The organism is Paenibacillus sp. 32352, from assembly GCF_002042965.1.
GTDB lineage: Bacteria > Bacillota > Bacilli > Paenibacillales > NBRC-103111 > Paenibacillus_S > Paenibacillus_S vulneris.
This window is the reverse complement of sequence record NZ_MZNT01000024.1, coordinates 1-56058: the sequence shown is the minus strand read 5'-3', so window position 1 is coordinate 56058 and position 56058 is coordinate 1. Positions and strand designations below refer to the sequence as shown.

General features: G+C 46.8%; 72 protein-coding genes and 1 other annotated feature (1 of these 73 only partly in view). Of the genes, 70 read left to right on the top strand and 2 right to left on the bottom strand.

Features of this window, described 5'->3' with window-relative positions:
• The 67 genes from clpC to B1728_RS34520 all read left to right on the top strand — a co-directional run.
• Positions 1-1208, top strand: the 3' end of a protein-coding gene (clpC, locus tag B1728_RS34850) for an ATP-dependent protease ATP-binding subunit ClpC (RefSeq protein ID WP_079915010.1). The gene continues 1234 nt to the left of window position 1, outside the view; 1208 of the gene's 2442 nt are visible here — the last part of the coding sequence; the start codon falls outside the window, past its left edge; it ends in the stop codon at positions 1206-1208.
• A gap of 153 nt (positions 1209-1361) precedes the next feature.
• Positions 1362-2729 carry a DNA repair protein RadA gene (gene radA, locus B1728_RS34845; RefSeq protein ID WP_079915009.1) on the top strand — a complete coding sequence of 456 codons (1368 nt, stop codon included), beginning with the start codon at positions 1362-1364 and terminating at the stop codon, positions 2727-2729.
• A gap of 241 nt (positions 2730-2970) precedes the next feature.
• Positions 2971-4047 carry a DNA integrity scanning diadenylate cyclase DisA gene (gene disA / locus B1728_RS34840; RefSeq protein ID WP_079915008.1) on the top strand — a complete coding sequence of 359 codons (1077 nt, stop codon included), beginning with the start codon at positions 2971-2973 and terminating at the stop codon, positions 4045-4047.
• Positions 4048-4121: 74 nt separating this feature from the next.
• Positions 4122-4856: a CDP-diacylglycerol--serine O-phosphatidyltransferase gene (gene pssA / locus B1728_RS34835; RefSeq protein ID WP_079915007.1), complete on the top strand. Its 735-nt coding sequence runs from the start codon at positions 4122-4124 to the stop codon at positions 4854-4856.
• Positions 4857-5008: 152 nt separating this feature from the next.
• Positions 5009-6103, top strand: coding sequence for a PIN/TRAM domain-containing protein (locus tag B1728_RS34830; protein ID WP_079915006.1), 1095 nt, complete (start codon positions 5009-5011; stop codon positions 6101-6103).
• A 52-nt stretch (positions 6104-6155) separates the two neighbouring features.
• The gene (gene ispD, locus B1728_RS34825) at positions 6156-6860 is read left to right on the top strand and encodes a 2-C-methyl-D-erythritol 4-phosphate cytidylyltransferase (RefSeq protein ID WP_079915005.1); all 705 of its coding nucleotides are present in this window, start codon (positions 6156-6158) and stop codon (positions 6858-6860) included.
• The gene (gene ispF / locus B1728_RS34820) at positions 6857-7342 is read left to right on the top strand and encodes a 2-C-methyl-D-erythritol 2,4-cyclodiphosphate synthase (RefSeq protein WP_079915004.1); all 486 of its coding nucleotides are present in this window, start codon (positions 6857-6859) and stop codon (positions 7340-7342) included. Before ispD ends, ispF begins: the two co-directional genes overlap by 4 nt.
• Before the next feature lie 52 nt (positions 7343-7394).
• Entirely contained in the window at positions 7395-8852 is a 1458-nt protein-coding gene (gene gltX, locus B1728_RS34815) for a glutamate--tRNA ligase (RefSeq protein ID WP_079915003.1), read from the top strand.
• A 379-nt stretch (positions 8853-9231) separates the two neighbouring features.
• Complete coding sequence (gene cysE / locus B1728_RS34810; protein WP_079915002.1) at positions 9232-9894, top strand: serine O-acetyltransferase; 663 nt, start codon at positions 9232-9234, stop codon at positions 9892-9894.
• A complete protein-coding gene (gene cysS, locus B1728_RS34805) occupies positions 9885-11282 on the top strand; it encodes a cysteine--tRNA ligase (RefSeq protein WP_079915001.1) in 1398 nt (465 codons plus the stop codon). The genes cysE and cysS overlap by 10 nt, the downstream gene beginning before the upstream one ends.
• Complete coding sequence (locus B1728_RS34800; protein WP_079915000.1) at positions 11279-11716, top strand: Mini-ribonuclease 3; 438 nt, start codon at positions 11279-11281, stop codon at positions 11714-11716. The genes cysS and B1728_RS34800 overlap by 4 nt, the downstream gene beginning before the upstream one ends.
• 40 nt (positions 11717-11756) lie before the next feature.
• Positions 11757-12497 carry a 23S rRNA (guanosine(2251)-2'-O)-methyltransferase RlmB gene (gene rlmB, locus B1728_RS34795; RefSeq protein WP_079914999.1) on the top strand — a complete coding sequence of 247 codons (741 nt, stop codon included), beginning with the start codon at positions 11757-11759 and terminating at the stop codon, positions 12495-12497.
• Between the two features lie 12 nt (positions 12498-12509).
• Entirely contained in the window at positions 12510-13028 is a 519-nt protein-coding gene (locus B1728_RS34790; RefSeq protein ID WP_079914998.1) for an NYN domain-containing protein, read from the top strand.
• A gap of 125 nt (positions 13029-13153) precedes the next feature.
• Positions 13154-13798: an RNA polymerase sporulation sigma factor SigH gene (gene sigH / locus B1728_RS34785; RefSeq protein WP_028552032.1), complete on the top strand. Its 645-nt coding sequence runs from the start codon at positions 13154-13156 to the stop codon at positions 13796-13798.
• Positions 13799-14084: 286 nt separating this feature from the next.
• Positions 14085-14234 (top strand): 50S ribosomal protein L33, encoded by a 150-nt coding sequence (gene rpmG, locus B1728_RS34780; protein ID WP_079914997.1) that lies wholly within the window; start codon positions 14085-14087, stop codon positions 14232-14234.
• Positions 14235-14252: 18 nt separating this feature from the next.
• The gene (gene secE, locus B1728_RS34775; protein WP_079914996.1) at positions 14253-14477 is read left to right on the top strand and encodes a preprotein translocase subunit SecE; all 225 of its coding nucleotides are present in this window, start codon (positions 14253-14255) and stop codon (positions 14475-14477) included.
• Positions 14478-14492: 15 nt separating this feature from the next.
• On the top strand, positions 14493-15026 hold the full coding sequence (gene nusG / locus B1728_RS34770; protein ID WP_079915016.1) for a transcription termination/antitermination protein NusG: 534 nt from the start codon (positions 14493-14495) through the stop codon (positions 15024-15026).
• 43 nt (positions 15027-15069) lie between these two features.
• Positions 15070-15495, top strand: a complete 426-nt coding sequence (gene rplK / locus B1728_RS34765) for a 50S ribosomal protein L11 (RefSeq protein ID WP_079914995.1) — start codon at positions 15070-15072, stop codon at positions 15493-15495.
• Positions 15496-15692: 197 nt separating this feature from the next.
• Positions 15693-16385, top strand: coding sequence for a 50S ribosomal protein L1 (gene rplA, locus B1728_RS34760; RefSeq protein WP_079914994.1), 693 nt, complete (start codon positions 15693-15695; stop codon positions 16383-16385).
• A gap of 54 nt (positions 16386-16439) precedes the next feature.
• Positions 16440-16598 (top strand) — a sequence feature (ribosomal protein L10 leader region).
• A gap of 162 nt (positions 16599-16760) precedes the next feature.
• Positions 16761-17270, top strand: a complete 510-nt coding sequence (gene rplJ, locus B1728_RS34755) for a 50S ribosomal protein L10 (RefSeq protein ID WP_079914993.1) — start codon at positions 16761-16763, stop codon at positions 17268-17270.
• A 54-nt stretch (positions 17271-17324) separates the two neighbouring features.
• Positions 17325-17690, top strand: coding sequence for a 50S ribosomal protein L7/L12 (gene rplL / locus B1728_RS34750; RefSeq protein WP_079914992.1), 366 nt, complete (start codon positions 17325-17327; stop codon positions 17688-17690).
• A 113-nt stretch (positions 17691-17803) separates the two neighbouring features.
• Positions 17804-18400 (top strand): class I SAM-dependent methyltransferase, encoded by a 597-nt coding sequence (locus B1728_RS34745; RefSeq protein WP_079915015.1) that lies wholly within the window; start codon positions 17804-17806, stop codon positions 18398-18400.
• A gap of 327 nt (positions 18401-18727) precedes the next feature.
• Positions 18728-22264 (top strand): DNA-directed RNA polymerase subunit beta, encoded by a 3537-nt coding sequence (gene rpoB / locus B1728_RS34740; RefSeq protein ID WP_079914991.1) that lies wholly within the window; start codon positions 18728-18730, stop codon positions 22262-22264.
• Positions 22265-22365: 101 nt separating this feature from the next.
• The gene (gene rpoC / locus B1728_RS34735; RefSeq protein ID WP_079914990.1) at positions 22366-25989 is read left to right on the top strand and encodes a DNA-directed RNA polymerase subunit beta'; all 3624 of its coding nucleotides are present in this window, start codon (positions 22366-22368) and stop codon (positions 25987-25989) included.
• 188 nt (positions 25990-26177) lie between these two features.
• The gene (locus tag B1728_RS34730) at positions 26178-26435 is read left to right on the top strand and encodes a ribosomal L7Ae/L30e/S12e/Gadd45 family protein (protein WP_079914989.1); all 258 of its coding nucleotides are present in this window, start codon (positions 26178-26180) and stop codon (positions 26433-26435) included.
• 119 nt (positions 26436-26554) lie between these two features.
• On the top strand, positions 26555-26977 hold the full coding sequence (rpsL, locus tag B1728_RS34725; protein WP_079914988.1) for a 30S ribosomal protein S12: 423 nt from the start codon (positions 26555-26557) through the stop codon (positions 26975-26977).
• A gap of 41 nt (positions 26978-27018) precedes the next feature.
• The gene (gene rpsG / locus B1728_RS34720; RefSeq protein WP_079914987.1) at positions 27019-27489 is read left to right on the top strand and encodes a 30S ribosomal protein S7; all 471 of its coding nucleotides are present in this window, start codon (positions 27019-27021) and stop codon (positions 27487-27489) included.
• A 35-nt stretch (positions 27490-27524) separates the two neighbouring features.
• Entirely contained in the window at positions 27525-29600 is a 2076-nt protein-coding gene (gene fusA / locus B1728_RS34715; protein WP_079914986.1) for an elongation factor G, read from the top strand.
• Positions 29601-29633: 33 nt separating this feature from the next.
• Positions 29634-30824, top strand: a complete 1191-nt coding sequence (tuf, locus tag B1728_RS34710) for an elongation factor Tu (protein ID WP_079914985.1) — start codon at positions 29634-29636, stop codon at positions 30822-30824.
• Positions 30825-31067: 243 nt separating this feature from the next.
• The gene (gene rpsJ, locus B1728_RS34705; RefSeq protein ID WP_006212922.1) at positions 31068-31376 is read left to right on the top strand and encodes a 30S ribosomal protein S10; all 309 of its coding nucleotides are present in this window, start codon (positions 31068-31070) and stop codon (positions 31374-31376) included.
• Between the two features lie 52 nt (positions 31377-31428).
• On the top strand, positions 31429-32046 hold the full coding sequence (gene rplC, locus B1728_RS34700; RefSeq protein ID WP_079914984.1) for a 50S ribosomal protein L3: 618 nt from the start codon (positions 31429-31431) through the stop codon (positions 32044-32046).
• A 26-nt stretch (positions 32047-32072) separates the two neighbouring features.
• Positions 32073-32696: a 50S ribosomal protein L4 gene (gene rplD, locus B1728_RS34695; protein WP_079914983.1), complete on the top strand. Its 624-nt coding sequence runs from the start codon at positions 32073-32075 to the stop codon at positions 32694-32696.
• Positions 32696-32986 carry a 50S ribosomal protein L23 gene (gene rplW, locus B1728_RS34690; RefSeq protein WP_028552014.1) on the top strand — a complete coding sequence of 97 codons (291 nt, stop codon included), beginning with the start codon at positions 32696-32698 and terminating at the stop codon, positions 32984-32986. Before rplD ends, rplW begins: the two co-directional genes overlap by 1 nt.
• A gap of 31 nt (positions 32987-33017) precedes the next feature.
• On the top strand, positions 33018-33848 hold the full coding sequence (rplB, locus tag B1728_RS34685; RefSeq protein WP_079914982.1) for a 50S ribosomal protein L2: 831 nt from the start codon (positions 33018-33020) through the stop codon (positions 33846-33848).
• Between the two features lie 39 nt (positions 33849-33887).
• Positions 33888-34166, top strand: a complete 279-nt coding sequence (gene rpsS / locus B1728_RS34680) for a 30S ribosomal protein S19 (RefSeq protein WP_079914981.1) — start codon at positions 33888-33890, stop codon at positions 34164-34166.
• A 45-nt stretch (positions 34167-34211) separates the two neighbouring features.
• A complete protein-coding gene (rplV, locus tag B1728_RS34675; protein WP_079914980.1) occupies positions 34212-34547 on the top strand; it encodes a 50S ribosomal protein L22 in 336 nt (111 codons plus the stop codon).
• Between the two features lie 13 nt (positions 34548-34560).
• Positions 34561-35226: a 30S ribosomal protein S3 gene (gene rpsC / locus B1728_RS34670; RefSeq protein ID WP_079914979.1), complete on the top strand. Its 666-nt coding sequence runs from the start codon at positions 34561-34563 to the stop codon at positions 35224-35226.
• A 2-nt stretch (positions 35227-35228) separates the two neighbouring features.
• Complete coding sequence (rplP, locus tag B1728_RS34665; RefSeq protein WP_079914978.1) at positions 35229-35663, top strand: 50S ribosomal protein L16; 435 nt, start codon at positions 35229-35231, stop codon at positions 35661-35663.
• Complete coding sequence (gene rpmC, locus B1728_RS34660; RefSeq protein ID WP_079914977.1) at positions 35653-35853, top strand: 50S ribosomal protein L29; 201 nt, start codon at positions 35653-35655, stop codon at positions 35851-35853. Before rplP ends, rpmC begins: the two co-directional genes overlap by 11 nt.
• 24 nt (positions 35854-35877) lie before the next feature.
• The gene (gene rpsQ, locus B1728_RS34655) at positions 35878-36141 is read left to right on the top strand and encodes a 30S ribosomal protein S17 (RefSeq protein ID WP_079914976.1); all 264 of its coding nucleotides are present in this window, start codon (positions 35878-35880) and stop codon (positions 36139-36141) included.
• Between the two features lie 41 nt (positions 36142-36182).
• A complete protein-coding gene (gene rplN / locus B1728_RS34650; protein WP_079914975.1) occupies positions 36183-36551 on the top strand; it encodes a 50S ribosomal protein L14 in 369 nt (122 codons plus the stop codon).
• 113 nt (positions 36552-36664) lie between these two features.
• Positions 36665-37018, top strand: coding sequence for a 50S ribosomal protein L24 (rplX, locus tag B1728_RS34645; protein ID WP_079914974.1), 354 nt, complete (start codon positions 36665-36667; stop codon positions 37016-37018).
• A 32-nt stretch (positions 37019-37050) separates the two neighbouring features.
• Positions 37051-37593: a 50S ribosomal protein L5 gene (gene rplE, locus B1728_RS34640; RefSeq protein ID WP_079914973.1), complete on the top strand. Its 543-nt coding sequence runs from the start codon at positions 37051-37053 to the stop codon at positions 37591-37593.
• Between the two features lie 33 nt (positions 37594-37626).
• Complete coding sequence (locus B1728_RS34635; RefSeq protein ID WP_026326663.1) at positions 37627-37812, top strand: type Z 30S ribosomal protein S14; 186 nt, start codon at positions 37627-37629, stop codon at positions 37810-37812.
• Positions 37813-37844: 32 nt separating this feature from the next.
• Positions 37845-38243, top strand: a complete 399-nt coding sequence (gene rpsH / locus B1728_RS34630; protein ID WP_028552003.1) for a 30S ribosomal protein S8 — start codon at positions 37845-37847, stop codon at positions 38241-38243.
• Positions 38244-38274: 31 nt separating this feature from the next.
• A complete protein-coding gene (rplF, locus tag B1728_RS34625; RefSeq protein WP_079914972.1) occupies positions 38275-38817 on the top strand; it encodes a 50S ribosomal protein L6 in 543 nt (180 codons plus the stop codon).
• Positions 38818-38867: 50 nt separating this feature from the next.
• Complete coding sequence (rplR, locus tag B1728_RS34620) at positions 38868-39236, top strand: 50S ribosomal protein L18 (protein WP_079914971.1); 369 nt, start codon at positions 38868-38870, stop codon at positions 39234-39236.
• 29 nt (positions 39237-39265) lie between these two features.
• Complete coding sequence (rpsE, locus tag B1728_RS34615; protein ID WP_028552000.1) at positions 39266-39763, top strand: 30S ribosomal protein S5; 498 nt, start codon at positions 39266-39268, stop codon at positions 39761-39763.
• A gap of 11 nt (positions 39764-39774) precedes the next feature.
• Positions 39775-39963, top strand: coding sequence for a 50S ribosomal protein L30 (rpmD, locus tag B1728_RS34610; RefSeq protein WP_079914970.1), 189 nt, complete (start codon positions 39775-39777; stop codon positions 39961-39963).
• Between the two features lie 37 nt (positions 39964-40000).
• Positions 40001-40441 carry a 50S ribosomal protein L15 gene (rplO, locus tag B1728_RS34605; protein WP_079914969.1) on the top strand — a complete coding sequence of 147 codons (441 nt, stop codon included), beginning with the start codon at positions 40001-40003 and terminating at the stop codon, positions 40439-40441.
• Positions 40441-41742: a preprotein translocase subunit SecY gene (gene secY, locus B1728_RS34600; protein WP_079914968.1), complete on the top strand. Its 1302-nt coding sequence runs from the start codon at positions 40441-40443 to the stop codon at positions 41740-41742. Before rplO ends, secY begins: the two co-directional genes overlap by 1 nt.
• Positions 41743-41826: 84 nt before the next feature.
• Positions 41827-42480, top strand: coding sequence for an adenylate kinase (locus B1728_RS34595; RefSeq protein ID WP_079914967.1), 654 nt, complete (start codon positions 41827-41829; stop codon positions 42478-42480).
• Positions 42477-43226: a type I methionyl aminopeptidase gene (gene map, locus B1728_RS34590; RefSeq protein WP_079914966.1), complete on the top strand. Its 750-nt coding sequence runs from the start codon at positions 42477-42479 to the stop codon at positions 43224-43226. Before B1728_RS34595 ends, map begins: the two co-directional genes overlap by 4 nt.
• Before the next feature lie 8 nt (positions 43227-43234).
• Positions 43235-43543 carry a KOW domain-containing RNA-binding protein gene (locus tag B1728_RS34585; RefSeq protein WP_079914965.1) on the top strand — a complete coding sequence of 103 codons (309 nt, stop codon included), beginning with the start codon at positions 43235-43237 and terminating at the stop codon, positions 43541-43543.
• A gap of 2 nt (positions 43544-43545) precedes the next feature.
• A complete protein-coding gene (infA, locus tag B1728_RS34580; protein ID WP_009676800.1) occupies positions 43546-43764 on the top strand; it encodes a translation initiation factor IF-1 in 219 nt (72 codons plus the stop codon).
• Between the two features lie 58 nt (positions 43765-43822).
• Positions 43823-43936, top strand: a complete 114-nt coding sequence (rpmJ, locus tag B1728_RS34575; protein WP_003333770.1) for a 50S ribosomal protein L36 — start codon at positions 43823-43825, stop codon at positions 43934-43936.
• Positions 43937-43952: 16 nt separating this feature from the next.
• Positions 43953-44321 (top strand): 30S ribosomal protein S13, encoded by a 369-nt coding sequence (gene rpsM, locus B1728_RS34570; protein WP_079914964.1) that lies wholly within the window; start codon positions 43953-43955, stop codon positions 44319-44321.
• 20 nt (positions 44322-44341) lie between these two features.
• A complete protein-coding gene (gene rpsK / locus B1728_RS34565) occupies positions 44342-44737 on the top strand; it encodes a 30S ribosomal protein S11 (RefSeq protein WP_013921137.1) in 396 nt (131 codons plus the stop codon).
• 125 nt (positions 44738-44862) lie between these two features.
• Positions 44863-45807, top strand: a complete 945-nt coding sequence (locus tag B1728_RS34560) for a DNA-directed RNA polymerase subunit alpha (protein WP_079914963.1) — start codon at positions 44863-44865, stop codon at positions 45805-45807.
• Between the two features lie 40 nt (positions 45808-45847).
• Positions 45848-46213, top strand: a complete 366-nt coding sequence (rplQ, locus tag B1728_RS34555; RefSeq protein WP_028552489.1) for a 50S ribosomal protein L17 — start codon at positions 45848-45850, stop codon at positions 46211-46213.
• A gap of 91 nt (positions 46214-46304) precedes the next feature.
• Entirely contained in the window at positions 46305-47081 is a 777-nt protein-coding gene (gene truA, locus B1728_RS34550) for a tRNA pseudouridine(38-40) synthase TruA (RefSeq protein WP_079914962.1), read from the top strand.
• 221 nt (positions 47082-47302) lie between these two features.
• Positions 47303-47740: a 50S ribosomal protein L13 gene (gene rplM, locus B1728_RS34545; RefSeq protein ID WP_079914961.1), complete on the top strand. Its 438-nt coding sequence runs from the start codon at positions 47303-47305 to the stop codon at positions 47738-47740.
• A 20-nt stretch (positions 47741-47760) separates the two neighbouring features.
• Complete coding sequence (rpsI, locus tag B1728_RS34540) at positions 47761-48153, top strand: 30S ribosomal protein S9 (protein WP_028552486.1); 393 nt, start codon at positions 47761-47763, stop codon at positions 48151-48153.
• Between the two features lie 210 nt (positions 48154-48363).
• Positions 48364-49056, top strand: a complete 693-nt coding sequence (locus tag B1728_RS34535; RefSeq protein WP_079914960.1) for a phosphoadenylyl-sulfate reductase — start codon at positions 48364-48366, stop codon at positions 49054-49056.
• Positions 49057-49073: 17 nt separating this feature from the next.
• Positions 49074-50252, top strand: coding sequence for a sulfate adenylyltransferase (gene sat / locus B1728_RS34530; RefSeq protein WP_079914959.1), 1179 nt, complete (start codon positions 49074-49076; stop codon positions 50250-50252).
• A gap of 70 nt (positions 50253-50322) precedes the next feature.
• On the top strand, positions 50323-51078 hold the full coding sequence (gene cwlD / locus B1728_RS34525) for an N-acetylmuramoyl-L-alanine amidase CwlD (RefSeq protein WP_079914958.1): 756 nt from the start codon (positions 50323-50325) through the stop codon (positions 51076-51078).
• 57 nt (positions 51079-51135) lie between these two features.
• The gene (locus B1728_RS34520) at positions 51136-52218 is read left to right on the top strand and encodes an Mrp/NBP35 family ATP-binding protein (protein ID WP_079914957.1); all 1083 of its coding nucleotides are present in this window, start codon (positions 51136-51138) and stop codon (positions 52216-52218) included.
• Positions 52219-52320: 102 nt separating this feature from the next.
• On the opposite strand, the gene gerD is transcribed toward B1728_RS34520, so the two are convergent.
• Entirely contained in the window at positions 52321-53046 is a 726-nt protein-coding gene (gerD, locus tag B1728_RS36495; RefSeq protein WP_179136323.1) for a spore germination lipoprotein GerD, read from the bottom strand.
• A 143-nt stretch (positions 53047-53189) separates the two neighbouring features.
• Here gerD and B1728_RS34510 point away from each other — a divergent pair, with 143 nt between their 5' ends.
• Positions 53190-53786 carry a KinB-signaling pathway activation protein gene (locus B1728_RS34510; RefSeq protein WP_079914955.1) on the top strand — a complete coding sequence of 199 codons (597 nt, stop codon included), beginning with the start codon at positions 53190-53192 and terminating at the stop codon, positions 53784-53786.
• A 26-nt stretch (positions 53787-53812) separates the two neighbouring features.
• Here B1728_RS34510 and pdaB read toward each other — a convergent pair whose 3' ends face one another.
• Positions 53813-54601, bottom strand: coding sequence for a polysaccharide deacetylase family sporulation protein PdaB (gene pdaB / locus B1728_RS34505; RefSeq protein ID WP_079914954.1), 789 nt, complete (start codon positions 54599-54601; stop codon positions 53813-53815).
• 161 nt (positions 54602-54762) lie between these two features.
• Between pdaB and B1728_RS34500 the strand changes: the two genes are divergently transcribed.
• Both B1728_RS34500 and B1728_RS37140 read left to right on the top strand, forming a co-directional pair.
• Positions 54763-55362 carry a stage II sporulation protein M gene (locus B1728_RS34500; RefSeq protein WP_079915014.1) on the top strand — a complete coding sequence of 200 codons (600 nt, stop codon included), beginning with the start codon at positions 54763-54765 and terminating at the stop codon, positions 55360-55362.
• A 181-nt stretch (positions 55363-55543) separates the two neighbouring features.
• Complete coding sequence (locus tag B1728_RS37140) at positions 55544-55762, top strand: hypothetical protein (protein ID WP_028552477.1); 219 nt, start codon at positions 55544-55546, stop codon at positions 55760-55762.
• Positions 55763-56058 lie beyond the last annotated feature (296 nt).

Genomic DNA, 56058 nt, shown 5'->3' with positions numbered 1-56058 from the left:
ATCTGAAAAAGCTGGAAAGCAAGCTCGAGGATATCCGCAAGGAGAAGGACGCGGCGGTTCAAAGCCAAGAGTTCGAAAAAGCGGCTTCCCTGCGGGATACAGAGCAAAAGCTGCGTGAAGAGCTGGATTCGACCAAAAACGAATGGAAAGAAAAACAGGGACGTACCGATTCCGAAGTTACACCTGATGATATTGCTCAGGTTGTGGCAAGCTGGACCGGCATTCCGGTAGTGAAGCTGGCGGAAGAAGAAACCCAGCGTCTGCTGAAAATGGAATCCATCCTGCACGATCGCGTGATCGGGCAAGAGGAAGCCGTTAAAGCCGTCAGCCGGGCTATTCGCCGCGCTAGAGCCGGATTGAAAGATCCTAAGCGCCCGATGGGCTCCTTCATCTTCCTGGGACCTACAGGGGTTGGTAAAACTGAGCTGGCACGCGCTTTGGCCGAATCGTTGTTCGGTGACGAGAATGCCGTGATTCGGATCGATATGTCCGAGTATATGGAGAAGCATTCGACCTCCCGTCTCGTAGGGGCTCCTCCGGGATATGTAGGCTACGAAGAAGGCGGCCAGTTAACCGAAAAGGTTCGCCGCAAGCCGTACTCCGTCGTTCTGCTGGACGAAATTGAAAAAGCGCATCCGGAAGTATTCAACATCCTGCTGCAGGTGCTCGAGGACGGACGTCTGACCGATTCCAAAGGCCGCACAGTGGACTTCCGCAATACGCTGATCATTATGACCTCTAACGTCGGGGCCGACACCATCAAGAAAAATTCTTCACTTGGCTTTACAGCAATGCACGATGCCGGCAAGGATTACAACAATATGAAAGACAAAGTGATGGGCGAGCTGAAAAAGAGCTTCCGTCCGGAGTTCTTGAACCGGATTGACGAAATCATCGTGTTCCACTCCCTGGAGGAAAAACACATCGCCGAAATCGTAACCCTGATGGCCGAGGATCTTCGCAAGCGCCTGAAAGAGCAGGAAGTGGACTTTGTCTTGACGGATAACGCCAAGGCATTCTTGGCTAAAGAAGGCTTTGATCCGACTTACGGAGCAAGACCGCTGCGCAGAGCCATTCAGAAGCATATCGAGGATCGGCTGTCTGAAGAATTGCTTCGCGGACATATTTCCAAGGGTGATACGTTGACGATCGACGAGCAGGACGGGGAATTGACCGTGACTCGCAATCAAGGCGTTGCAACATCTTAATAAGCTTTTACGTTATACATCCTGTACCCTGACTCGGGTGCAGGATGTTTTTGCGTTTTATGGGGGATAAGGGTTTTCTTTACCCCCACAAAATGGTAAACTTTGATAAGATGCGATAGGCAACGGATGGAACATCAGCTAGGAGAATAATCAATGGCCAAACAAAAAACGAAATTTTGCTGCCAGGAGTGCGGCTATGAATCGCCGAAATGGCTGGGGAAATGCCCCGGCTGTCAAGCATGGAATACATTTGTGGAAGAAGTGGAAACCGTCACCAAAACGCAAGGCATCTCTTCTTCCTTACTGAAGTCGAAAGAAAAGCCTGTTTCGATCATAAATATTAAGAGCAGCGAAGAACAGCGTATCGTAACACGGAACAAAGAATTGAATCGGGTTCTTGGCGGAGGCCTGGTGCCGGGGTCGCTGCTGCTTGTCGGCGGAGACCCGGGGATAGGCAAATCTACGCTGCTGCTGCAAACCTCGCATGATTTGACCCTTAGTAATCAAAAGGTGCTGTACGTATCGGGTGAAGAATCGGTTAGGCAGACCAAGCTGAGGGCAGATCGGCTAAACGCAGCGTCCGAACAATTGTTCGTATTGTGCGAAACGAATCTGGAATTAATTGAAGCCGCGATTGAAGAGGTGCAGCCTGATTTTGTCGTTATCGACTCGATACAGACGGTATATCATCCTGCTATCGGCTCGGCCCCGGGAAGCGTTTCGCAGGTAAGGGAATGCACGGGTCATTTCATGCGAATTGCCAAGATCAAAGGCATTGCGACCGTTCTTGTCGGGCATGTGACCAAAGAGGGGGCCATCGCAGGCCCGAGAATGCTGGAGCATATGGTGGACTGCGTGCTTTATTTTGAAGGGGAGCGGCACCATTCCTATCGTTTGCTCCGCGCGGTGAAAAACCGCTTCGGTTCAACGAATGAAATCGGCATTTTCGAAATGCAGGAGAGCGGACTAGTTGAAGTCAACAACCCTTCGGAGCTGTTTTTGTCCGAGAGGCCGCTCGGAGTATCCGGCTCTACTGTTGTAGCCAGTATGGAGGGAACCCGGCCGGTGCTCGTTGAGCTGCAGGCGCTGGTCTCTTCGACTAATTTTCCTTCCCCGCGGAGAATGTCAACCGGGATCGACCACAATCGGCTGGCATTAATCATAGCCGTACTTGAGAAGCGGATGGGCATGTTTTTGCAAAATCAGGATGCTTACGTTAACGTGGCCGGAGGGGTAAAGCTCGATGAACCGGCTGTCGATCTCGCTATAGCGGTCAGCATAGCCTCCAGCTTAAGGGAACAGCCTACCCAGCCGTTCGATGTGGTATTCGGCGAGGTGGGGCTGACAGGTGAAGTAAGAGGCGTATCGCGGGTCGATCAGCGGGTGAAGGAAGCCGAGAAGCTTGGATTTAAGCGGGTCATCGTTCCGGAAAAAAGCCTGAAGGGCTGGACTCCTCCAACCGGGATAGAAGTCATAGGCGTCAATACGGTAGCCGAGGCGTTAAAGGCTGCATTGGGATAAAGTAGCATTTTGGAAACCGATCCATACGGAAAGCGTAAAGTGATACGGGGGACCCCGGGGAAACGTGAGCGTCCGCTGTCGGGATATATAATATGAATTTCCTGATAACAACAGCGGCCGATAGCTGCCACCTGGAGACCGGAGCTATTACAGCATTCATAGAAATCTGACTTTCCCTTCGGAAAGTCCAATAGAGCTTACGAAGTAGGTTTTCCTACGGAAAACCCTTAGGAGGGACAACATGAGCAAGGAAGAAACCAAAAGAGATATGAGCCAACTTCTGCAGATGGTAGCGCCAGGGACCGCTTTCCGGGAAGGGCTCGAGAACGTGCTCCGGGCAAAGACAGGCGCGTTGATCGTCGTCGGTTACAGTCCGGAAGTGATGGAAATCGTGGATGGAGGCTTCTCTATTAACTGTGACTTCTCGCCGAACTATTTGTACGAGCTTGCGAAAATGGACGGTGCGATCATTCTAAGCGAAGATTTGAAGCGTATTCTGTACGCCAATACACAGCTGATACCGAATTCCTCCATAACCTCTTCCGAAACGGGGATTAGACACAGAACGGCAGAGCGCGTGGCCAAACAAACCTCCAAGCTCGTGGTGTCCATCTCCCAGAGACGAAATGTAATTACGCTGTATCAGGGGAATTTGCGGTATGCGCTGAAAGACATGGGAGTCATCCTGACCAAGGCGAACCAGGCGATTCAGACGCTGGAGAAATACAAGTCGGTGCTTGACCAAGCTCTGACCAATTTGGGCGCATCCGAATTTGAAGAGCTGGTTACGCTGCATGATGTAACGAATGTGGTGCAGCGCATAGAGATGGTGCTGCGCATCAAATCCGAGATTAAGCGGTACATTAATGAGTTGGGAACCGAAGGCCGTCTTATTAGTATGCAGCTGGAAGAGCTTGTCGGTGCGACGGAGCATGAGGCGCTTCTTTTGATCAAAGACTACGTCAGAGAATTGAATGAGGATAAGGTTAAAGATGTCCACCACAGCCTAAGACGACTTGCTACGGATGAAATGCTGGATCATTCTCATATCGCCCGGATTCTGGGCTACCCTCATGCCAGCATCAGCGCTGAGGATACGGTATCGCCTAGGGGTTACCGTGTGCTGAACAAGATTCCGCGTCTCCCGTCGGTGATCATCCAAAATTTGGTGGAGAAGTTCGGCCAGCTGCCTCATTTGATGATGGCTACCATCGACGAACTGGATGAAGTCGACGGTATTGGGGAAGTCAGGGCACGTGCGATCAAAGAGGGTCTGAAACGAATTCAAGATCAAGTACTCATTGACAGACATATTTAACTTGCATACAATCAGAAAGTAGCCTAATATAATAAGTTATATTAGGGTACAGTATAACCAGAGGTGGACAAATAATGCTAACTAAATCTATTCCCAATCTTTTTACATTAGGGAACTTGTTTTTAGGATTTATATCAATCATTCTTGCTTTTAACAAGGAAGCGGAGTGGGCGGCGATTATGGTCATTATTGCCATGCTGTGTGACGGCTTGGACGGTCGCGTAGCAAGAGCGCTGAATGCCCAGAGCGAATTCGGTAAAGAGCTGGACTCTTTGTCGGATGTCATTTCGTTCGGTGTTGCTCCGGCTTTTATTATGTATGTAGTCGCTTTTACCGACATGCCTGCTGCGGCTGCCTGGATCGTAACAGCGATCTTCCCGATTTGCGGCGCGCTTCGCTTGGCTCGGTTTAATGTGGTAGCCGGTGTTCCGGGGTATTTTATCGGTCTTCCGATTCCGGCAGCCGGAGGCGTTCTTTGTACGCTGGCGTTGTTCCATACCGAACTGAACACGATTATTTTGGTGTTGAGCACCCTGTTGTTATCGTACTTAATGGTTAGTACTGTGAAATATCCTAACTTCAAAAAAGTCGGTATTCCGAAAAAAGCCATCTGGATTACACCGATAGTCGTCGCTATCGCCGTATTCGTAGCTTATAAATTTCCGGGCACCTTATCCAAAATGATCTTTGTACCGCTGCTGTTATATGCACTGTACGGCTTAAAAAAAAACGTTGAACGCCTCCTGCCGAAACGGAGAAGAAAGAACAACTCCAGAGACGAGGCCAATTCCGAAACCAGATCTATGTAAGAACAGCGAAAATGAAAAGCATTTATTTTCCTTGAGAAGGGAAAGTAAATGCTTTTTTTATTTTTTTCTTGAGCTGGAACGATTAGGCAGGAAACTTTTGGTTCATAATTGTAACGAGGTATTTTTAATTTCAACGTTTTGGAGGTGATTCTATGATGAAAAGATGGTTGCAATGTTTATTTGCAGTTATCGGGGGCGTGTTGGGATATGAGTGGAGTGATACCGTCGGACAACCATTTTTTAAAATCATAGAAACGGTATTCGGTTTGGAGCAGGTAAGCGGAGAAGCTTACTGGATGATGTTTGCCGGAGTAGCGCTTTTTTATTTGGTTAGTTCCTGGACAGTGAATTATGGGCTGCAAATGATGCAAGCTAGCGAAGAGAAAGTATCGGCAATGCCTATTGCGGACATAGTCGCAGGAACATTAGGGATGGTCCTTGGATTCTTGATGAGTGTGATGCTATTGACCCCATTCGAGCAAGCAGGACTATTCTCGCCGCTCCTTCAAGTCATTTTCACGGTAATGTTCGGGATTATTGGCTTTCGTCTTGGCTATGTGAAGAGAGAAGAGCTTATCGTGCTGCTCACCAAAAGCAGTTCAGGCAAAGAACGAGGCTCCAATGAAGGAAAGGGCTTCGAGGAGCATAAGATTCTCGATACCAGCGTGATTATCGACGGACGTATTGCGGATATTTGTAAGACGGGATTCATTGAAGGGACACTGGTCATTCCCGAGTTTGTGCTGGAAGAGCTGCAGCATATTGCGGATTCATCGGACTTGCTTAAGCGGAACAGAGGGCGACGGGGGCTCGATATTTTGAATAAAATTCAAAAGGAGCTCGAAGTGAAGGTGCTGATCTATGAAGGGGATTTTGAAGAAATCTCCGAGGTGGACAGCAAGCTGGTGAAGCTGGCTAAAGTGCTGCAGGGCAAAGTGATCACGAACGATTTCAATTTGAATAAAGTATGCGAGCTGCAAGGAGTCTCCGTACTGAATATTAATGATTTGGCTAATGCCGTCAAGCCGGTCGTGCTGCCGGGTGAAGAAATCCTGGTTCAGGTCATTAAGGACGGCAAGGAGCACGGGCAGGGCGTTGCTTATTTGGATGACGGAACGATGATCGTGGTTGAGGGAGGCCGTGATTTCATCGGAACGACGCTGGATGTTCTTGTTACGAGCGTGCTGCAGACATCTGCGGGAAGAATGATTTTTGCCAAACCGAAACTATTGGAAAAAGCGCTCTAAAACGTATATGATAGGAAGAGTGCATTGTAAAGATAAGTAGTAGGTGAAGGCTATGAATCAGCTGGGAGTCGTAATCGTAGCGGCAGGGAAAGGCTCGCGGATGCGGACCGAGGAAAGCAAGCAATATTTGGAATTGGACGGTAAACCGATCCTGGTACATACGCTGGCGCTGTTCCAACGAATTGCCCATGTCGATACGATCGTATTGGTCACAGGGGCAAACGATGTGGAACGCTGCAAGGCTTACGTGGAACAGTACGGGCTTCATAAAGTACGTCATATCATTGTCGGCGGCAAGGAACGGCAGGATTCGGTGTACCGGGGGCTGCAGGCGCTTAAAGGAAGCGTGGAATGGGTTATGGTCCATGACGGGGTACGCCCTTTTGCTGCAGAGGAGCACATCATGGCGTGCTGGCGTAAAGCCAAGGAGACCGAGGCCGCCGTGCTGGCCGTTCCAGTTAAAGATACCATTAAAGTAGTCGATCCGGAGGGAACGATCCAGTCCACCCCGGACCGGCGCAGCTTGTGGGCGATTCAGACCCCACAAGCTTTTCGTTTTTCCTTATTGCTTGAGGCCTATGAACGGGCTGAGAAGGACCAGTTTACAGGGACGGACGACGCTATGCTGGTAGAGAGGATCGGCACGCCGGTGCAGGTTGTGGAAGCGGATTATTATAATATTAAAATAACGACTCCCGAGGATCTTCCATGGGCGTCGTGGATCATACAAAATGTCAGGGGAGAGGACAAATCATGATTCGAGTGGGACAAGGATTTGACGTGCATCAATTAGTAGAAGGGCGAAAATGCATTATCGGGGGCGTAGAGATCCCGTATGAAAAAGGATTGCTGGGCCACTCTGACGCCGACGTGCTGCTGCATGCCATCAGCGACGCCATACTCGGCGCTCTCGGGCAGGGCGATATCGGCAAGCATTTTCCGGATACAGCGGCGGAATACAAGGATGCAGACAGCTACAAGCTGCTGCTGGACGTATGGAAGCTGGCGAAGGAAGCGGGATATAAGCTCGGAAATATCGACTCGACGATCATTGCCCAGAAGCCTAAGATGGCTCCGCACATTCCGGCTATGGTTCAAAGAATTGCGGAAGCGCTCGAGGCAGATCCTTCTCAAGTGAATGTCAAAGCGACGACGACGGAGCAGCTCGGCTTTACCGGACGGGGAGAAGGAATCGCCGCACAATCGGTTGTTTGTTTGATTCAAGGTGTGCTATCATAACTACTACCTATAGGGTTTAACGGTTTTTGCAGATAGGAGAGGAGCATCAGCAATGTCAGAACAATTTCGCGTAAGATATGCACCAAGCCCGACGGGCCATCTTCATATCGGTGGCGCGCGTACGGCTTTATTCAACTATTTGATCGCCCGTAAGAAGAACGGGCAGTTCATCATCCGGTTTGAGGATACGGACCAAACCCGTCACCTGGAATCGGGGATCGACAGCCAGCTGAACGGGTTGAAGTGGCTTGGCCTCGACTGGGACGAAAGCGTGGACGTAGGCGGTCCTTACGGCCCTTACCGTCAAACCGAGCGTCTGGACCTTTATCGTCCGTTTGTCGAGAAAATGCTGCAAAACGGTCATGCGTACCACTGCTATTGTTCCGAAGAGGATCTCGAGCAGGAGCGGGCGGAACAGGAGGCTCGAGGCGAGATGCCTCGTTATTCCGGCAAATGCCGTCACTTGACTCCGGAGCAGGTAGAGCAATTTAAAGCGGAAGGACGCAAGCCTTCCATCCGTTTCCGCGTGCCGGAAGACAAGATCATTGCGTTCGAGGATCTTATCCGCGACCATGTCGAGTTTGAATCCAACGGCATCGGTGACTTCATCATCGTGCGACCGGACGGCATTCCGACGTACAACTTCGCGGTTATTCTAGACGATCATTTGATGAGCATCACTCTCGTTATTCGCGGCGAGGAGCATTTGTCCAATACGCCGAGACAAATTATGATGTATGAGGCTCTGGATCTTCCTGTTCCTGATTTCGCCCACTTGGCGCTGATCTTGAATCAGGACCGCAAAAAAATGAGCAAGCGTGACGAATCTATCATCCAGTTCATTGAGCAATATAAGGAGCTGGGTTACTTGCCTGAAGCGGTATTGAACTTTATCACGCTGCTTGGCTGGTCGCCGAAGGGGGAAGAAGAAATCTTCACCAAGGAGGAGCTGATCGCTCAGTTCGATCTGGATCGTCTCTCCAAGAGCCCGGCTGTCTTTGATATGGACAAGCTGAACTGGATGAACAATCATTATTTGAAGAAAGCGGAGCCTTCACGCGTAGTAGAGCTGGCGCTTCCGCATCTGCAAAAAGCGGGACGCGTTCCGCAGGAGCTTACGGCCGAGCAGCAAGAATGGGTGAGCCGCCTTATCGGGCTTAACCAGGATAGAATGCAGTATGCCGCCGAAATCGTGAAGCTCTCCGACCTCTTTTTCCAAGAGGATGTAACCGTGGAGGACGAGGAGGCGAAGGCTGTTCTGGCGGAGGAATACGTTCCTGTCGTACTGGGAAGCTTCCTGAAGCAAGTAGAGGAAGCAGAGTCCTTCGCGGTGGAGAACATTCCCGGATTGCTTAAAGCAGTGCAGAAGGAAACCGGCTATAAGGGGAAACAGCTGTTCATGACGATCCGCGTCGCTCTGACGGGTCAAGTTCACGGGCCGGATTTGAACATGTCCTTGTACTTGCTCGGCAAGGATAAGGTCATTGCCCGACTGAAGAAGTTATTGTAAACCTTACGGTTTTTCGTTATACTAAGTAACATTAATAATTGATGATGGCGTTGAACAGGAGAGTACGATTGAGCAGGGATTTGCAGAGAGGGTGACCGGGCTTGCCGCGTAAAAGCGGGGCTTGTGCTGGAAGTTATCCATTCCCGTTAATCCGAATTGCACCTGGGAGCCGCACTGACGAGCTTTTTCCCCATGGGAAAACAGGGTAGTCATGCCGTCACGTTCACGTTACGAACGCCGAGATGGACGAGAAATGGGTCCGAAGCAGAGTGGAACCGCGCAATTTTTACGCCTCTGCAGCCTTTTACAGGCTGTAGGGGCTTTTTTCATTTCATGGGGTTGCTTGCATCTAGCTTGATGAGGAGAAAGGTGAGTCATCATGTTCAAGTCGATGAAAGAAGATATCGAAACGATTTTTGAGAACGACCCTGCTGCCCGCAGCTGGTTTGAAGTAGCTTTTACCTATTCCGGTCTGCATGCGCTCTGGGCGCATCGTGTGGCCCATTTTCTTTATAAGAGAAAATGGTTTACGACAGCAAGAATCATCTCCCAGTTCAGCCGCTTCATGACAGGGATTGAGATTCATCCGGGAGCTGTCATCGGCCGTCGGTTTTTCATAGACCACGGGATGGGTGTGATCATTGGGGAAACCTGCGAAATCGGCGATGATGTCGTTTTGTACCAAGGCGTCACGCTCGGGGGAACAGGGAAGGAGAAAGGGAAACGCCATCCGACGATCGGCAATAATGTTGTCATCGGCTCCGGCGCCAAGGTGCTTGGTTCCTTCACGGTCGGTGACAACTCCAACGTAGGCTCCAATGCGGTTGTACTTCGGGAGGTTCCTCCGAATTGTACGGTGGTAGGCAATCCGGGGCGGATTGTGAAGCGGGATGGCGTTCGTGTCGGAAGATTGGACCATAATAATCTGCCTGACCCGGTCGTTGATATGTTCCGTCAAATGCAAGAGCAAATCGATGATCTGAAGCAGCAAGTTCAAGAATTAAAGAACCAGAATGGAGGCGTTAACGAATCATGGCGCTAAAAATTTATAATACGCTGACTCGAGCGAAGGAGACGTTCCAGCCGCTAGAGCCGGGAAAGATCAAAATGTATGTGTGCGGCCCGACGGTTTACGACTATATCCACATCGGCAATGCCCGTCCTGTCATTTTCTTCGATGTGGTTAGACGTTACCTTGAGTTTATCGGCTATGACGTTACCTACGTTGTAAATTTTACCGATGTGGATGATAAGCTGATCAAGCGAGCGGCTCAAATGGAGCTCACCGTTCCGGAAGTAGCGGATATGTTCATCCAGAAGTTTTACGAGGATACGGAAGGGCTGGGCGTCCGGAAAGCGACCTTGAATCCGCGTGTAACGGAAAACATCGATGAAATCATCGCTTTTATCGACGGGCTGGTTGAAAAGGGCTATGCTTATGAGAATGGCGGAGACGTCTATTTCCGTACGACGAAATTCGATGAATACGGTAAGCTGTCTCACCAAAACCTGGAGGAGCTTCAGTTCGGCATTCGTGTTGAGGTGGACGATCGCAAGGAAAATCCGCAGGACTTCGTCTTGTGGAAGGCGGCGAAGCCGGGTGAAATTTCCTGGTCAAGCCCATGGGGTGAAGGAAGACCGGGCTGGCATATTGAATGCTCCACGATGGTGCATAAGTATCTGGGGAATACAATTGATATTCACGGCGGGGGCCAGGATCTCCAATTCCCGCATCATGAGTGCGAGATCGCTCAATCGGAGTGCTTTACCGGCCATACGATGGCCAATTACTGGATGCACAACGGATACATTAACATCAATAATGAAAAAATGTCCAAGTCACTCGGCAACGGCGTGAATGTGAATCAGCTGCTGAAGACGATCAGCCCGCAGGTCATCCGGTATTTCATGCTGTCCGCGCATTACCGCAATCCGCTTAACTTCAGCGATGAGACGATAGAGCAGGCCAAGAACGGATTGGCGCGTATCGACAATTGCATCGCCAACATTAAGCATCGACTTGCCAGCGCGGCAGAAGGAGTGGCGTCTGAAGAGGTGGCTCGATCCGTTGCAGAGGTTTTGAATCAATTCACGGCCAAAATGAACGACGATTTCAACACTCCGGATGCGATCACTTCCGTGTTCGAGCTGGTCAATATTGCGAATCCTTACGTTCAACTGGAGAACGTCACACAGGGAACGCTCAACCTGCTGCTGGAGCATTTTGAAAAGATGGATAGCATCCTGGGCATACTATCCAAAGCGGAAGAAGAGCTGCTGGATGAGGAGATTGAGCAGCTGATCGTGGAACGTACCGAGGCCAGAAAGTCCAAAAACTGGGCGCGTGCGGACGAGATTCGCAATTTGCTGACCGAGCGCGGCATCCTGTTGGAAGATACGGCACAGGGTATCCGTTGGCGGAGAAAATGATGAAAGATCCTATCCCTTTTGATTCCGATCTGTTCTGTTTTCCGCCGGCCAAAGACCCGCAACAATTAAACCCTCTCGTGCTTGCTTATATTGGCGATGCGGTCTATGAAATGTTCATTCGGCAGTATGTCATCTCAAAAGCGAATCATCGGCCTAACCACCTGCATAAGCAGGCTACCCAATATGTGTCGGCACGGGCGCAAGCCAAGGCTTTGCAGGTATGGCTGCCTTTGCTTACCGAAGAGGAAACGGATGTTGTGAAGCGGGGCCGCAATGCCAAATCCGGAACGTCTGCCAAAAACGCGGACATTCTGGAATATCGCCACAGTACCGCTTTTGAATGCTTGATCGGATACTTGTATTACACGAAACGATTGCAAAGACTGCATTATTTGCTCATGCTGTCCCTGGAACGCGATGAGGGCAAAGTATAGCAGGGCAAAAGCCGATCGTCAAAAGAAGGAGAGACAACGTATGGAGGAATTTATCGCTGGCAAGCATTCTGTGCTGGAGGCGCTTCGCTCCGGAAGAACCATCAACAAGATATGGATTGCCGAAAATGCGCAAAAACAGCTGACCCAGCCTATTATTGCGGAAGCGAAGCAAAACGGGGTCATCGTCCAGACTGCCGATAAGCGCAAGCTGGACCAAATGGTCAATGATGTGCAGCATCAGGGTGTCGTAGCACAAGTGGCCGCCTATGATTATGTGGAAGTGGAGGATATTCTGGCATACGCCCAAAGCCGCAGCGAGGAGCCTTTCATCCTGATTCTCGATGAGATCGAGGACCCCCACAATCTGGGCTCGATTCTACGTACAGCCGACTGTACCGGAGTGCATGGCGTGATTATACCGAAACGCAGATCCGTAGGCCTGACTGCCACGGTATCCAAAACCTCGGCCGGTGCAGTAGAATACGTGCGGGTGGCTAGGGTAACGAATCTGGCCCAGACGATAGAGCAGCTCAAGGAGCGGGGCATCTGGGTGGCCGGTACCGACGTCGCCGCGCAGCAGCCGCTGTACCAAACTAACCTGAACATGCCTCTCGCTCTGGTCATAGGAAACGAGAATAAAGGCATGGGCAGACTCATCAAGGAAAAATGCGACTTCCTGCTGAAGCTTCCGATGTTCGGGCACATCAATTCGCTGAATGCGTCGGTGGCGGCGTCCGTCTTTATGTACGAGGTTGTACGCCAACGTTTAACCGCGAAATAGACGGCTGGAAACATGATCCAGGAAATCCTCATTGTAGATGGATATAACATTATCGGTGCCTGGCCGGAGCTGCAAAAGCTAAAGGATATCAGCCTGGAGGAAGCGCGCGACCGGCTTATCGAGCTGTTGGCGGAATACCAGTCTTTTTCGGGAACCAGGGTGCTGCTTGTGTTTGACGCTTACTTCGTGCCGGGCCTCGGAGGTAAATATTTGCAAAGCAAGCTGTCTGTGTTTTATACCAAGGAAAAAGAGACGGCGGACGAGCTCATCGAGCGGCTCGTAACCGAACATATCGGGCGCCGCAAGCAAATTTATGTGGCGACCTCCGATATGACCGAGCAGCACGTGATCTTTGGCAAGGGAGCATTTCGTGTGCCGGCCGGAGAGCTTCTCAACAAGGTTAAGCAGTCCAAACGGGAAATTCAGCACAAGATACAGCATGAACCTACTGGAAAAAGAAACACATTTGACAGTAATTTGAAGGGCGACATGAAGGCTCTGTTCGAAAAATGGCGGAGAGGCCAGTCATAATCGGCTATTTCCGGTCTTTGGGTCTATGGAATTTGGTTGACGATGTTAGATTACATAATGTATACTTATCCTAGCTTTCATGGGAAATAAGGAATCGTAGTCTTGCCAGGCCGGAGGGATTGTCCGTGAGTGTCGACCTCAAAGAACTGAGAATGTACGAATATGACCTCAAGGCAGATGAAGACATTGTCGATGCGGTTCGCGACGGAGACAGCGACGCATTGGAGTACTTGATTAACAAGTACAAGAACTTCGTTCGAGCCAAAGCGCGCTCTTATTTTTTGATAGGAGCGGACAGGGAAGATATCGTACAGGAAGGTATGATAGGTTTATATAAATCGATCCGGGACTTTCGAGGGGATAAACTCGCCTCCTTTAAGGCTTTTGCGGAGTTATGTATCACCCGGCAGATCATCACGGCTATTAAGACCGCTACACGCCAGAAGCATATTCCTCTTAATTCTTACGTATCGCTGGACAAGCCCATTTATGATGAAGACTCTGACCGAACCTTGCTTGATGTGATCTGCGGTACCCGCGTGACGGATCCGGAAGAATTGATCATCAATCAAGAAGAGTTCAGCGGTCTGGAAGACAAGATGGGAGAGATTCTGAGCGATCTTGAACGCAGAGTGCTGATGCTTTATTTGGATGGCCGTTCCTATCAGGAAATAGCGGTAGATTTGGACCGTCATGTGAAGTCGATTGATAATGCTTTGCAGCGCGTTAAGAGAAAGTTGGAACGATATTTGGAAGTTAGAGACGCATAGAAGGCACCCCGTGGCATAGGCAGGGTGCTTTATTTTTTTTTATCCAGAAAGCTCTGGCCCGGTAATGATAGCATTCCTTTTCGATACAGGTTTACAGAATCGTCCCTTGGTCCATACTGGTACTTATAGGCGAAGGCGAATGGAGCGGTATAGTAGTAATAGGTTTCCCTTGACACCTAAATGGCGCTGTGCTAAAGTACATAGGTAGCCTTAAAACTGTAAGGCGTTTTTTTGCTGAACCTTTAAGGTTTAAAAAATTGAGGCTGGTCCGTAGGAGGTGTACATCATGCGGGTTATTATCACGTTAGCGTGCACGAACTGCAAGCAAAGAAACTATACGTCCAATAAAAATAAGCGCAACCATCCAGACCGCATGGAGTTGAAGAAGTTTTGCAAGTTTTGCAATGAACATACCGCTCATCGCGAAACTAGGTAGTTTCTTGGAGGTGTAGTTGTGTCCTTTTTGGCTAGAATGAGGCAAGGATTCGGCAACACGTTTTCTTTTTTTGTGGACAGCTGGTCCGAATTGAAAAAGGTGAAGTGGCCAAGTCGTAAGGAATTGACCAGCTACACGCTTGTCGTTCTGTTTACGGTTGTCTTCACGACCATTTACTTCTACGTACTTGATTTGGGCATTTCTGAGCTGCTTCGTCTTGTTTTTAATAAAACGGGAGCATAGGTGGCTAATATGGAAATGGAAAAAAGATGGTACGTCGTACATACCTATTCCGGGTATGAGAATAAGGTCAAGGCAAACTTGGAGAAGCGCGTTGAATCAATGGATATGAAGGACAAGATCTTTCGTGTTCTGGTTCCGATGGAAGAAGAGCTTGTGAATAAAGACGGCAAGAAGAAGACGGTTATGCGTAAGGTGTACCCGGGTTATGTTTTGGTCGAAATGATTCAAACCGATGACTCGTGGTATGTTGTGCGTAATACGCCGGGAGTAACCGGTTTTGTCGGTTCGACAGGATCGGGTTCGAAGCCTACGGCACTGCTTCCTGATGAAGTGGATGCTATTCTCAAGCATATGGGCATCGAAGAGCCGAAGCCGAAGATTGACTTCGAACTGAAAGAAACCGTTCGTGTGAAAGTGGGACCTTTTGCGAATTTTGTCGGGTCTGTAGAAGAAATTCTTATCGACAAGGCAAAGCTGAAGGTACATGTAAACATGTTCGGGCGGGAAACGCCTGTGGAGCTTGATTACCACCAGGTAGAAAAGCTCTAGGTCGTAGAGGTCCGCCACACTACGTACAAGGGGGTGTCACACAATGGCAAAAAAGGTTATCAAGATTGTTAAGCTTCAAGTTCCTGCTGGTAAAGCGAATCCGGCTCCGCCAATCGGTCCGGCTTTGGGTCAAGCAGGTGTTAACATCATGGCTTTTTGTAAAGAGTTCAACGCTCGTACTGCAGACCAAGCTGGTTTGATCATTCCGGTTGAAATCACAGTATTCGAGGACCGTTCCTTTACGTTTATTTGCAAAACTCCACCGGCTGCTGTATTGCTGCGTGTTGCTGCAAAAATCGAAAAAGGTTCCGGCGAGCCTAACAAAAAGAAAGTTGCTACAGTAAAACGTGCAACTGTCCGTGAAATCGCTGAACAAAAAATGCCCGATCTTAACGCTGCATCCGTTGAGGCTGCAATGCGCATGGTCGAAGGTACTGCTCGCAGTATGGGTGTTGTTATCGAGGACTAATTCCTGTTTCCAGGAAAAACGAGTGACAGCTGACATAGCTTTGGCTATGTAATGGTTGCACAACGAGTGACAACCAACATGGCTTCGCCTATGTAATGGTTGCACTATCAGTGACAATCGACATGATTTATCTCATGTAACGATTGCACTATCAGTGGGAGGATATTCCGCTAATACCACAGAGGAGGACAAACAAAGTGCCTAAACACGGTAAAAAGTATTTAGAAGCTGCTAAGCTTATTGATGCTGATGCGGTTTTCGAACCGTTGGAAGCTATTGAGCTTGTAAAAAAAGCGGCAACTGCTAAGTTTGACGAAACCGTTGAAGTAGCAGTACGTTTGGGTGTAGACCCGCGTAAACAAGACCAAGCTGTTCGTGGCGTAGTTGTATTGCCGCACGGTACTGGTAAAACGAAACGTGTTCTTGTATTTGCTAAAGGCGAAAAAGCAAAAGAAGCGGAAGCTGCTGGCGCTGACTTCGTTGGCGATCAAGACATGATTAACAAGATCCAACAAGGTTGGTTCGACTTTGATGTGTGCGTAGCGACCCCTGACATGATGAGTGAAGTGGGTAAGCTGGGACGTATCTTGGGTGGTAAAGGTTTGATGCCTAACCCTAAAGCCGGTACAGTTACGTTTGACGTAGCTAAAGCGGTTCAGGAGATCAAGGCTGGTAAAATCGAATACCGCTTGGATAAAGCTGGTCAAATCCATGCTCCTATCGGTAAAGTATCCTTCGATGCTGAGAAGCTGGCTGACAACTTCCGTGCATTGGTTGATGCTTTGAACAGAGCGAAGCCTGCGGCTGCTAAAGGTGTATACCTGAAAAACATCGCTGTTTCCTCGACTATGGGACCTAGCGCGCGTGTAAACGTACAAACCTTTAGATAAGGATAAGCTTGGCAGTTGACTTTTTAAGTCGCACATGCTAACCTATCTAAGTTGATAATCGAATATGACTTACCGTAGACAGCAGGTGCTGGTGAACAGCTTAATTTCCTGCCGAGGTGTTATGATATAGAATCGGTTTTCTTTGCTTCAACACAAAGAAACGTGAATCATCATGCCTTCGCATTGTCTGCGAAGGCATTTTTGCTTTAAGTGGAACCCTTCGCAGACATGACCGATAGAACGTATGGAACGGTAACTAGCGGAATGTTTACGAGTTAAGTTGATACGGTAACTGACGAGTCCGTTTTCTTCTTTGAAAACTTACTTTTTGATGACGGAGACCGTTTTCTCACGAAAACTTTAGGAGGTGCAAAAATGGCAAACGCGAAAATTCTTGAGCAAAAATCTCAGCAGGTTGCGGAAGTAACCGAGAAGCTGAAAGGCAGCTCTTGCACGATCGTTGCTGACTACCGCGGTTTGAACGTGGCTCAAGTTACTGAGCTTCGTAAGCAGCTGCGCGAAGCAGGCATTGAATTCCAAGTATTGAAAAACACTTTGGCTAGACGTGCTACCGCGAGTGCTGAACTGAGCGAGTTGAATGAGTACCTTACAGGTCCTACAGCCATCGCTTTCAGTAAAGACGATATCGTTGCTCCTGCAAAAATCTTGACGGCTTTTGCAAAGAAATACGAGCATCTGAACGTTAAAGCAGGTGTAGTAGAAGGTAAAGTTGTTGATGTAAACCAAATCAAGGCACTGGCCGAGCTTCCTTCCAGAGAAGGCTTGCTGTCCATGTTGCTCAGCGTGCTCCAAGCTCCTGTTCGCAACTTCGCCCTTGCGGTTAAAGCTGTGGCAGAAAAAGACGGCGGCGCGCAAGAAGCTTAAGCTTCTTTCAAGTTTAATCTCGTAAAACAATAAATTATTGGAGGTATATATACCATGAGTAAAGAGCAAATCTTGGAAGCCATTAAAGGCATGACAGTTTTGGAATTGAACGATCTTGTTAAAGCAATCGAAGAAGAATTCGGCGTAACTGCTGCAGCTCCAGTAGCTGTTGTAGCTGGCGGCGGCGCTGCTGCTGAAGCTGCTGAGCAAACAGAATTCGATGTAATTCTGGCTAACGCTGGCGCTTCCAAAATCAACGTCATCAAAGTTGTTCGTGAGATCACTGGTCTTGGTTTGAAAGAAGCTAAAGACTTGGTTGACGGCGCTCCAAAACCAATCAAAGAAAAAGTGGGCAAAGAAGAAGCTGATGCTATCAAAGCTAAACTTGAAGAAGCTGGCGCATCTGTAGAAGTAAAATAGTTTCTGTTTCCATTAAACCCCTTGGAGCTTGTTACTTCAGGGGGTTTTCTCTATCTTCATCGGGGTGGCCACAGCACGGACGATAGATAAGAACGTCTAGGGAGGTGAGGGAAATCAACGACCATTATTATTCACAAAAGCCGACTGCGGCACATGACGTACATACAGTGGAAGAGACACTGAGAGGACGCAAGTTTACCTTTAGTACCGATGCCGGAGTCTTTTCCAAAAAGGGGGTCGATTATGGGTCCAAGGTGTTAATAGCTGCAATGCAGCTGCCTGAAGATGCTCAGGTGCTTGACGTGGGCTGCGGATACGGACCGATCGGGCTTGCCGCTGCGATGTGTGTGCCTCGAGGGAAGGTAACTCTTGTAGATATTAACGAAAGAGCAGTAGAACTGGCTCGTTCCAACGCCCAGCGCAACCACATCACCAATGTGGAAATTTTGCAAAGCGATAAGCTGGCAGAAGTGCTCGACCGCAAATATGATGTTGTTCTGACGAACCCTCCTATTCGGGCGGGGAAAGAGACGGTACATCAAATTTTTGAGCAGGCCTATGAGGTTCTGAATCCTGGCGGTGCACTGTGGGTCGTCATTCAAAAGAAGCAGGGAGCCCCTTCAGCCTTCGCCAAGCTGGAGAGTCTATTTTCGAAAGTAGCGGAAGTGGACAAGGATAAGGGCTATCGGATCTATAAAGCGGTGAAATAAGTGGGCTGTATGACAATTATGTTGACTTGACATTTTGTATGTGGTATTATTATAAAATGTCAGCATTAAGATTGGGTTATATGTCTTTAGTATGCTAAAATGTCAAGACATTTTTTCGTACCCGGGTGAATAAAGTTTAAGCATTCGACGTATAATGTTTAAATTTTAGGTAAAACCTACAAGGTATGGAGAAAATTATGGTAACATGAAAGTTGATGCATTTAGAAGCTTCCAAAAGAAGTATCACTTCAACAGTATTTACTCGAGAAGGCTTCAGGAGAGGCTTTTATTTTGTTCTATTGAGTAGACATGAGGGGTGAATCAAAGTTGGCGGGTCATCTTGTTCAATTAGGTCGACGCAAACGCAGGTCATACGCTCGGATTCATGAAGTTCTGGACGTTCCAAACTTGATTGAAATCCAACAAAAATCATACGAGTGGTTTTTGGAAGAAGGATTGCGTGAAATGTTTCAGGATATTTCCCCGATACAGGATTTTACGGGGAATTTGGTATTGGAGTTTATCGATTACAGCTTAGGAGAGCCTAAGTATTCGGTTGACGAGTCCAAAGAACGTGATGTTACTTACGCAGCTCCGCTTCGTGTGAAAGTGCGCTTGATCAATAAGGAAACTGGTGAAGTCAAAGAACAAGAAGTATTTATGGGAGATTTCCCTTTGATGACGGAAACAGGGACTTTTATTATCAATGGTGCCGAACGGGTTATCGTCAGTCAGCTGGTTCGTTCTCCTAGCGTCTATTTTAGCACGAAAGTGGACAAAAACGGCAAGAAAACATATACGGCTACCGTTATTCCTAACCGCGGCGCATGGCTGGAGTTAGAGACGGATGCCAAAGATATCATTTATGTTCGTATTGACCGTACTAGGAAGATTCCGGTTACTGTTCTGCTGAGAGCTCTTGGCTTTGGTACGGACGCGGAAATCTTGGACCTGCTCGGTGACGATGAGTATATCCGGAATACGCTGGATAAGGATAATACCGATTCTACAGATAAAGCGTTAATTGAAATCTATGAACGTCTGCGTCCGGGCGAGCCGCCTACGCTGGATAATGCGAGAAGCTTGCTGGTAGCTCGTTTCTTCGATCCGAAGCGCTACGATTTGGCTAATGTCGGTCGCTATAAAATCAATAAAAAGCTTCACATCAAGAATAGATTGTTCAATCAGAGATTGGCTGAAACCTTGGTGGATTCCGAAACCGGTGAAATCATTGCAGAAGCAGGTCAATTGCTGGACCGTCGTCTTCTTGACGAGATTCTCCCTTATCTGGAGAATAACGTTGGATTCAAAGAGTATACGGCAGTTAACGGTGTAACGGAGATGGAGCGTATTCCTTTCCAATGCATCAATGTGTACTCTCCTATCGAAGACGGCAAGATCGTAAAAGTCATTGCCAACGGCAAGATCGATAAGTCGGTCAAAAACATTACGCCTGCAGATATCATTTCATCCATTAACTACTTCATCAATCTTCTGCATGGCATTGGCAGCACCGATGACATCGACCACCTGGGCAACAGACGTTTGCGTTCCGTCGGCGAATTGCTGCAAAACCAATTCCGTATCGGTTTGTCCCGTATGGAGCGTGTAGTTCGTGAGCGTATGTCCATTCAAGACGCTAACGTGATTACGCCGCAGGCTCTGATCAACATCAGACCGGTTATCGCTTCGATTAAAGAGTTTTTCGGAAGCTCCCAGCTGTCTCAGTTTATGGACCAAACGAACCCGTTGGCTGAGCTGACGCACAAGCGTCGTTTGTCCGCATTGGGTCCCGGCGGTTTGACGAGAGAGCGCGCTGGCTTTGAAGTCCGTGACGTTCACCACTCTCACTATGGCCGTATGTGTCCTATCGAGACTCCAGAGGGTCCAAACATCGGGTTGATCAACTCCTTGTCCACTTTTGCGAGAATCAATGAGTATGGCTTCATCGAAGCTCCATACCGTTGGGTAGATCCGAAGACGGGAGTCGTCACGGAGCAAATCGCTTATTTGACGGCGGACGAGGAAGATAACTACGTTGTTGCCCAGGCGAATGCCGAGCTTACCGAAGAAGGTCTGTTTGCGAATGATTCTGTAATCGTTCGTTACAAGGATGATATTTTGACGCTGCCTAAAGCACGCGTTGACTATATGGACGTTTCTCCGAAACAGGTTGTGTCTGTCGCTACGGCTCTGATTCCGTTTCTGGAAAACGACGACTCCAACCGCGCCCTCATGGGTTCGAACATGCAGCGGCAAGCAGTGCCTTTGCTTATCCCTAAAGCGCCTCTCGTAGGTACGGGAATGGAGCATAAAGCGGCAAAGGATTCCGGCGTATGTATCGTATCCAAAGTAGACGGTGTTGTTGAGCGTGTAACGGCTAACGAGATTTGGGTCCGCCGTCAGCAGATGGTAGATGGCAAGCTCGTAAACGGAGATTTGATCAAGCATAAGCTTCATAAGTTTATGCGTTCCAACCAAGGTACTTGCATCAACCAGCGTCCGATTTGCCATAAAGGCGAGAAGGTTCGTGTCGGAGATATTTTGGCTGACGGACCATCTACGGAAATGGGCGAATTGGCATTGGGCCGCAACGTGGTCGTAGCGTTCATGACTTGGGAAGGCTACAACTACGAGGATGCTATCTTGCTTAGCCAAAAGCTAGTTAAAGAGGATGTGTACACATCCATTCATATTGAGGAATACGAATCCGAAGCGAGAGATACGAAGCTTGGACCGGAGGAAATTACGCGCGATATTCCAAACGTAGGTGAGGATGCGCTGAAGAATCTGGATGAGCGCGGTATTATTCGTGTCGGTGCCGAAATCGGCGCAGGTGATATTCTTGTTGGTAAAGTAACACCTAAAGGGGTTACGGAACTAACGGCGGAAGAGCGCTTGCTGCATGCAATTTTCGGTGAAAAAGCCCGTGAAGTTCGTGATACGTCCCTTCGCGTGCCGCACGGAACCGACGGTATCGTCGTTGACGTGAAAGTATTTACCCGTGAGAACGGCGATGAATTGCCTCCGGGCGTAAATCAGCTGGTTCGTGTCTATATCGCTCAAAAGCGGAAAATCTCCGAAGGCGATAAAATGGCCGGACGTCACGGTAACAAAGGGGTTATCGCGCGCATTCTGCCGGAAGAGGACATGCCGTTCTTGCCGGACGGAACTCCTGTTCAAGTCGTCTTGAACCCTCTGGGCGTTCCTTCGCGGATGAACATCGGTCAGGCGTTCGAGGTTCACTTGGGTATGGCTGCCAACTTGCTTGGTATTCATACAGCTACACCGGTATTCGACGGTGCTCGTGAATATGACGTATTCGATACGATGGAAGAAGCAGGTATGAACCGCAGCGGTAAAACAAAACTGTATGATGGTCGTACGGGTGAAGAATTCGAACGCGAAGTTACCGTTGGGATCATGTACATGATTAAACTGGCGCACATGGTTGACGACAAAATCCATGCCCGTTCCACTGGTCCTTACTCTCTTGTTACGCAGCAGCCATTGGGAGGTAAAGCTCAATTCGGCGGACAGCGTTTCGGGGAGATGGAGGTTTGGGCGTTGGAAGCTTATGGTGCCGCTTATACACTGCAAGAAATTTTGACCGTGAAATCCGATGACGTTGTCGGTCGTGTCAAAACATATGAATCGATTGTAAAAGGTGAAAACGTTCCTGAGCCTGGTGTTCCGGAATCCTTTAAAGTATTGATCAAAGAGCTTCAGAGCTTGGGTATGGACGTTAAGATCCTCTCTGGAGACGAGCAAGAAATCGAAATGAAGGAAATGGACGACGAAGACGAGGTAACTAGCGATAAGCTGAACCTTAATCTCGAAGGCGCGGAGTTAGGTGTAGAATAACGCAATGTTCGTGAGACCGTCAGGCTCTACAGAGGCAGCCTTAATAAGGCTTATGCTTACAATGCAGTTTTGTTCCACAAAACTTTAAGGAGGGTTGCTCCTTGATGGACGTTAACAACTTCGAATTCATGAAAATAGGCTTGGCCTCTCCTGAAAAGATTCGTTCATGGTCCCGTGGGGAAGTCAAAAAGCCGGAAACAATTAACTACAGAACGTTGAAGCCTGAGAAGGAAGGCTTGTTCTGTGAAAAAATATTTGGCCCTACAAAGGACTGGGAATGTCACTGCGGCAAATACAAACGCGTTCGTTATAAAGGCGTAGTTTGTGATCGCTGCGGCGTGGAAGTTACCCGTCAAAAGGTCCGTCGCGAACGGATGGGTCACATTGAGCTGGCGGCGCCGGTATCCCATATCTGGTACTTCAAAGGGATCCCGAGCCGCATGGGCTTGGCTTTGGATATGTCTCCTCGCTCTCTCGAAGAGATTATCTACTTTGCATCCTATGTAGTAACTGATCCAGGAGATACACCTCTTGAGAAAAAGCAACTGCTGTCGGAGAAGGAATACCGCAGCTACCGTGAAAAATACGGCTATGCTTTCCAAGCAGGCATGGGTGCAGAAGCGGTCAAAAAGCTTCTTCAGGATATCGACATCGATAAAGAGGTTGAACAGCTGAAAGAAGAACTTAAGACCGCGCAAGGGCAGCGTCGTAATCGTGCCATTAAGCGTCTTGAAGTTATGGAAGCATTCCGCAATTCGAAAAATATGCCGGAGTGGATGGTTCTGGATGTACTTCCGGTCATCCCGCCAGAGCTTCGCCCGATGGTTCAATTGGATGGCGGACGTTTTGCCACTTCCGACTTGAACGATTTGTACCGCCGTGTTATTAACCGGAACAACCGTTTGAAGCGTTTGTTGGATCTCGGCGCACCGGACATCATTGTTCAGAACGAGAAGCGCATGCTGCAGGAAGCTGTCGATGCGTTGATCGACAACGGCCGCCGTGGCCGTCCTGTAACTGGTCCTGGTAACCGTCCGTTGAAATCCTTGAGCCACATGCTCAAAGGTAAGCAAGGGCGTTTCCGTCAAAACTTGCTCGGTAAACGGGTTGACTATTCCGGTCGTTCCGTTATCGTAGTAGGACCGAGCTTGAAAATGTACCAATGCGGTCTTCCTAAGGAAATGGCATTGGAACTGTTTAAGCCTTTCGTTATGAAAGAGCTTGTGAACAAAGGTCTTGCCCACAATATCAAAAGCGCAAAACGTAAAGTTGAGCGTGTAAGCCCTGAGGTGTGGGATGTTCTCGAAGAAGTAATCAAGGAGCATCCAGTTCTTCTGAACCGTGCCCCTACGCTGCATAGATTGGGTATCCAGGCTTTCGAACCGATCCTGGTAGAAGGCCGCGCCATCAAGCTGCATCCGCTCGTATGTACGGCGTATAATGCGGACTTCGACGGTGACCAAATGGCCGTTCACGTACCGTTGTCCTCTGAGGCACAAGCAGAAGCACGAGTGCTCATGCTTGCATCGGGTAACATCTTGAACCCGAAAGACGGTAAGCCGGTTGTTACACCTTCGCAGGATATGGTCTTGGGTAGCTTCTATCTGACCACGGATAACAAGTTTGCTAAAGGCGCTTTGACTATCGTTCGTTCTGTGCACGAAGCGGTTTCCTTATACCAACGCGGAGCTGCTGCACTGCACGCGCGTATTGCGATCCCGGCGAAAGTGCTCAATAAAACGAGCTTTACGCCTGAGCAGCAGGAAGCTATGCTCATTACGACGATCGGTAAAGTCATTTTCAACGAAATTTACCCTTCCGATTTCCCGTATATCAACGAGCCGACTAAGACTAACCTGTTGAACGGTGCGTCGGACCGCTATTTCGTATTTGAAAAGGGCGCGAACATCCGTAAGATCATGGAAGAGCTGCCTGAGTGTAAAGCCATCGGCAAAGAGTACTTAGGCTCCATTATTGCCGAATGCTTCCGCAAATATCATACGACTCAAACGTCGGTTATTTTGGACCGCATCAAGGAGCTGGGCTTTACCTACTCGACCAAAGCGGGGATTACGATCGCCGTATCCGACGTAACGGTTCCGCCTGAGAAGGATGCGCTTCTGAAAGAGTCGGAAGATAAAGTTAATGTGGTAACGAACCAATATCGCCGTGGTCTGATTACAGACGACGAACGGTATGACCGCGTTATTGCGATCTGGAGTAAAACGAAGGATGAAATCACGGATATCCTGATGAAGTCCCTTGATAAATATAATTCCATTAACATGATGGTGGAATCCAAAGCACGGGGTAACAAATCGCAGATTACACAGCTGGGCGGTATGCGCGGTCTGATGGCGACGCCAACCGGACGTATCTATGAGTTGCCAATCAAATCGAACTTCCGTGAAGGTTTGACGGTCTTGGAGTACTTTATTTCTACACACGGTGCTCGTAAAGGTCTGGCGGATACGGCGCTTCGTACAGCGGACTCCGGTTACTTGACTCGTCGTCTCGTCGACGTTGCGCAAGACGTTATCGTTCGTGACGAAGATTGCGGTACCGATAAAGGCTTTATGGTTAGCCGTATTCAAGACGGTAAAGAGGTCATCGAGGATCTGTACGATCGTATCGAAGGCCGCTACGCGTTCGAAACGATTCGCGATCCGCAAACCGGCGAGGTTATTATCGGCCGCAATGAATTGATCGAAGCAAATATCGCTGACAGAATCATTGAAGCTGGTATCGAAAAGCTGCAAATCCGTTCCGTACTCAGCTGCCGCTCCAGACACGGCGTCTGCAAAAAATGCTACGGCCGTAACCTGGCGACAGGCAATCACGTGGAAATCGGGGAAGCTGTCGGTATTATCGCCGCTCAGTCCATCGGTGAACCGGGAACTCAGTTGACGATGCGTACGTTCCATACAGGGGGCGTTGCGGGAGACGATATCACGCAAGGTTTGCCGCGTATCCAGGAGCTGTTCGAGGCTAGAAATCCGAAAGGTCAAGCGATCATCACGGAAATTGATGGTACTATTAAAGATATCCGTGAAGCGAAAGACCGTCGTGAAATCGAAGTCCATGGCGAAGCTGAATCCAAAACGTATGCAGTACCTTACGGATCCCGTATCCGTGTATCGGTGAACCAGCACGTTGAAGCCGGTGACGAGCTGACGGAAGGTTCCATCGACCCTAAAGAAATGCTGCGTATCAAAGGTATCCGCGGCGTGCAGAACTATATCCTTCAAGAGGTTCAACGCGTTTACCGTAACCAGGGCGTTGAAATCAACGATAAGCATATCGAAGTTATGGTTCGCCAGATGCTTCGCAAAATCCGTATCGTTGACGCTGGAGATACAACTCTGCTGCCAGGCTCGTTCGTTGACATTCATGAATACGAGGAAGCGAACAAAGTTGCTCTGTTCGCAGACCTGGAACCAGCCGTTGCAAGACCGGTGCTGTTAGGTATTACCAAAGCATCCCTTGAGACGGATTCGTTCCTGTCCGCGGCATCCTTCCAGGAAACGACACGCGTATTGACTGACGCGGCTATCAAAGGCAAGGTCGACCAGCTGCTCGGCTTGAAGGAAAATGTTATCATCGGTAAACTCATTCCTGCAGGAACAGGGATGCCGAGATACCGCAATATCCGTATTACGAACCCGAATGAACCGGAAACCGATGAGAATCTGTCTGTAGAGATGGAAACTGTTACGGTAGAATAATAGCAAGAAGCCTACTAGACACTTGATGTCGAATAGAGAATGGATAGATGCTTGTCTTCACCTAAGAAAATGTGAATTATTTTCTTTTTGTGAAGACAAGCAATTTTCTTGACACAGTGTTCATGGGATGCTAATATATCGAAGTGTGCCAATTTATAATAGTCACCTGTGCTTTGGAGGATGTTTTTATGTCTTATGAAAAAGTGAAACAGGCAGCGAACATAAGCATAGGCACGAAGCAAGCGACAAGAATGGTGGAGCTAGGCAAGGCCACAGAGGTCTTTGTTGCTCAAGATGCAGATCCGCGAATAACGATAAAGATGGTTAACCTCTGCAAGAAAATGGGGGTTAAGGTAACATACGTTGATTCCATGAAGTTGTTAGGTAAGGCGTGTGGTATTGAAGTTGGAGCTGCAATGGCAGCTGTAGTGAATGAGTCAAACTGATGTTTTTGTCTGCAGAACAGCGATGTGATGATGGCAAAAACTTTTACTTTGTTCATTTACGATTCGCCTGGATCTGTGGGCTTAAATCATGAAACGCAAATTTGGAAGGAGGTGGCGACATGCCAACAATTAACCAGCTCGTTCGTAAAGGACGTCAAGCAAAAGTCGAAAAATCGAAATCTCCGGCTCTTCAAAAAGGTTTTAACGCTCTGAAAAGAGAAGCTACAGACCTGAGCGCTCCTCAAAAGCGCGGTGTATGTACTCGTGTAGGTACAATGACACCGAAGAAACCGAACTCCGCACTTCGTAAATACGCTCGTGTGCGTTTGACTAACCGTGTAGAGGTTACTGCCTACATCCCGGGTATCGGACACAACCTGCAAGAGCACAGTGTTGTTCTGATCCGTGGTGGCCGGGTAAAAGACCTTCCAGGGGTACGTTATCACATCGTTCGTGGTGCTTTGGATACATCCGGCGTTAACAACCGTATGCAAGCTCGTTCGAAATACGGTACGAAGCGTCCAAAAGCGAAAAAGTCCTAAAAACCCAAATAGAATGAACTTTTTGAGAAAGGGGGATAACTATGCCTCGTAAAGGTCCAGTTACTCGCAGAGACGTATTGCCAGATCCTATTTATAATAGCAAGCTGGTAACTCGTTTGATCAACCGCATTATGATCGATGGCAAAAGAGGTGTCGCTCAGACAATCCTTTATAACGCCTTCAATCTGATTCAAGAACGTACAGGTAAAGAGCCGATGGAAGTGTTTGAAGCAGCCATCAAAAACATCATGCCTGTTCTTGAAGTAAAAGCCCGTCGTGTAGGTGGTGCGAACTACCAAGTACCTATCGAAGTAAGACCAGATCGTCGTACGACTTTGGGTCTTCGCTGGTTGGTAAACTACTCCCGCCTTCGCGGTGAGAAAACGATGGAAGAAAGATTGGCTCAAGAAATTATTGATGCCAGCAACAACACAGGTGCTTCCGTTAAGAAACGTGAAGATACGCACAAAATGGCAGAAGCCAACAAAGCGTTCGCGCACTATCGTTGGTAAAATTCAATTCCTGATAATAGGAAGGAGACAACCTAATGGCTAGAGAGTTCTCCTTAAAAGATACGCGTAATATCGGGATTATGGCGCATATTGATGCGGGTAAAACGACTACAACGGAGCGTATCTTGTTCTACACAGGCCGTACTCATAAAATCGGTGAAGTGCACGAAGGTGCTGCAACGATGGACTGGATGGAACAAGAGCAAGAGCGCGGTATTACAATTACGTCTGCCGCTACGACTGCTTCTTGGAAAGGTCACCGCATCAATATCATCGATACCCCGGGACACGTTGACTTCACCGTTGAAGTTGAACGTTCCCTACGCGTGTTGGATGGAGCAGTAGGTGTGTTCAGTGCGAAGGAAGGCGTTGAGCCTCAATCCGAGACAGTTTGGAGACAAGCTGACCGTTACGGAGTTCCTCGTATTGCATACGTAAATAAAATGGACATCATCGGCGCGGATTTCTTGGGTGTAATTGAGCAAATGCGTGCAAGACTTGGCGCAAATGCAGTAGCCATCCAATTGCCGATCGGTGCTGAAAGTGATTTCGTTGGTATTATCGACTTGGTTGAACAAGTTGCCCACATGTTTAAAGACGATTTGGGTAAAGAAGTCGAAATCGTTGAAATCCCTGAAGAATACAAAGCAAAAGCGGAAGAGCTTCGCCTTGAACTCGTGGAGAAAGTTGCTGAGCTTGATGAAGAGCTTACAATGAAATACCTCGAGGGTGAAGAATTGACTGTTGAAGAGATCAAAAAAGCTCTTCGTCAAGGCGTTTGCCAAGTTAAGATCTTCCCTGTTGTTTGCGGTTCTTCTTACCGTAACAAAGGCGTTCAATTGATGATTGACGCTGTTGTGGATTATTTGCCAGCTCCTATCGACGTTCCTGACATTAAAGGAACTTTGGAGGACGGTACGGAAGTTACTCGTAAATCTGCTGACGATCAACCGTTCGCTGCTCTTGCGTTCAAGATCATGACGGATCCGTTTGTAGGTAAATTGACATTCTTCCGCGTATATTCCGGTATCTTGAGCTCCGGTTCGTACGTAATCAACTCCACAAAAGGCAAACGTGAAAGAATCGGCCGTATCCTTCAGATGCACGCTAACAGCCGTCAAGAAATCAGCGAAGTTTACTCCGGTGATATCGCGGCAGCCGTTGGTTTGAAAGATACGACAACCGGTGACACACTTTGCGATGAGAAGCATCCGGTAATCCTGGAGTCCATGAACTTCCCAGAGCCGGTTATCCAGCTTGCTGTTGAGCCTAAAACCAAGGCTGACCAAGACAAAATGGGTATCGCTTTGCAAAAACTGTCTGAAGAGGATCCAACTTTCCGTGCTCACACGGACGAAGAGACAGGTCAAACGATTATCGCCGGTATGGGTGAGCTTCACCTGGAGATCTTGGTTGACCGTATGCTTCGTGAGTTCAAGGTAGAAACCAACGTGGGTAAACCACAGGTTGCTTACCGTGAAACATTCCGTCAAGCGGCTAAAGTTGAAGGTAAATTCGTTCGCCAATCCGGTGGCCGTGGTCAATACGGACATTGTTGGGTTGAGTTCGAACCTCTTGAGCCAGGAACTGGCTTCCAGTTCGAAAGCAAAATCGTCGGTGGTGCTATTCCTCGTGAATACATTGCTCCGATCCAAGCTGGTATCGAAGAGTCTATGAAAAACGGCGTATACGCTGGCTTCCCGCTGGTTGATATCAAAGCAACTGTCGTTGACGGTTCTTACCATGATGTTGACTCCAGTGAGATGGCGTTTAAAATTGCCGGCTCCATGGCTTTGAAAGCAGCTGCTGAAAAATGCCGTCCGGCATTGCTAGAGCCAATCATGAAGGTTGAAGTTACCGTACCGGAAGAGTACATGGGCGACGTAATGGGCGACCTGAACTCCCGCCGCGGACGTATCGAAGGTATGGACACCCGTCACGGTGCACAAATCATTCGTGCGAAGGTACCTCTTTCTGAAATGTTTGGATACTCCACTACTTTGCGTTCCAGAACACAAGGTCGCGGCGTATACTCTATGGAAATTTCCCATTATGAAGAAGTGCCTAAGTCCATTGCAGAAGAAATTGTTGCAAAGCACAAAGGCGCCTAATAATAAATGTCTATTTAAGGAGGCAATCTAACCATGGCAAAAGCGAAATTTGAACGTAATAAACCCCATGTTAACATTGGTACCATCGGTCACGTTGACCACGGTAAAACAACTTTGACAGCTGCTATCACAACTGTATTGTCCAAAAGATACGGCGGTGCTGCAGTAGCATTTGACCAAATCGACAAAGCTCCAGAAGAGCGCGAGCGCGGTATCACTATCTCCACCGCACACGTTGAGTATGAAACTCCTAACCGTCACTATGCACACGTTGACTGCCCAGGTCACGCTGACTATGTTAAAAACATGATCACTGGTGCTGCACAAATGGACGGAGCAATCCTGGTTGTATCCGCAGCTGACGGCCCAATGCCGCAAACTCGCGAGCACATCCTGTTGTCCCGCCAAGTAGGCGTTCCTTACATCGTTGTATTCTTGAACAAATGCGACATGGTTGAAGACGAAGAGCTTCTTGAATTGGTTGAAATGGAAGTTCGCGACCTGCTGAACGAATACGAGTTCCCAGGCGACGACACTCCAATCGTTCGCGGCGCAGCTCGTGAAGCTTTGCAAAACCCAGACGGTCCTTGGGCTGACAAAATCGTTGAGCTGTTCGAGCAAATCGATACTTACATCCCAACTCCTGAGCGCGACACTGACAAGCCTTTCTTGATGCCTGTCGAGGACGTATTCTCCATCACTGGCCGTGGTACAGTTGCTACAGGTCGTGTAGAGCGCGGTACTGTTAAAGTTCAAGACGAGATCGAAATCGTTGGTCTTGTTGAAGAAACTCGCAAATCCGTTGTAACTGGCGTAGAGATGTTCCGCAAATTGCTGGATTCCGCTCAAGCTGGTGACAACATCGGTGCATTGCTTCGTGGTGTAGACCGTAAAGATATCGAGCGTGGACAAGTTTTGGCTAAACCGGGTTCGGTTAAACCTCACACTAACTTCTCTGCTCAAATCTACGTTTTGACTAAAGAAGAAGGTGGCCGTCATAAGCCTTTCTTCACTGGATACCGTCCTCAGTTCTACTTCCGTACAACTGACGTAACTGGTATCATCAACCTTCCTGAAGGTACTGAGATGGTTATGCCTGGTGATAACATCACCGTTACGGTTGAACTGATCTCCCCAATCGCTATCGAAGAAGGTACTCGCTTCGCGATTCGTGAAGGCGGACGTACTGTTGGTGCGGGCGCGGTTGCTACCATCAGCAAGTAGTTTTTGATAGAAAGAATCCCTTCATCTTCTATAAGATGAGGGGATTTATTTTTTTAGGCAAAAACATAAAGATTTGCTTGCTATTTTGTTTCATATTTTATATAATAGTTAGCGTTGGTCTGTGACGTTGCGATGACGTGAGAGGTTGCTGACACACCCGGCCCCTTTGCCATAGGGACGGCGTCAGGAGATTTTCACTGAGTATGTCCGATACTAAATTGGGCGATAGAAGGAGGGAATACTATGGCAAAGCAAAAAATTCGTATTCGTTTGAAGGCTTATGATCACAGAGTACTTGATCAATCCGCTGAGAAAATTGTAGAAACTGCGAAACGTTCCGGTGCAGGCGTATCGGGTCCGATTCCGTTGCCAACGGAGAAGCAAATCATCACGATTCTTCGTGCGGTTCACAAATACAAAGACTCTCGCGAGCAATTCGAAATGCGCACACACAAGCGCTTGATCGATATTGTTAATCCAACGCCGCAAACAGTAGATGCTTTGATGCGTTTGGATCTGCCGTCCGGTGTGGACATCGAAATCAAACTATAATTCACATTGTGAATAAATAAATGAGCGTATATAAGGAAAAGAGGTGTCAACGATGAAAGGTATCTTAGGGAAAAAACTTGGAATGACCCAAGTGTTTACTCCAGAAGGTTTGGTGATTCCAGTAACGGTTATCCAAGCAGGTCCTTGCACAGTGCTGCAAAAGAAGGATGCTGAAAACGACGGTTACGAGGCGATCCAAATCGGCTTTGACGATAAGAAAGAAAAGAACGCTATTAAGCCTGAGTTGGGCCATGCGAAAAAAGCGGGCGCAACACCTAAGCGCTACGTAAAAGAAATTCGCGGTATGTCCGGGTTTGAAGTTGGCCAAGAAATTAAAGCTGACTTGTTCGCGGCAGGCGAGTTCGTTGACGTAACAGGTACTTCCAAAGGTAAAGGATTCCAAGGCGTTATCAAAAGACATAATCAATCCACAGGTCCAATGGCTCACGGTTCCCGTTATCACCGCGGTCCAGGTTCCATGGGTTCGATCCAAGCTAACCGCGTTCCTAAAGGTAAAAACCTGCCAGGACATATGGGTAGCGAAACAGTAACCTTGCAAAATCTTGAAGTTATCAAAGTAGACACTGATCGTAACGTTATCTTGGTTAAAGGCTCCATCCCTGGTGCTAAAAACAGCTACGTTAGCGTGAAATCTACAGTTAAGAAATAAGTAAAGCAGGAAAGGAGGATTAACAGATGCCAAAAGTAGCATTATACAACGTTAGTGGTTCCCAAGTGGGAGAAGTTGAGTTGTCGGATTCCGTATTCGGTATCGAACCGCACACTCACGTATTGAACGAAGCAGTGTTGATGCAACGTGCTTCCCTTCGTCTTGGTACACATAAAGTAAAAGGTCGTTCTGAAGTTCGCGGCGGCGGTCGTAAGCCTTGGAAACAAAAAGGTACAGGCCGTGCTCGTCAAGGTAGTATTCGCGCTCCTCAATGGAAAGGTGGCGGTACCGTATTTGGTCCGACTCCGCGCAGCTACTCTTACAAACTTCCTAAGAAAGTCCGTCGTCTTGCGATTAAATCTGCATTATCTTCCAAGGTAATCGGAAATGAAATCATCGTGTTGGATCAATTGCAATTGACTCAACCTAAGACGAAAGAATTTGCAGCTATTCTTAGCAACTTGAAAGTGGATCGTAAAGCTTTGGTAGTAACAGCTGGTTACGAAGAAAACGTGGCATTGTCCGCACGCAACATTCCTGGCATCAAATTTGTGGTGGCTGAAGGAATTAACGTGCTTGATGTTATGGTATATGACAAGCTGATCATTACTAAGGATGCGGTACAGAAGGTAGAGGAGGTGTTTGCGTAATGAAGAACCCTCGCGACATTATTAAGCGCCCTGTGATCACTGAACGTACGAGTGATATGATGGCCGAGAAGAAATATGTCTTCGAAGTGGAACTCCGTGCGAACAAGACGGAAATTAAACAGGCCATTGAGTCTATTTTCAAAGTGAAAGTAACGAATGTTAACACATTGAGAATGCCTGCTAAGCCTAAGCGCTACGGTCGTCATTCCGGATATACATCCGAGTGGAAAAAAGCGATTGTTTCCTTGAGCGCAGACAGCAAAGAACTCGAATTCTTCGAGAACGCGTAATCTAATTTTTTGAAGTAAGGAGGGAATCCAAGTGCCAATCAAAAAATATAAACCAACATCACCAGCACGTCGTGCTATGTCGGTTTCTACATTCGAAGAAATTACAACTTCAACACCTGAGAAATCGTTGTTGGCTCCACTTAGCAAGAAAGCGGGCCGCAACAATCAAGGTAAAATTACGGTTCGTCACCAAGGCGGTGGCCACAAGCGTAAATACCGGATTATCGATTTCAAACGGACCAAAGACGGAATACCTGGACGCGTTGCTACAATCGAGTATGATCCAAACCGTTCGGCTAACATCGCTTTGATTCATTACGCGGATGGTGAGAAACGTTACATCATCGCTCCTAAAGGTTTGAAAGTGGGAGACCAAATTTTCTCCGGCGCAGATGCGGATATCAAAATCGGTAATGCATTGCCGCTTGAGAACATTCCTGTAGGTACGGTTATCCACAACATCGAGCTGAAGCCAGGTAAAGGCGGACAATTGGTTCGTGCAGCTGGTACAGAAGCTCAATTGCTTGGTAAAGAAGATGAGTATGTAACAGTTCGTCTTTCTTCCGGCGAAGTAAGAAAAGTACTGAAAGTTTGCCGCGCTACAATCGGTTCCGTAGGTAACGAAGACTACGAATTGGTTAAGATCGGTAAAGCTGGACGTTCCCGCTGGTTGGGTCAAAGACCTGAAGTGCGCGGGGTAGTAATGAACCCTAACGATCACCCTCACGGTGGTGGTGAAGGCCGCGCTCCAATCGGACGTAAATCCCCGATGTCTCCATGGGGTAAACCGACTCTGGGTTATAAAACTCGTAAAAAAGGTAAAGCTTCTGATAAATATATCGTTCGTCGTCGTACGAAGTAATATGAATCTCGTCACGATTATTGAAGGGAGGAACGAAACATGGGTCGCAGTTTAAAAAAGGGTCCTTTCGTGGATGACTATCTTTTGAAGAAAGTCGAAGCGCAAGGTGATACTACGAAAAAACAAGTCATCAAAACTTGGTCTCGCCGTTCTACCATTTTCCCGCAATTCATTGGTCACACTTTTGCGGTGTATGATGGCAGAAAGCACGTACCGGTGTATGTAACGGAAGATATGGTTGGACACAAACTGGGTGAGTTTGCTCCAACTCGTACTTACAAAGGTCATGATGACGACAAGAAAACAGGCAAGCGCTAATCGTAGCGTTTGGTAATATGAGTGTCAATGAGAGGAGGTACTTCCATGCCAGAAGCAAAATCCATTGCAAGATTCGTACGTATTGCTCCTCGTAAGGTGCAATTGGTTATCGACTTGATCCGCGGCAAGCAAGTAGGAGAAGCTATTGCGATTCTGCGTCATACGCCGAAAGCAGCATCCCCGATTGTGGAGAAGGTATTGAACTCCGCTATCGCTAATGCTGAGCATAACTACTCTATGGACCCTAACAACCTGGTGATTTCCCAAACCTTTGTTAACCAAGGTCCAACAATGAAGAGATTCCGTCCTCGCGCTATGGGACGTGCGAGCCGTATCAATAAACGTACCAGCCACATTACTGTAGTGGTATCTGAAAAATAAGGAGGGATAACGTGTGGGTCAGAAAGTAAACCCGGTAGGACTTAGAATTGGTATTATCCGCGATTGGGAATCCAAGTGGTACGCTGGCAAAGATTTCGGCGATCTGCTGCTTGAGGACGTGAAAATCCGCGAGTATTTGAAAGAAAAGCTGAAGGAATCGGCTGTTTCTCATATTGATATTGAACGTGCTGCGAACCGTGTTAATGTTACTATTCATACGGCGAAGCCTGGTATGGTTATCGGTAAAGGTGGCTCTGAGGTTGAAGTTATTCGTAACTACATCTCCAAGCTGACTAACGGTAAGAAAATCCACATCAATATCTCTGAAATCAAAAACCCTGAGCTGGACGCAATCTTGGTTGCAGAAAGCATTGCTCAACAATTGGAGCGTCGTGTTTCGTTCCGTCGTGCGATGAAACAAGCGATCCAAAGAACGATCAGAGCTGGAGCAAAAGGGATCAAAACATCAGTAAGCGGTCGTTTGGGTGGAGCGGAAATCGCCAGAACGGAAGGATACAGCGAGGGTACAGTTCCTCTTCATACATTGCGTGCGGATATCGACTATGGTACAGCGGAAGCTCATACTACTTATGGTCGTATCGGTGTAAAAGTATGGATCTATCGTGGCGAAGTTCTTCCAACGGCTAAGAAAAAGGCTGTAACGGAAGGAGGCAACTAATCATGTTAGTTCCTAAACGTGTAAAACACCGTAAAGAACATCGTGGTAACATGCGCGGCCGTGCTAAAGGCGGTACGGAAGTGCATTTCGGAGAATATGGTTTGCAAGCTATGGAACCAGCTTGGGTAACTAACCGTCAAATCGAAGCTGCCCGTATTGCTATGACTCGTTATATCAGACGTGGCGGTAAAGTTTGGATCAAAATTTTCCCTGCGAAGCCAATTACTCAAAAGCCTCTTGAGGTCCGGATGGGTAGCGGTAAAGGTAACGTGGAGAAATGGGTTGCTGTTGTTAAGCCAGGTAAAATCATGTTCGAACTTGCCGGCGTAAGTGAAGAGATTGCTCGCGAAGCAATGCGTCTTGCTTCTCACAAGCTGCCGATCAAAACGAAGTTTGTTAAAAGAGAAGATGTAGGTGGTGAAGCAAATGAAAGCTAGTGAATTTCGCAACTTAACCACTGCTGAGATTGAACAAAAGGTTGCCGGATTTAAGGAACAACTCTTTAACCTCCGTTTTCAACTGGCTACCGGTCAACTGGAGAACCCAGTTCAGATTCGAGAAGTCCGCAAAGAGATTGCTCGTGCAAAGACTATTTTGCGTGAAAGAGAACTGGGTATCATTAGTTAATGAATGAGAGAGGAGGATCTCCCAATGAGTGAACGTAACGAACGTAAAACTCAGGTAGGTAAAGTCGTAAGTAACAAAATGGATAAAACCATCGTTGTTGCTGTTGAGACTTACAAAAAGCACGATCTTTACCACAAGAGAATCAAATATACTAAGAAATTCAAAGCCCATGACGAAAACAACGAAGCTCAAATCGGTGACGTTGTAAGAGTAATGGAAACTCGTCCGATCTCCAAAGACAAGCGCTGGAGACTGGTTGAAGTTGTAGAAAAAGCGATTATCGTTTAAGATATGCTAATTGCATCAATTCCGGAAGGAGGGTTTAGACAATGATTCAACCTCTATCTCGTTTAAATGTGGCTGACAACTCTGGCGCTAAGAAACTTATGTGCATCCGCGTATTGGGTGGTACTGGCCGTCGCGTAGGACACATCGGTGATTTGATCATTTGCTCCGTGAAAGAAGCAACACCAGGAGGCGTTGTCAAAAAGGGCGATGTAGTTAAAGCAGTTATCGTTCGTACGAAAAGCGGCGCTCGTCGTAAAGACGGTTCTTACATCAGCTTTGATGAGAATGCAGCGGTTATCGTAAAAGAAGATAAGAGTCCTCGTGGAACTCGTATCTTTGGACCAGTTGCTCGTGAACTTCGTGACAGAGATTTCATGAAAATCGTTTCTCTTGCACCAGAAGTTATCTAATAAAGAAGACCCTCGGTGGAGGGGCTACTTACGAAGTTAGCGTTCATGGAACGCTAAGCAAATGTCTTACGATGTGGGTTTTCTTGAGAAAACTCTTAGGAGGTGGAATTTCGATGCCAAACAAAGGTAAGAAGCTCGAATCTTACAACAATAAATTGCACGTGAAAAAAGATGACAATGTGTTCGTGATTACAGGTAAGGACAAAGGTAAAAAAGGTCGTGTAATCGCAGCATATCCTCGTGAGAACCGCGTGTTGGTTGAAGGTGTGAACATGATCAAGAAGCATGCTAAGCCTTCCCAAGCGAATCCACAAGGCGGTATTATTTCGCAAGAAGCGCCAATTCACGTATCTAACGTGATGCTGGTTGATCCAAAGAGCGGCCAACCTACCCGTGTAGGTTACAAAGTATTGGACAACGGTAAAAAAGTGCGCGTAGCAAAAAAATCCGGTGAAGTCATCGACTAATCGTATAAGTTAGGAAAGGAGGTACATGAAACATGGCAGCAAGATTAAAAGATCGTTTTCTGAACGAAGTTACTCCTTCGTTAATGCAAAAGTTCAGCTATTCCACTGTTATGCAAGTGCCTAAAATTGAGAAAGTCGTTATCAACATGGGTGTTGGTGAGGCGGTTTCCAATTCCAAAGTACTTGATGTAGCAGTTCAAGACCTTCAACTTATTGCAGGTCAAAAGCCAGTAGTAACTAAGGCGAAAAAATCTATCGCAGGTTTCAAACTGCGTGAAAATATGCCAATCGGTGTTAAAGTTACATTGCGCGGCGAGCGTATGTATCACTTCTTGGACAAATTGTTCAACGTGGCACTTCCTCGTGTTCGTGACTTCCGCGGTGTTTCCAACAAAGCATTCGACGGACGCGGTAACTACACACTTGGTCTTAAAGAGCAATTGATTTTCCCTGAAATCGAGTACGATAAAGTGGATAAAGTTCGTGGTATGGATATCGTTATCGTAACGACAGCTAAAACCGACGAAGAATCCCGTGAATTATTAACCCAATTAGGAATGCCGTTTACGAAGTAATCGAAACGGTACCAAGCGGAGGTGTAAAAGTAAGTGGCAAAAACTTCGATGAAAGTGAAGCAGCAGCGCCCTCCTAAATTCAAGGTGCAGGCGTATACTCGCTGCGAACGCTGTGGTCGTCCGCATTCCGTTCTACGGAAATTCAAAATTTGCAGAATTTGTTTCCGTGAATTAGCATACAAAGGCCAGATCCCTGGCGTTAAAAAGGCAAGCTGGTAATAACCCTAGTTTCGGGAAGGAGGTTCACAAATATGGTGATGTCAGATCCAATTGCAGATATGCTTACTCGCATTCGTAATGCAAACGTAGTGCGTCATGAGACAGTTGAAATTCCGGCTTCGAAGATCAAGAGAGAAATCGCTGAGATCCTCAAGAAGGAAGGCTTTATCCGTGATGCTGAATATATCGAGGATAACAAGCAAGGGATTATCCGTCTCTTCTTGAAATACGGTCCTAACAACGAACGTGTTATCTCCGGTCTGAAAAGAATCAGCAAGCCGGGCTTGCGTGTTTACACTCAAAGCCAAGAAGTACCTCGTGTACTTGGCGGTTTGGGTATCGCGATTATCTCGACTTCCAAAGGCGTTATGACCGACAAGGAAGCTCGTCAATCCAAAGCAGGCGGAGAAGTTATCTGCTACGTGTGGTAATACAGAATTAAAATGAACGGAGGTGCAAACCATGTCCCGTATTGGTCGCAAGCCAATTACAATCCCAGGCGGAGTTAATGTAACTTTGGACAATACTTTAATTACGGTTAAAGGTCCTAAAGGAACATTGTCCCGTGAATTACACAGAGACATGAAGGTGGTTGTTACAGAAAACGAAATTTCTGTAGAGCGTCCTTCTGATAATAAATTACATCGCTCCTTACACGGTACGACTAGAAGTGTTGTTGCCAACATGGTTAATGGCGTAACCGAAGGATTCGCGAAATCTCTTGAGTTGGTTGGTGTCGGTTACCGCGCTAACAAAACTGGCAACAAGCTGGTTTTGAACGTAGGTTACTCCCACCCAGTAGAAATCGAGCCTGAGAACGGCATCGAATTCGAAGTTCCTTCTAACACTAAGATCATCGTTAAAGGTATCGATAAAGAGTTAGTCGGTGCAACGGCTGCTAAAGTACGTTCCGTACGTGAGCCTGAGCCTTATAAAGGTAAAGGTATTAAGTACGAAGGCGAGCGTATTCTTCGTAAAGAAGGTAAAGCAGGTAAGAAGAAATAAGGTCGCCTAGAGCGATAATTTCTTATCCAAGTTGAAAGGAGTGACCTCGAATGATTACAAAAGGCGATAAAAATAAAGCCCGTTTGAAAAGACACCTGCGTGTTCGTAAGAAAATTCAAGGTACGACTGAACGTCCACGCTTGAATATCTTCCGTTCCTCCAAGCACATGTACGCTCAATTGATCGACGATGTGAAAGGTGTAACGATTGCTGCAGCTTCCACTCAAGATAAAGAGTTGAAAGAAAGCATCGGTAACGGCGGTAACGTGGAAGCAGCTCGCAAGGTCGGAGCTTTGATTGCAGAGCGTGCTAAAAAGAACGGTGTTCAACAAGTTGTTTTTGACCGTGGTGGATACTTGTATCACGGACGTGTGCAAGCATTGGCTGACGCTGCTCGTGAAGCAGGTCTTGAATTCTAATCAAAACATAAACAAGGAGGTAAAGTCACTTGCGTATTGATCCCAATACTTTAGAGTTAACTGAAAAAGTTGTTAACATTAATCGCGTTGCTAAAGTAGTAAAAGGCGGACGTCGTTTCAGCTTCAGCGCATTAGTAGTTGTAGGCGACGGTAAAGGCTGGGTAGGCGCAGGAATCGGTAAAGCTGGTGAAGTACCTGATGCAATCCGCAAAGGTATTGAAGATGCCAAGAAAAACCTGATTCATGTACCTATCGTTGGCACTACGATTCCTCACTTGGTAATCGGAAAATTCGGCGCAGGAAGCGTATTGTTGAAACCTGCATCCAAAGGTACTGGAGTTATCGCTGGTGGTCCAGTTCGTGCCGTATTGGAGCTTGCTGGTGTAGGCGATATCTTGACAAAATCCCTAGGTTCTTCTAACTCCATCAACATGGTTAATGCTACATTGGAAGGTTTGCAGCGTCTGAAGCGTGCTGAAGAAGTTGCAAAACTGCGTGGCAAAACTGTTGAAGAACTGTTAGGTTAGGAGGGATAACCATGGCTAAGCAATTACAAATTACCCTCAAGCGCAGTCTGATCGGTCGTCCAGAAGGACAACGTCGTACAGTTGCAACTCTTGGACTTCGCAAGCTGCACCAAACAGTTACACAACAAGACAATGCTGCTATCCGCGGCATGGTCAATCAAGTGAGTCACTTGGTAGAAGTTAAAGAAATCGAAGCATAAATCCGATTAATAAAATGCATTAGAGGAGGTGCAAACGATGAAGTTGCATGAACTTAGTTCTGCCGAAGGATCCCGCAAAACACGCAAGCGCGTAGGCCGCGGTATCGGAAGTGGAATGGGAAAAACAGCTACTCGCGGACATAAAGGGCAAAACGCTCGTTCCGGCGGTGGTGTTCGTCCAGGTTTTGAAGGAGGTCAAAACCCTCTATATCGTCGCTTGCCTAAGCGTGGTTTCACTAACAGATTCCGTAAGGAATTCGCGATTGTGAATCTGACTGAGCTTAACAAGTTTGCTGCTGGTACGGAAGTTACTCCTGAATTGCTGCTTGAATCCGGCATTGTGAAAAATGCAAGAGACGGCATCAAGGTTCTGGGTAACGGCGAAATCACTGTACAGCTGAACGTGAAAGCTAATAAGTTCTCTCAATCTGCGGTAGAGAAAATTCAGGCTGCCGGCGGTAAAACCGAGGTGATTTAATGTTTCGTACCATATCCAATATTTTTAAAGTGGACGATTTACGGAAAAGAATCATTTTCACCTTACTGGTTTTAATCGTCTACAGAATTGGTGCTTTCATTCCGGTACCTAACATCAACACAGATATTTTGAAGCTTCAAGATCAGGCCAATTCCAGTGATGTATTTGGCTTGCTGAACACCTTTTCCGGCGGCGCCCTGTTCCAATTCTCCATCTTCGCGATGGGAATTATGCCTTATATCACAGCCTCGATCATAGTTCAGCTATTATCGATGGATGTGATACCAAGGTTTGCGCAGTGGGCTAAAGAAGGGGAAGTAGGCAGACGGAAGTTAGCGCAAATTACCCGTTATGGTACAATCGTGTTGGGGCTGGTTCAAGCGTTTGGTTTGGCGATCGGATTTAACCGAATCTACGCTGGCCTTGTTGTGAATCCTACATTCGCAACATATGCTTTAATTGCGATCGTTCTTACAGCGGGAACTGCATTTCTGATGTGGTTAGGGGAACAAATCACTGAAAATGGAATTGGAAATGGTATTTCCATGATCATCTTTGCGGGGATTGTTGCTGCGATTCCTACCGGAATCTCGCAAATCGTCAAAACTCAGTTTGCAGAAGCTGGCGATGCACTATTCTTGAACATCCTTAAGATGGTCATTATAGCTATCGTCGTCATCGCACTGATTGCCGGAGTCATCTTTATTCAACAAGGCGTACGTAAAATTCCGGTTCAGTATGCAAAACGTGTTGTTGGCCGTAAAATGTATGGTGGACAATCGACACATATCCCTTTAAAGGTTAATGCAGCAGGCGTAATTCCGGTTATCTTTGCCCTTTCGCTGCTAGTATTCCCTCCAACGCTCGCAAGCTTCTGGAGAGGCAATCCGGTAGCGGACTGGATCATTACGAACTTGAACTATACACATCCTGTCGGGATGGTTTTGTATGTGCTGCTTATCATTGGATTCACGTTCTTCTACACGTTTGTTCAGATCAACCCTGAGCAAATGGCGGAACAGATGAAGAAAAACGGAGGCTACATTCCAGGGATTCGTCCAGGGAAGACGACTTCGGTTTACTTAACCAAAGTGATGACTCGCATTACTTTGTCCGGTGCTTTGTTCCTGTCCGCGGTTTCTATCCTGCCAATGCTTCTCGGAAGTGTGGCCGGCTTGCCGAACTCGGTAAGAATCGGCGGTACTTCTTTGCTGATTGTTATCGGTGTTGGATTGGAAACGATGAAGCAAATCGAATCCCAATTGATCAAGCGTCATTACAAAGGCTTCATTAATAAATAGCAAATAGGTTCTGGTAGTTATTTATTAGCTATCGGCACCTATTGTGCTGTTAGCATCGTTTGATGCGATGGGGAGGAAATCATTATGAACGTGATTTTTATGGGACCTCCTGGTGCAGGAAAAGGTACACAGGCGGAAGGAATCGTTAATGAGTTTCAAATCCCGCATATCTCGACCGGTGATGCTTTCCGCTTGGCAATGAAGCAGGAAACACCGCTTGGTTTGGAAGCAAAAAAATATGTGGATCAAGGTTTGCTCGTTCCGGATGAAATCACCATTGGTATCGTAAAGGAACGTCTGCAGCAGCCGGATTGCAATAAAGGCTTCTTGCTGGATGGTTTTCCAAGAACCATTTCTCAAGCTGAAGCACTGGATGACATCATGGCCTCTTTGGGCAGAAGCATAGACCATGTAATCAACTTAAAAGTAGACCGCAGTCTGCTTTTGGCTCGATTGACTGGTCGAAGAATCTGCAAGGCATGCGGAGCTACGTATCATATCTTGTTTAACCCTCCAGCACGTGAAAATGTGTGTGATAAATGTTCTGGCGAATTGTATCAAAGATCAGACGATACCGAAGAAAAAGTAGGCACCCGTCTTGATGAATACACGAGCAAAACAGCACCTCTATTGTCGTATTACCGTAACAAAGGAAACTTACGTGAGGTTAACGGCGAGCAAGAAATAAGTGCGGTTACTACACAAATCATTTCACTATTGCGAGGGCAAGCGGAATGATCATTTGTAAGTCTGCAGCTGAATTGGAATTAATGAGAGAAGCCGGCCGCATAGTGGCCGATACGCATCTTTTGTTGCAAAAGGCCATTCAGCCCGATATTACAACTAAAGAGCTGGATCAAATCGCAGAAGAATATATTCGCAGTCAGGGCGCTACCCCATCTTTTAAAGGCTATAACGGTTTTTCTGGCAGCATCTGTGCTTCAGTCAATGATGAATTGGTTCACGGCATACCCAGTGGGCGTAAGCTTAAAGATGGCGACATCATCAGCATTGATATCGGTGCAAACTACAAGGGATATCATGGTGACTCTGCTTGGACCTATGGAGTAGGGAATATTTCAGATACAGCCAAGAAGTTGTTGGAAGTAACCGAGAGATCTCTATATGCCGGTCTTGCGGAAGCCAAACCGGATGCGCGATTGTACACTATCTCTCACGCGATTCAAAAATGCGTCGAGAATGAAGGTTTTTCAATTGTTCGAGAGTATGTAGGACATGGTGTAGGTAGAGAGCTTCACGAAGAACCTCAAATTCCGAATTACGGCTTACCTGATCGAGGACCTCGATTGAAGCCTGGTATGGTATTAGCGATTGAGCCTATGGTCAATGTAGGGGAGCGATACGTCAAAACCCTAGAGGACAACTGGACAGTCGTTACAGTGGATGGCACACTGTGCGCGCATTTCGAGCATACCATTGCTATTACCCCGGATGGGTATGAAATACTCACTAAATCTCGGTAGGTGATAGAGTGGATTCGGTAAACATTCCACAGCTCGGACAACTCGTTAGGATCATTCGTGGTAAGGACTCCGGGAAGTACGCCGTTATAATCAGCGTCGAAGACCAACGATTCGTATGGATTGCCGACGGCGACAAACGGAAGTTCGACCAGCCTAAGAAGAAAAACTTGATTCATCTCGAGTTACTGCAAACAATCAGCAGCGAAGTAGTGGATAGCTTGAAAGAAAGCGGTCGTGTGACGAACGGAAAGTTACGCTTCGCACTAAAGAAGTACGTGGATCCAATGAATTCAGAAGCACATGAGAAAGGAGAATGACTGTGGCCAAAGAAGATGTAATTGAAGTTGAAGGTACAGTGATTGAACCTCTTCCGAATGCAATGTTTAAGGTGGAGCTTGAGAATGGTCATAAGATACTTGCTCATGTATCCGGAAAGATCAGAATGCACTTTATCCGGATCTTGCCTGGTGACAAAGTGACTGTGGAGCTTTCCCCTTATGATTTGACCAGAGGCCGTATAACCTATCGTTTTAAATAGATACGAGTTAGTCTTACGAAGTTAGTTTTCTTACGAAAACTCACAGGAGGTAATAAACATGAAGGTAAGACCATCGGTCAAACCGATCTGCGAAAAATGCAAAGTCATTCGCCGCAAAGGCAATGTAATGGTAATTTGCGAAAACCCTAAGCATAAACAAAAACAAGGATAAGGAGGTGCTCCTATAAATGGCACGTATTGCTGGTGTAGACTTGCCGCGTGACAAACGCGTAGTTATTGCTTTGACCTACATTTTCGGTATTGGCAGAACAACTTCCGAGAAAATTCTGGCTTCTACTGGTGTTGACGCATCGACTCGTGTTCGTGACCTGACTGAAGACGAAGTAAGTAAACTTCGCGATGCAATTGACAAAACCGTTAAGGTGGAAGGCGACCTTCGTCGTGAGATTGCTCTTAACATCAAACGCTTGATTGAGATCGGATGCTATCGTGGTGTTCGTCACCGCCGCGGCTTACCTGTTCGTGGTCAACGTACTAAAACTAACGCTCGTACGCGTAAAGGTCCTCGTCGTACTGTAGCTAACAAGAAAAAATAGTAAAGGAGGTTAACAATTAAATGGCTAAACCGAAAAAAGTTGTTCGTACAAAACGTCGTGATCGGAAAAATATCGACTCTGGAGTGGCACATATCCGCTCTACGTTTAACAATACGATTGTAACTATTACCGACCCGCACGGTAATGCAATTTCTTGGGCAAGTGCTGGTAACCTGGGCTTTAAAGGCTCGCGTAAAAGCACACCGTTCGCTGCACAAATGGCCGCTGAGTCCGCAGCTAAAGCAGCAATGGAACATGGTATGAAAGCCGTTGAAGTTATGGTTAAAGGTCCTGGCGCTGGTCGTGAAGCTGCGATTCGTTCGCTGCAAGCTGCAGGTTTGGAAGTTAACCTGATTAAAGACGTGACTCCAATTCCACATAACGGTTGCCGTCCTCCAAAACGTCGTCGTGTCTAATTCAGGATTGCAAAAGAGTGGTATAAATATCCAATAAGTGTGAATACTGTTTGGATAGGCATACTGCACGTTCTATGCGTCTTAAGTTATCCAGAGGGAAACGACGTTTTGAAGGAGGGTTATAAATGATCGAAATCGAAAAGCCGAAAATAGAAACCGTATCATTGAGTGAGGATGGCACTTACGGTAAGTTTGTTGTAGAGCCTCTTGAAAGAGGTTATGGAACGACCTTAGGGAACTCGCTTCGCAGAATCCTGTTGTCCTCTTTGCCGGGGGCAGCAGTGACTTCGGTTCAAATCGACGGAGTCCTGCACGAGTTCTCCACCGTACCTGGTGTCATGGAAGATGTTACGGAGATTATCCTTAACCTTAAAGGGCTATCGTTGAAGATTCATTCCGACGAGGAGAAAGTGTTGGAAATCGACGCAGAAGGTGAAGGGCCCGTTGTAGCCGGCGATATTCGTGGTGATAGCGATGTGGAGATCCTTAATCCGGATTTGCATATTGCTACGCTTGCCTCCGATGCACGTCTTCACATGCGAATTCATGCTAATCGGGGACGCGGATACGTTCAAGCGGATAAGAACAAGAAGGAAGATCAGCCAATCGGCGTAATTCCAATTGACTCGATCTATACTCCGATTACCCGTGTGAATTACAGCGTAGAGAACACTCGCGTCGGCCAAGTTACCAACTATGATAAACTAACCCTCGAAGTCTGGACCGATGGAAGTATTCGACCTGAAGAGGCCGTAAGCTTGGGCGCTAAAATTTTAACAGAGCATTTGATGCTGTTTGTCGGCTTGACCGATGAAGCTAAGGATGCCGAGATTATGGTGGAAAAAGAAGAAGATAAGAAAGAAAAAGTGCTCGAGATGACGATCGAAGAGCTGGATCTTTCTGTTCGTTCTTACAACTGCCTGAAGCGCGCAGGTATTAATACGGTTCAAGAATTGATTACGAAAACGGAAGAAGACATGATGAAGGTTCGTAATCTTGGACGTAAATCCCTTGAAGAGGTTCAAGAGAAGCTCGAAGAGCTTGGACTTGGTCTCCGAATGGAAGACTAAAACGTCAGGTTATAATTAAGCAGAAGGAGGTTGCACACAAATGGCATACCAAAAGTTGGGTCGTGATTCCAGCGCACGTAAAGCTCTTTTTCGTGACCTGGTAACCGACTTGTTCATACATGAGCGCATCCAAACTACTGAAGCTAAGGCTAAAGAGCTGCGCTCTATTGCAGAAAAACTAATTACGTTGGCAAAACGCGGAGATCTTCATGCTCGCCGTCAAGTTGCTTCCTTTGTTCGTCGTGAAGCAGCTAACGAAAATCAAGACGCGATCCAGAAGCTATTCTCTGAATTGGCTCCACGTTACGCTGAACGTCAAGGCGGTTACACCAGAATCTTGAAGCTGGGTCCTCGCCGCGGCGATGCAGCGCCAATGGTATATTTAGAATTAGTAGATCGTGCATAAAAAGGATGGGAAAGGGTGGACGGGATCTCTTGATTCTGATGAAACCCTTTTTTTTGTAGCCTAAGCTTGAACGGTTTAATGGAGGACGGCCGTGAGGAATATATGCATGACCGTCAGTTATGACGGGACAGCTTACAATGGTTTTCAAACACAGCCTAGCTTAAATACGATTCAGGACGTGCTGGAACAAGCCGTGCACTCTCTAACCGGAGAAAAGGTCAAATTGACTTCGTCGGGCAGGACGGACGCAGGGGTTCATGCGAGGGGTCAAGTTATTAATTTCTATACAGAATCGAAGATTCCTATCGAGAGATGGTGTATGGCGCTTAATACAAGACTACCTGATGATATTGTCGTAAGCGGCGCTAGAGAGGTAGATTTAGCTTTTCATGCGACCCGATCAGCTGTACAAAAGACGTATCGTTACTCCATCCGCTGCGGCCGTCATCCTGACCTGTTTAAACGTCATATGGAGTTTTACCATCCGACTGCTTTGAACACGGATGCTATGGCAGAAGGGCTCAAATGGTTAATCGGTACACATGACTTTACTTCCTTTTGCTCCGTCAGATCCACGAAATTGTCCCACGTCAGAACGTTATTCGACGCCAGGCTGGAATGTGAACCTGTGGACCCTCAGCTTCAATCGTTTACCATTCATATATATTTGACCGGCAACGGCTTTTTATACAATATGGTTCGAATCGTAGCAGGGACCTTGATCCAGGTGGGAGAAGGCAAACGTTCAAGTGAATCGATCCGCGACATTCTGGCAGCCCGCAACCGGGCTAAAGCCGGACCTACAGCTGTGCCTCATGGGCTTATGCTCTGGGAAGTATTATATAATCTAGATACAATCATTACTTGATTTGTCGCAGATTTTATAGTACAATATCACTTGGCGTTTCTTGATCGGCTATCCCACGGCCCCGGGTCAAGGAAAAGGCTAACCTTAATTTAACGATAACTATAAACGAATGATACAGATAGATTGATGATGGAATGGCAGATGTCTTCATGTTCATCACATGACTGTGTCGTTTCATCCAACTAGTAACGAAGTGAACAATTGTTTAGGAGGAACTATTCATGCGTACCACATATATGGCTAAGTCAAATGAAGTAGAGCGCAAATGGTACATCATTGACGCAACAGATAAAACTCTGGGCCGTCTTGCGAGCGAAGCTGCCAGCATTATCCGCGGTAAGCACAAACCGCAATTTACGCCTCATGTTGATACTGGGGATTTCGTAATCGTAATCAACGCAGAAAAAATCAGATTGACTGGTAAAAAGCTGCAAAACAAAATGTACTATCGCCACTCTTTGTACTCTGGCGGTTTGAAAGTAACATCCGCTCAAGATTTGCTTAATACAAAACCAGAACGTGTACTTGAATTCGCAATTCATGGCATGCTTCCAAAAAATCGCCTTGGCGATAGCATGAAAACAAAATTGAAAGTATATGCCGGTTCTGAGCATCCGCATCAAGCACAACAACCTGAAGTTTGGGAACTTCGCGGTTAATTTAAAGGGAGGGCTGTTTTGTGGCACAAGTTCAATATTATGGAACAGGTCGTCGTAAGCACTCGGTAGCTCGTGTACGTTTGGTACCAGGTGAAGGACGCATCATTATTAATAAACGTAACCTTGATGAGTATTTTGGTCTTGAGACTTTGAAGTTGATCGTTAAACAACCGCTTAACTTGACAGAAACATTGGGTAAATACGATGTTTTGGTTATTGCTAACGGCGGCGGTATTTCCGGACAAGCAGGAGCAATCCGTCACGGTATTTCCCGTGCATTGCTGAAAGCTGATCCTGAATTGCGTGGTTCCTTGAAAAAGGCAGGCTTCCTGACTCGTGACCCTCGTATGAAAGAGCGTAAAAAGTACGGCTTGAAAGCAGCTCGTCGCGCTCCTCAATTCTCCAAACGTTAATATCAAGCATTATCGCTTATACAAGAACCTTTTCACTATTTCGGTGGAAAGGTTTTTTTGTTTTTCGAATCACCTTTGCCTGGGCTCACCATATGATAGGTAATGGCCCAACAAAATTTTAAATTGACAAAAAGTCCCGTCGCGTTATAATGATATATAACAAAACACATTAATATACTCGGAATTAATACGATGAGAGGGTGGATAAATATGAATTTGTTTGAAAAAGAAAAATTAATTCAAGAGGCGGCAGAACAATTCGAGAATCAGTCCCCGGAAGCATTGATTGCCTGGGCCGTTGAGAAATTCCCTAACATCACTTTGGCCTGTAGCTTTGGGGCAGAGGACGTCGTATTAGTCGATATGCTCCAGAAGGTAAGCCCTAAGACAGATATTTTTTACTTGGATACTAACGTGCATTTCAAAGAGACTTACGAAACCCGCGATAGGCTGCAGCAGCATTATGGTGTTGAGTTCGTGCAGGTTCTTCCCAAGCTGACCTTAGCAGATCAGGCCGCTCAATTCGGTGACGAGCTCTGGAAAAGCAACCCTACGCAATGCTGCAACATCCGTAAGGTAGATCCTTTGTCGGATATTTTGAAAAACTATGATGCCTGGATTACGGGAATTCGCCGAGATCAAGCTCCAACAAGAGCAAACGCGAAGAAAGTGGAATACGATACGAAATTCGGCTTGGTGAAATTCAACCCTATTGCTTCCTGGACTTCTGAAGATGTATGGAATTATATCCGCAGTCATAATATTATTTATAATCCGCTGCATGACCGGAACTATCCAAGTATCGGATGCGAGCACTGCACACGTCAAGTAGCTGCAGGTGAAGATCCTCGTGCAGGACGCTGGTCCGGCTTTGAGAAAACGGAATGTGGCCTTCATAAATAAGGAGGTTTCACGAACCCATGGCTGAGACAATTCGTCCACATGGCGGCACATTAATTAACCGTGTCGCGGTAGGAGCCGAGAGAGAAGGACTATTGGAGCTGGCCAAGAACTTATACCCTATACAAATTAATGCATGGACGATTTCCGATCTTAATCTCATCGGTATTGGCGCTTTTTCACCACTCACAGGATTTCTTGGGAAAGAAGATTACGATTCTGTTGTAGAGAACATGCGTTTGGTAGATGGGACCGTTTGGAGCATCCCGATTACATTGTCTCTGGAGGATTACGTTGCGGATGAGATTAAAGTTGGGGAGCAAGTAGCTTTAGTAGGAGAGCAGGACGGTGTTATTTACGGTATTTTGGACGTTCAAAGCATTTATGAGGTCGATCAGAAGAACGAAGCAGTTAAGGTGTTTAAAACCGATGACGAAGCCCATCCGGGGGTTCAGAAGCTGCTGTCGCGGCCTTCCATCTATGCAGGCGGCCCGATCCGGGTATTGAATCGTCCTGAGCCGGGGCAATTTGCTGAGTTTTATTTTGATCCTGCGGAAACCCGTCGTATTTTCTCGGAAAAGGGCTGGAAAACCGTAGTTGGCTTCCAAACTAGAAATCCGGTTCACCGTGCCCATGAATATATCCAAAAAAGCGCTATGGAAATTGTCGATGCTCTGTTCTTGAACCCTCTCGTAGGTGAAACCAAATCGGATGATATCTCAGCTGATGTTCGCATGCGCAGCTATTTGGCGTTGCTGGAAAACTATTACCCAAAGGATCGTGTATTTCTAGGAGTATTTCCAGCCGCTATGCGCTATGCAGGGCCTCGTGAAGCCATCTTTCATGCAATGGTTCGTAAGAATTACGGCTGCACGCATTTCATTGTCGGTCGTGACCATGCCGGCGTAGGCGATTACTACGGTACTTATGAAGCACAAGAAATTTTCAGCAACTTCACAAGCGAAGAGCTGGGAATTACTCCATTGTTCTTCGAGCACAGCTTCTTCTGCACCAAGTGCGGCAATATGGCTTCCAGCAAAACATGTCCGCACGACAAATCGGAACATCTTCATTTGTCCGGAACAAAGGTAAGAGCTTTGCTGCGTAGCGGCCAATGTCCTCCTCCGCAATTTACACGCCCCGAGGTGGCGGAAATTTTGATAGAAGGTATGATGGAACAATTCGAACCAACCAATTGATAGCATATTTGTCCACCCTGTCCCATATAGATGATTAAGAGTCTATGGGGATGCGAGGTGGATTTTTTTTATGTTTAAGAGGAGGAAAAGGGTCGTCGTATGGTTGACCATGCACAGCAGCTTGAAACTGGTGATGTCTTTTTTGCTTGTACTACTAATGCTGTTTATGTTTACGTACGAGCTTCCTGCGACCAAAACATGGACATACTGGACGATGCCGCTTTCCGGGAAAAAAATTGCTCTGGACCCTGGCCACGGAGGACCTGATGGCGGCGCTGAGAGTAAGGACGGAATCATTGAAAAGGATATTAATCTGGCGATAACGATGTACCTTAGGGACTATTTGCAGGAAGCAGGCGCCATGGTCGTGATGACGAGAGAAAGCGATCAAGATTTGGCGGAACCATCGACCAAAGGGTACAGCAAGCGAAAGACAGAGGATTTGCTGGCTAGAGCACAATTTATTTCTCAACAAAAGGCTGATCTATTCGTCAGTATTCATTTGAATAGTATTCCTTCGGATAAATGGTCCGGGGCTCAAACATTTTATTATCCGAACCATCAGGATAACGGGTTGTTAGCGGCGTTAATCCAAGATGAAATCAAGAAAAACTTGAATAATACGGATCGTGTAGCGAAGCCGGTCGATAATGTCTATTTATTAAAGACGTTAAAAATCCCTAGTGCTTTGGTTGAGGTAGGCTTCTTATCGAATCCTTCAGAAGCGCAGCTGCTGAAATCTCCCGAATACCAGAAGAAAGTGGCGGCTTCGGTCTATCAAGGAATATTGCGGTATTACTCCGGCGAAAAAGTAGGTAACTTATAAAATTGTGATATAATAAAATGAAACCACAATTCTTATTTTCGGCTGGGGTGTGAAAACGTGCTAACCAAAGAACAATTAGTAGAGGCCGTTCGTCATCTGAAGGACCCGGAATTTCAGCTTAGCTTGGCTGAATTGCAGCTTATTAGAGATTTTCTTATCAAAGAAGATCGGGTATCTGCGACCGTGCTGCTGTCTAATGAGGACGAAGCTTATCGTACAAATATTCAAGAACAAATCACTGCCGCATTCCAGAAAGCCGGCGCTTCCGAGGTTCATCTTCGGTTTCGTCCTATGACGGAATATGACCGTAACGAGGCGGCTCGAAAGCAGCAGGAGCATGCATCGCAACCGGTTCAGGAAGCGGCGCCAGCTCGCAATATCCTGGACCCGGAATCGGGCGTTCACTTTATAGCAGTCGCAAGCGGTAAAGGCGGGGTCGGTAAATCGACCGTCACAGTGAATCTGGCTGTAGCCTTGGCGAGATTAGGGAAGAAAGTAGGTCTTATCGACGCCGATATTTACGGTTTCAGCGTTCCTGACATGATGGGGATTGAGGAAAGACCGCAATTGGTCGATAATCGTATCATTCCGGTGGAACGCTTCGGTGTTAAAGTGATTTCGATGGGCTTTTTTGTTGAAGAGAACACACCGGTAATTTGGCGTGGTCCGATGCTCGGTAAGATGCTGCGTAATTTCTTTCAGGAAGTCAGCTGGGGAGATGTAGACTATGTTCTACTTGATTTACCGCCAGGAACAGGCGATGTCGCCCTGGATGTTCACCAGATGATTCCACAAAGCAAAGAAATTATCGTTACGACACCGCATGCAACGGCCGCTTTTGTCGCTGCCAGAGCAGGAGCAATGGCTTTACACACGAATCATGATATCGTAGGCGTTGTTGAGAACATGTCTTATTACCAATGCAGCGCCTGTGGGCAAAAAGACTTTGTGTTCGGCAGAGGCGGAGGTGCCAAGCTGGCTGAGGAGCTTCACACCGAGCTGCTGACCCAAATCCCGTTGGGTGCACCGGACAATCATGTTGCAGAACCGGATTTTTCCCCATCCGTATACAAACCTGAGACAGAAACGGGCGCTTTATATTTGGAGATGGCCCAGAAGCTGATCAACAAAGTGGAATAAGATAAGGAGCTGCCCTAGGGCGGCTCCTTTTTTTAATATCTGTAACGTATGGGAGTCAGCTTCAACGCCGATGGAGTAATTGGACAAGGGAATTAGCCTCTACTACTTCTTACCACCCTGGCCGCCGCCGCCACCTCCGCCGCCACCGCCAGCACCACCGCCGCCTCCAGCACCGCCACCCTCTTGCTCTTTGGTTTTAGGCTGGGACTCCTCTTCCAGAACCTTCTTCATAAGGTTCATTAGCTCAAGTCGAAACAAGGGGCTTTGTAAAGATTCCTGCATCACCGTTTTCATTTGCTGTCTGTACTGAGGACCTTTCATGGAATCCATTAGCATTTTCTCAAAATCGGGGTTCTTCATTGCCTCAATCATAGACTTTTGATACTCAGGGTCTTTGATCAAATCCTTATGCAGCTGTTTATTTTCTTTTTGAATGGCTTTTGCGAATTGTCCGGCGAACTTGGGATCGGTCATGATCGATTGCAAAAACTTATTATTGCTCGTATCGGTTAACACGTCTTTAACGGCTAACTGAATTTGCTGAGCATCACCGGCAGAGAGCAGCTTCAATTGACCTTCGGACTGGATGCCCCCTCCGGAACCACCGCCTCCTTCACCTCCGCCACTGCTGCTTCCACTACCGCCGCCGCTTAATGCGGAAATGATTGCTTTTTTACCATCATCAGTTTTGAGGATGTCGAGCACCATAGTTTTTGTATCTTTATACCCGCCGCTTTGGGATTGTGAGGCTTGCTTATCGGATCCGCAGGATGTTAAAACCCAAATAATTAGAAGGAGGGAAACAGGGCGCAACCATCGCTTCATCATTACATAAGGCTCCTTTCCATATAAGAATTTGGCCTTAGTATTTGCCGTTAGAATAACTTTCACTCTGCTGATTTGTTGGCTTTTTTTTGTGAACGTTGGTACAATTAACTTCTGTACAGATGAAGCTGTGGGGGTAGAATTTCGTGACATTAAGAAAGTGGTTTTTTTTATTTTGGACGACACTAGTCATAGGTGCCATTAGTGCTTTAGTCATCGGAATTATTTTACAAATGAATGATCAGCAATTCAGCTTTTTAAACGGCAGCGCAGTGGGCTATAACGTTCTAACGATGCTGTTAGGCGGAGCCACAATAAGCGTACTGAGCCAGATGGGGTTCTTCGCCTATTTGATCATAAGATTTATTGCCATCGGAATTATAAGAAGCAAATGGATTTGGGACGTACTGCAAGTCATCCTGGTTATTATTGCATTAATTGATTTGGTCTATTTAAGGGATGCAGACGCTGGGGGAGATTGGCTCCCTTATACTATTCTTCCTATTTGCATGCTGGCCGTAGGTTTGGGCGTCGCTTATTGGAAAGTTCAATTGACCAACCGTAACGGTTTTATTCCCACACTGTTCTTTATGATTGTCGTGTCCGCAATGGAAGCCGTTCCTGCGTTAAGACTGGATACTGCTGCTTCCACAGTATTTATGATGGTGCCTTTGCTTGCAAGTAATGCATGGCAAATCCTGATCCTATCCAAAGTGCTACAAACAAACAAAGAGCCGGTGTAACGGCTCTTCATCATTTTGCCCTTATTCTAATGTATGGTCTTCATTGCTTGATCTTCAATGGGAGGCTTGTTGTCAACCTGAGTCTGCTTCAGCATCTCGCTGACCGTAACAAACTCGTAGCCCTTAGCTCTTAATTGATCAATAATGGCGGGAAGGGCTTCGTGGGTCTGTTTGCATGAATCACTGGCGTGCATCAGCACAATATCTCCAGGATGGGCTTTGGTTACAACCCGGTTAATAATATTGTCTACGCCTTTATTCATCCAGTCTAACGAATCCGTATCCCATTGGATAACCGTATAGTTAAGCTCGTTAGCGATCCGCAGCACCCGTTTGTCGAAATCTCCGTTCGGCAGACGGATCAGATTAGGAGTTTGTCCGGTTACGTCACGAAGGATCTGATGTGCGGTCGTGATTTGCGTCTTTATTTCCTCGTCTGTATTCAAGCTGCTATAATTAACATGCTTGTGACCATGACTGCCAATCTCCCAGCCGCCTTTAACAATATGGTTCACGATTTCCGGATGGTCCTTTGCCCAAGGAGAGGATAAGAAAAAGGTCGCTTTTTTGACTCCTTTGTCCTCAAGCACTTTCAAAATAGGTTCCGTTCGAGTATCGCCCCAACTAATATCGAAGGTTAAGGCAATGACTTTTTTATCGGTTTGTACACTGTAGATGGCCGCGGGCTCATTCTGCGAGAACACCGTGACATTATCGCGTTCGGAGTAAATAATGCCGATAGCAAAAATAACAGCAACTAAAATAATAAAAGATTGTTTCAGTTTTTTGCCGTTAACGACATAAAAATAGTTCACAAAATCCAGACCTCCTTTTGCCCAGTGTGGTAGGGGCTTGTATAAGCTGATTAGTAAAATGTATGCTCGGACAAGAAAGATATGCCAGGGCTCGTACCGCTTATTCAAAAAACATGCTAAATTCACATAGAAAATCATAGGGGGGAACGCCATTGAGGAACATGATGCTGCAATTTCGGCTGATGAAACATTATTTTATTGCTTCTGCCTTGGTTTTCGTTACAGGGATCGTACTGGGGGCGGGCTTCTCGGATCAATTTCATGCCTTCATTGAAGCGCAGCTGAAGGGATTGGAGCAGCTATCTCAATCTATTAACGGTAAACCTAATCAGCAGTGGTCGCTGTTTTGGCTGATATTTTGGAACAATGTATCGAAATCGCTGCTTATTATAGGGTTGGGGGCCTTTTTTGGCGTGCTGCCTTTGTTCTTCTTGTTATCGAATGGGCTGCTGCTAGGTTACGTTATGGCCGTCTCTGCTGAAAAGCAGTCTATCCTATACGTCATCAAAGCTATTCTGCCTCACGGTATTATTGAAATTCCTGCAATCGTTTTTGCATGTGCATTCGGATTGCGTTTAGGGGTGCTAGTTCTCAAGTCCTTAACGGCCCTTACAAGCCCTGCACGGTCCGGTAAATTCAAAGAGGAATTTCGGGGCTTTGCCAAGGCGCTGGTGCCCGTGTTCGTTATTATTGTAGTAACTTTGACAGCCGCGGCACTAATAGAGAGCACCTTTACGTATTGGCTTGTTAAACCGCAATAAAAAAATCAGCATAAAAATAACCAAATATGTGCATAACAGTAAAGCGTTAAAAATGCTTTCATTTCGTATGCATTGAAAAAACGCAATGGATTCTATACACAGAAGATGTTGCTTTCTTCAATGCATTTTTTGTTTGCTTCAACATGGAATATACACAAGCTGTGGAAGGGGTATTACGTCGATGCTCGGGTTTTTATTTAATGAAAGAGAGTGCAGGGAACTCGACTATGTGTTGAAAAAAGAGTTGGACGAAATGCTGTTTGATCTAAATGATAAACGGATTGATCCTGATATTAAAGGAGCTATTGAATCGCGGTATAGAGTCATCTTTAGAATGTATGCTCGGCTTGCATCCCCTAAAGAAATATCGAAATATGCAAGGAACCGAATGCATCATTAAAAAATACTTGACTTCGATTTGATTTGTATGTTATTTTATTACTCGTTCCTTCCGAGAAGTTCGATATGAAATAAAGCGGTAGGAACCCACAAAAAAAGTTTTTAAAAAAATGCTTGCAATTACGTAGGCGAATGTGGTATATTATAAGAGTCGCCGCTAAACACGGTGAACAAAATGACAAAACAGAAGTTACATGAAGTAATCAGGTTTTGTCGATATATTGTCCTTTGAAAACTGAACAACGAGTGAATGTTTTAACAGAGAATGAAAATTCTCGCTAGCATTGAATTTTGAGC

Coding starts and splice junctions, on each gene's coding strand:
- radA (WP_079915009.1), top strand. CDS start 1,362: ATGGCCAAACAAAAAACGAAATTTTGCTGCCAGGAGTGCGGCTATGAA.
- disA (WP_079915008.1), top strand. CDS start 2,971: ATGAGCAAGGAAGAAACCAAAAGAGATATGAGCCAACTTCTGCAGATG.
- pssA (WP_079915007.1), top strand. CDS start 4,122: ATGCTAACTAAATCTATTCCCAATCTTTTTACATTAGGGAACTTGTTT.
- B1728_RS34830 (WP_079915006.1), top strand. CDS start 5,009: ATGATGAAAAGATGGTTGCAATGTTTATTTGCAGTTATCGGGGGCGTG.
- ispD (WP_079915005.1), top strand. CDS start 6,156: ATGAATCAGCTGGGAGTCGTAATCGTAGCGGCAGGGAAAGGCTCGCGG.
- ispF (WP_079915004.1), top strand. CDS start 6,857: ATGATTCGAGTGGGACAAGGATTTGACGTGCATCAATTAGTAGAAGGG.
- gltX (WP_079915003.1), top strand. CDS start 7,395: ATGTCAGAACAATTTCGCGTAAGATATGCACCAAGCCCGACGGGCCAT.
- cysE (WP_079915002.1), top strand. CDS start 9,232: ATGTTCAAGTCGATGAAAGAAGATATCGAAACGATTTTTGAGAACGAC.
- cysS (WP_079915001.1), top strand. CDS start 9,885: ATGGCGCTAAAAATTTATAATACGCTGACTCGAGCGAAGGAGACGTTC.
- B1728_RS34800 (WP_079915000.1), top strand. CDS start 11,279: ATGATGAAAGATCCTATCCCTTTTGATTCCGATCTGTTCTGTTTTCCG.
- rlmB (WP_079914999.1), top strand. CDS start 11,757: ATGGAGGAATTTATCGCTGGCAAGCATTCTGTGCTGGAGGCGCTTCGC.
- B1728_RS34790 (WP_079914998.1), top strand. CDS start 12,510: ATGATCCAGGAAATCCTCATTGTAGATGGATATAACATTATCGGTGCC.
- rpmG (WP_079914997.1), top strand. CDS start 14,085: ATGCGGGTTATTATCACGTTAGCGTGCACGAACTGCAAGCAAAGAAAC.
- nusG (WP_079915016.1), top strand. CDS start 14,493: ATGGAAAAAAGATGGTACGTCGTACATACCTATTCCGGGTATGAGAAT.
- rplK (WP_079914995.1), top strand. CDS start 15,070: ATGGCAAAAAAGGTTATCAAGATTGTTAAGCTTCAAGTTCCTGCTGGT.
- rplJ (WP_079914993.1), top strand. CDS start 16,761: ATGGCAAACGCGAAAATTCTTGAGCAAAAATCTCAGCAGGTTGCGGAA.
- rplL (WP_079914992.1), top strand. CDS start 17,325: ATGAGTAAAGAGCAAATCTTGGAAGCCATTAAAGGCATGACAGTTTTG.
- B1728_RS34730 (WP_079914989.1), top strand. CDS start 26,178: ATGTCTTATGAAAAAGTGAAACAGGCAGCGAACATAAGCATAGGCACG.
- rpsL (WP_079914988.1), top strand. CDS start 26,555: ATGCCAACAATTAACCAGCTCGTTCGTAAAGGACGTCAAGCAAAAGTC.
- rpsG (WP_079914987.1), top strand. CDS start 27,019: ATGCCTCGTAAAGGTCCAGTTACTCGCAGAGACGTATTGCCAGATCCT.
- fusA (WP_079914986.1), top strand. CDS start 27,525: ATGGCTAGAGAGTTCTCCTTAAAAGATACGCGTAATATCGGGATTATG.
- tuf (WP_079914985.1), top strand. CDS start 29,634: ATGGCAAAAGCGAAATTTGAACGTAATAAACCCCATGTTAACATTGGT.
- rpsJ (WP_006212922.1), top strand. CDS start 31,068: ATGGCAAAGCAAAAAATTCGTATTCGTTTGAAGGCTTATGATCACAGA.
- rplC (WP_079914984.1), top strand. CDS start 31,429: ATGAAAGGTATCTTAGGGAAAAAACTTGGAATGACCCAAGTGTTTACT.
- rplD (WP_079914983.1), top strand. CDS start 32,073: ATGCCAAAAGTAGCATTATACAACGTTAGTGGTTCCCAAGTGGGAGAA.
- rplW (WP_028552014.1), top strand. CDS start 32,696: ATGAAGAACCCTCGCGACATTATTAAGCGCCCTGTGATCACTGAACGT.
- rpsS (WP_079914981.1), top strand. CDS start 33,888: ATGGGTCGCAGTTTAAAAAAGGGTCCTTTCGTGGATGACTATCTTTTG.
- rplV (WP_079914980.1), top strand. CDS start 34,212: ATGCCAGAAGCAAAATCCATTGCAAGATTCGTACGTATTGCTCCTCGT.
- rplP (WP_079914978.1), top strand. CDS start 35,229: ATGTTAGTTCCTAAACGTGTAAAACACCGTAAAGAACATCGTGGTAAC.
- rpmC (WP_079914977.1), top strand. CDS start 35,653: ATGAAAGCTAGTGAATTTCGCAACTTAACCACTGCTGAGATTGAACAA.
- rpsQ (WP_079914976.1), top strand. CDS start 35,878: ATGAGTGAACGTAACGAACGTAAAACTCAGGTAGGTAAAGTCGTAAGT.
- rplN (WP_079914975.1), top strand. CDS start 36,183: ATGATTCAACCTCTATCTCGTTTAAATGTGGCTGACAACTCTGGCGCT.
- rplX (WP_079914974.1), top strand. CDS start 36,665: ATGCCAAACAAAGGTAAGAAGCTCGAATCTTACAACAATAAATTGCAC.
- rplE (WP_079914973.1), top strand. CDS start 37,051: ATGGCAGCAAGATTAAAAGATCGTTTTCTGAACGAAGTTACTCCTTCG.
- rpsH (WP_028552003.1), top strand. CDS start 37,845: ATGGTGATGTCAGATCCAATTGCAGATATGCTTACTCGCATTCGTAAT.
- rplF (WP_079914972.1), top strand. CDS start 38,275: ATGTCCCGTATTGGTCGCAAGCCAATTACAATCCCAGGCGGAGTTAAT.
- rplR (WP_079914971.1), top strand. CDS start 38,868: ATGATTACAAAAGGCGATAAAAATAAAGCCCGTTTGAAAAGACACCTG.
- rpmD (WP_079914970.1), top strand. CDS start 39,775: ATGGCTAAGCAATTACAAATTACCCTCAAGCGCAGTCTGATCGGTCGT.
- rplO (WP_079914969.1), top strand. CDS start 40,001: ATGAAGTTGCATGAACTTAGTTCTGCCGAAGGATCCCGCAAAACACGC.
- secY (WP_079914968.1), top strand. CDS start 40,441: ATGTTTCGTACCATATCCAATATTTTTAAAGTGGACGATTTACGGAAA.
- B1728_RS34595 (WP_079914967.1), top strand. CDS start 41,827: ATGAACGTGATTTTTATGGGACCTCCTGGTGCAGGAAAAGGTACACAG.
- map (WP_079914966.1), top strand. CDS start 42,477: ATGATCATTTGTAAGTCTGCAGCTGAATTGGAATTAATGAGAGAAGCC.
- rpmJ (WP_003333770.1), top strand. CDS start 43,823: ATGAAGGTAAGACCATCGGTCAAACCGATCTGCGAAAAATGCAAAGTC.
- rpsM (WP_079914964.1), top strand. CDS start 43,953: ATGGCACGTATTGCTGGTGTAGACTTGCCGCGTGACAAACGCGTAGTT.
- rpsK (WP_013921137.1), top strand. CDS start 44,342: ATGGCTAAACCGAAAAAAGTTGTTCGTACAAAACGTCGTGATCGGAAA.
- B1728_RS34560 (WP_079914963.1), top strand. CDS start 44,863: ATGATCGAAATCGAAAAGCCGAAAATAGAAACCGTATCATTGAGTGAG.
- rplQ (WP_028552489.1), top strand. CDS start 45,848: ATGGCATACCAAAAGTTGGGTCGTGATTCCAGCGCACGTAAAGCTCTT.
- rplM (WP_079914961.1), top strand. CDS start 47,303: ATGCGTACCACATATATGGCTAAGTCAAATGAAGTAGAGCGCAAATGG.
- B1728_RS34535 (WP_079914960.1), top strand. CDS start 48,364: ATGAATTTGTTTGAAAAAGAAAAATTAATTCAAGAGGCGGCAGAACAA.
- sat (WP_079914959.1), top strand. CDS start 49,074: ATGGCTGAGACAATTCGTCCACATGGCGGCACATTAATTAACCGTGTC.
- cwlD (WP_079914958.1), top strand. CDS start 50,323: ATGTTTAAGAGGAGGAAAAGGGTCGTCGTATGGTTGACCATGCACAGC.
- gerD (WP_179136323.1), bottom strand. CDS start 53,046: ATGATGAAGCGATGGTTGCGCCCTGTTTCCCTCCTTCTAATTATTTGG.
- B1728_RS34500 (WP_079915014.1), top strand. CDS start 54,763: ATGATGCTGCAATTTCGGCTGATGAAACATTATTTTATTGCTTCTGCC.
- B1728_RS37140 (WP_028552477.1), top strand. CDS start 55,544: ATGCTCGGGTTTTTATTTAATGAAAGAGAGTGCAGGGAACTCGACTAT.